At 50.4% G+C, this 55,007-nt stretch carries 67 protein-coding genes and 3 pseudogenes (2 of these 70 cut by a window edge); 24 read left to right on the top strand and 46 right to left on the bottom strand.

Annotated features, from left to right (window positions below; genetic code table 11):
* From INT84_RS10980 to INT84_RS10925, 12 genes and pseudogenes are all read right to left on the bottom strand, one after another.
* Positions 1–141 carry the 5' end (the start) of a glycosyltransferase family 2 protein gene (locus INT84_RS10980; RefSeq protein WP_194206801.1) on the bottom strand. The gene continues 1,317 nt to the left of window position 1, outside the view, so the window shows 141 of its 1,458 coding nt (coding positions 1–141); the start codon lies at positions 139–141; its stop codon lies beyond the left edge, outside the window.
* Positions 142–180: 39 nt separating this feature from the next.
* Complete coding sequence (locus INT84_RS10975) at positions 181–1,161, bottom strand: phage coat protein (protein ID WP_194206800.1); 981 nt, start codon at positions 1,159–1,161, stop codon at positions 181–183.
* Positions 1,162–1,174: 13 nt separating this feature from the next.
* Positions 1,175–1,876 (bottom strand): hypothetical protein, encoded by a 702-nt coding sequence (locus tag INT84_RS10970; protein WP_228066060.1) that lies wholly within the window; start codon positions 1,874–1,876, stop codon positions 1,175–1,177.
* A gap of 89 nt (positions 1,877–1,965) precedes the next feature.
* Positions 1,966–2,154 (bottom strand): hypothetical protein, encoded by a 189-nt coding sequence (locus tag INT84_RS10965; RefSeq protein ID WP_194206799.1) that lies wholly within the window; start codon positions 2,152–2,154, stop codon positions 1,966–1,968.
* 647 nt (positions 2,155–2,801) lie between these two features.
* Positions 2,802–3,884 (bottom strand): annotated as a pseudogene (locus tag INT84_RS10960) (hypothetical protein); the annotation flags it as partial.
* Position 3,885: 1 nt separating this feature from the next.
* On the bottom strand, positions 3,886–5,277 hold the full coding sequence (locus INT84_RS10955) for a DUF4055 domain-containing protein (protein ID WP_194206798.1): 1,392 nt from the start codon (positions 5,275–5,277) through the stop codon (positions 3,886–3,888).
* Between the two features lie 4 nt (positions 5,278–5,281).
* A complete protein-coding gene (locus INT84_RS10950) occupies positions 5,282–6,592 on the bottom strand; it encodes a terminase large subunit domain-containing protein (RefSeq protein ID WP_228066059.1) in 1,311 nt (436 codons plus the stop codon).
* Positions 6,567–7,562 (bottom strand): terminase small subunit, encoded by a 996-nt coding sequence (locus tag INT84_RS10945; RefSeq protein ID WP_194206797.1) that lies wholly within the window; start codon positions 7,560–7,562, stop codon positions 6,567–6,569. The genes INT84_RS10950 and INT84_RS10945 overlap by 26 nt, the downstream gene beginning before the upstream one ends.
* Before the next feature lie 103 nt (positions 7,563–7,665).
* A complete protein-coding gene (locus INT84_RS10940; protein ID WP_194206796.1) occupies positions 7,666–7,887 on the bottom strand; it encodes a hypothetical protein in 222 nt (73 codons plus the stop codon).
* Between the two features lie 61 nt (positions 7,888–7,948).
* Entirely contained in the window at positions 7,949–8,179 is a 231-nt protein-coding gene (locus INT84_RS10935; RefSeq protein WP_194206795.1) for a hypothetical protein, read from the bottom strand.
* A 14-nt stretch (positions 8,180–8,193) separates the two neighbouring features.
* Positions 8,194–9,102, bottom strand: a complete 909-nt coding sequence (locus INT84_RS10930; RefSeq protein WP_194206794.1) for a hypothetical protein — start codon at positions 9,100–9,102, stop codon at positions 8,194–8,196.
* A 164-nt stretch (positions 9,103–9,266) separates the two neighbouring features.
* Complete coding sequence (locus INT84_RS10925) at positions 9,267–9,479, bottom strand: hypothetical protein (RefSeq protein WP_194206793.1); 213 nt, start codon at positions 9,477–9,479, stop codon at positions 9,267–9,269.
* 135 nt (positions 9,480–9,614) lie between these two features.
* On the opposite strand from INT84_RS10925, the gene INT84_RS10920 reads away from it, so the two are divergent.
* Complete coding sequence (locus INT84_RS10920; protein WP_194206792.1) at positions 9,615–9,806, top strand: hypothetical protein; 192 nt, start codon at positions 9,615–9,617, stop codon at positions 9,804–9,806.
* A 70-nt stretch (positions 9,807–9,876) separates the two neighbouring features.
* Here INT84_RS10920 and INT84_RS10915 read toward each other — a convergent pair whose 3' ends face one another.
* The 4 genes from INT84_RS10915 to INT84_RS10900 form a co-directional block, all read right to left on the bottom strand.
* A complete protein-coding gene (locus INT84_RS10915; RefSeq protein ID WP_194206791.1) occupies positions 9,877–10,122 on the bottom strand; it encodes a hypothetical protein in 246 nt (81 codons plus the stop codon).
* A gap of 341 nt (positions 10,123–10,463) precedes the next feature.
* Positions 10,464–10,928 carry a lysis protein gene (locus tag INT84_RS24345; RefSeq protein WP_194206790.1) on the bottom strand — a complete coding sequence of 155 codons (465 nt, stop codon included), beginning with the start codon at positions 10,926–10,928 and terminating at the stop codon, positions 10,464–10,466.
* A complete protein-coding gene (locus INT84_RS10905; protein ID WP_194206789.1) occupies positions 10,918–11,415 on the bottom strand; it encodes a lysozyme in 498 nt (165 codons plus the stop codon). The genes INT84_RS24345 and INT84_RS10905 overlap by 11 nt, the downstream gene beginning before the upstream one ends.
* Positions 11,416–11,422: 7 nt before the next feature.
* Positions 11,423–11,653 carry a class II holin family protein gene (locus INT84_RS10900; RefSeq protein ID WP_194206788.1) on the bottom strand — a complete coding sequence of 77 codons (231 nt, stop codon included), beginning with the start codon at positions 11,651–11,653 and terminating at the stop codon, positions 11,423–11,425.
* A gap of 683 nt (positions 11,654–12,336) precedes the next feature.
* Here INT84_RS10900 and INT84_RS24185 point away from each other — a divergent pair.
* On the top strand, positions 12,337–12,501 hold the full coding sequence (locus INT84_RS24185; RefSeq protein ID WP_228066058.1) for a YnfU family zinc-binding protein: 165 nt from the start codon (positions 12,337–12,339) through the stop codon (positions 12,499–12,501).
* Positions 12,502–12,894: 393 nt separating this feature from the next.
* On the opposite strand, the gene INT84_RS10895 is transcribed toward INT84_RS24185, so the two are convergent.
* Positions 12,895–13,110, bottom strand: a complete 216-nt coding sequence (locus INT84_RS10895; RefSeq protein ID WP_176917946.1) for a cold shock domain-containing protein — start codon at positions 13,108–13,110, stop codon at positions 12,895–12,897.
* Positions 13,111–13,411: 301 nt separating this feature from the next.
* Here INT84_RS10895 and cspF point away from each other — a divergent pair, with 301 nt between their 5' ends.
* A complete protein-coding gene (cspF, locus tag INT84_RS10890; RefSeq protein WP_194206787.1) occupies positions 13,412–13,624 on the top strand; it encodes a cold shock-like protein CspF in 213 nt (70 codons plus the stop codon).
* Positions 13,625–13,748: 124 nt separating this feature from the next.
* Here cspF and INT84_RS10885 read toward each other — a convergent pair whose 3' ends face one another.
* The 6 genes from INT84_RS10885 to INT84_RS10860 form a co-directional block, all read right to left on the bottom strand.
* Positions 13,749–14,324 carry a DUF1133 family protein gene (locus INT84_RS10885; RefSeq protein ID WP_194206786.1) on the bottom strand — a complete coding sequence of 192 codons (576 nt, stop codon included), beginning with the start codon at positions 14,322–14,324 and terminating at the stop codon, positions 13,749–13,751.
* A gap of 33 nt (positions 14,325–14,357) precedes the next feature.
* A complete protein-coding gene (locus INT84_RS10880; RefSeq protein ID WP_194206861.1) occupies positions 14,358–14,642 on the bottom strand; it encodes a hypothetical protein in 285 nt (94 codons plus the stop codon).
* A 2-nt stretch (positions 14,643–14,644) separates the two neighbouring features.
* Positions 14,645–15,241 carry a DUF1367 family protein gene (locus INT84_RS10875; RefSeq protein ID WP_194206785.1) on the bottom strand — a complete coding sequence of 199 codons (597 nt, stop codon included), beginning with the start codon at positions 15,239–15,241 and terminating at the stop codon, positions 14,645–14,647.
* 37 nt (positions 15,242–15,278) lie between these two features.
* Positions 15,279–15,527, bottom strand: a complete 249-nt coding sequence (locus INT84_RS10870; protein WP_194206784.1) for a hypothetical protein — start codon at positions 15,525–15,527, stop codon at positions 15,279–15,281.
* Positions 15,528–15,568: 41 nt separating this feature from the next.
* Positions 15,569–15,802, bottom strand: a complete 234-nt coding sequence (locus INT84_RS10865) for a DinI-like family protein (RefSeq protein WP_194206783.1) — start codon at positions 15,800–15,802, stop codon at positions 15,569–15,571.
* A 221-nt stretch (positions 15,803–16,023) separates the two neighbouring features.
* On the bottom strand, positions 16,024–16,269 hold the full coding sequence (locus INT84_RS10860) for a hypothetical protein (RefSeq protein ID WP_194206782.1): 246 nt from the start codon (positions 16,267–16,269) through the stop codon (positions 16,024–16,026).
* Positions 16,270–16,875: 606 nt separating this feature from the next.
* Here INT84_RS10860 and INT84_RS10855 point away from each other — a divergent pair.
* Positions 16,876–17,259, top strand: a complete 384-nt coding sequence (locus tag INT84_RS10855; RefSeq protein ID WP_194206781.1) for a hypothetical protein — start codon at positions 16,876–16,878, stop codon at positions 17,257–17,259.
* 34 nt (positions 17,260–17,293) lie between these two features.
* Here the strand turns inward: INT84_RS10855 and INT84_RS24180 are convergent, their stop codons facing one another.
* The 10 genes and pseudogenes from INT84_RS24180 to INT84_RS10805 form a co-directional block, all read right to left on the bottom strand.
* On the bottom strand, positions 17,294–18,034 hold the full coding sequence (locus tag INT84_RS24180; protein WP_228066055.1) for a colicin Z C-terminal domain-related protein: 741 nt from the start codon (positions 18,032–18,034) through the stop codon (positions 17,294–17,296).
* Between the two features lie 343 nt (positions 18,035–18,377).
* Positions 18,378–20,348 carry a DNA cytosine methyltransferase gene (locus INT84_RS10845; RefSeq protein ID WP_194206780.1) on the bottom strand — a complete coding sequence of 657 codons (1,971 nt, stop codon included), beginning with the start codon at positions 20,346–20,348 and terminating at the stop codon, positions 18,378–18,380.
* Positions 20,349–20,626: 278 nt separating this feature from the next.
* Positions 20,627–21,097, bottom strand: a pseudogene (locus INT84_RS24175) (class I SAM-dependent methyltransferase); the annotation flags it as partial.
* Entirely contained in the window at positions 21,090–21,434 is a 345-nt protein-coding gene (locus tag INT84_RS10835; protein WP_194206778.1) for a hypothetical protein, read from the bottom strand. The pseudogene INT84_RS24175 and the gene INT84_RS10835, both read right to left, overlap by 8 nt.
* Positions 21,431–22,102, bottom strand: coding sequence for a hypothetical protein (locus tag INT84_RS10830; RefSeq protein ID WP_194206777.1), 672 nt, complete (start codon positions 22,100–22,102; stop codon positions 21,431–21,433). Before INT84_RS10830 ends, INT84_RS10835 begins: the two co-directional genes overlap by 4 nt.
* A gap of 14 nt (positions 22,103–22,116) precedes the next feature.
* Entirely contained in the window at positions 22,117–22,434 is a 318-nt protein-coding gene (locus INT84_RS10825) for a DNA-binding protein (protein ID WP_194206776.1), read from the bottom strand.
* Positions 22,435–22,436: 2 nt separating this feature from the next.
* Positions 22,437–23,132 carry a replication protein P gene (locus INT84_RS10820; protein WP_194206775.1) on the bottom strand — a complete coding sequence of 232 codons (696 nt, stop codon included), beginning with the start codon at positions 23,130–23,132 and terminating at the stop codon, positions 22,437–22,439.
* On the bottom strand, positions 23,129–24,103 hold the full coding sequence (locus tag INT84_RS10815; RefSeq protein WP_194206859.1) for a replication protein: 975 nt from the start codon (positions 24,101–24,103) through the stop codon (positions 23,129–23,131). The genes INT84_RS10820 and INT84_RS10815 overlap by 4 nt, the downstream gene beginning before the upstream one ends.
* Positions 24,104–24,288: 185 nt before the next feature.
* Complete coding sequence (locus INT84_RS10810; RefSeq protein ID WP_176917933.1) at positions 24,289–24,852, bottom strand: toxin YdaT family protein; 564 nt, start codon at positions 24,850–24,852, stop codon at positions 24,289–24,291.
* Between the two features lie 2 nt (positions 24,853–24,854).
* Positions 24,855–25,070, bottom strand: coding sequence for a YdaS family helix-turn-helix protein (locus INT84_RS10805; protein WP_176917932.1), 216 nt, complete (start codon positions 25,068–25,070; stop codon positions 24,855–24,857).
* A 13-nt stretch (positions 25,071–25,083) separates the two neighbouring features.
* Between INT84_RS10805 and INT84_RS10800 the strand changes: the two genes are divergently transcribed.
* The 12 genes and pseudogenes from INT84_RS10800 (at position 25,084) to INT84_RS10755 (ending at position 33,432) form a co-directional block, all read left to right on the top strand.
* Positions 25,084–25,548 carry a helix-turn-helix domain-containing protein gene (locus INT84_RS10800; protein ID WP_194206774.1) on the top strand — a complete coding sequence of 155 codons (465 nt, stop codon included), beginning with the start codon at positions 25,084–25,086 and terminating at the stop codon, positions 25,546–25,548.
* Positions 25,549–25,711: 163 nt separating this feature from the next.
* Positions 25,712–26,299 carry a hypothetical protein gene (locus tag INT84_RS10795; protein ID WP_228066053.1) on the top strand — a complete coding sequence of 196 codons (588 nt, stop codon included), beginning with the start codon at positions 25,712–25,714 and terminating at the stop codon, positions 26,297–26,299.
* Positions 26,296–27,216 (top strand): hypothetical protein, encoded by a 921-nt coding sequence (locus tag INT84_RS10790; RefSeq protein WP_194206773.1) that lies wholly within the window; start codon positions 26,296–26,298, stop codon positions 27,214–27,216. Before INT84_RS10795 ends, INT84_RS10790 begins: the two co-directional genes overlap by 4 nt.
* A gap of 325 nt (positions 27,217–27,541) precedes the next feature.
* Positions 27,542–27,742, top strand: a complete 201-nt coding sequence (locus INT84_RS24425) for a hypothetical protein (RefSeq protein WP_370529655.1) — start codon at positions 27,542–27,544, stop codon at positions 27,740–27,742.
* The gene (locus INT84_RS10785; protein WP_194206772.1) at positions 27,742–27,936 is read left to right on the top strand and encodes a DUF1482 family protein; all 195 of its coding nucleotides are present in this window, start codon (positions 27,742–27,744) and stop codon (positions 27,934–27,936) included. The genes INT84_RS24425 and INT84_RS10785 overlap by 1 nt, the downstream gene beginning before the upstream one ends.
* 9 nt (positions 27,937–27,945) lie before the next feature.
* Positions 27,946–28,104 carry a YdaE family protein gene (locus INT84_RS10780; RefSeq protein ID WP_194206771.1) on the top strand — a complete coding sequence of 53 codons (159 nt, stop codon included), beginning with the start codon at positions 27,946–27,948 and terminating at the stop codon, positions 28,102–28,104.
* A 208-nt stretch (positions 28,105–28,312) separates the two neighbouring features.
* Positions 28,313–28,471 (top strand): annotated as a pseudogene (locus INT84_RS24420) (RecE family exodeoxyribonuclease); the annotation flags it as partial.
* Between the two features lie 210 nt (positions 28,472–28,681).
* On the top strand, positions 28,682–31,585 hold the full coding sequence (locus INT84_RS10775; RefSeq protein WP_370529662.1) for a PD-(D/E)XK nuclease-like domain-containing protein: 2,904 nt from the start codon (positions 28,682–28,684) through the stop codon (positions 31,583–31,585).
* A gap of 11 nt (positions 31,586–31,596) precedes the next feature.
* Positions 31,597–32,709 (top strand): RecT family recombinase, encoded by a 1,113-nt coding sequence (locus INT84_RS10770; protein ID WP_194206770.1) that lies wholly within the window; start codon positions 31,597–31,599, stop codon positions 32,707–32,709.
* A 34-nt stretch (positions 32,710–32,743) separates the two neighbouring features.
* Positions 32,744–32,923, top strand: a complete 180-nt coding sequence (locus tag INT84_RS10765) for a hypothetical protein (protein WP_194206769.1) — start codon at positions 32,744–32,746, stop codon at positions 32,921–32,923.
* On the top strand, positions 32,920–33,177 hold the full coding sequence (locus tag INT84_RS10760) for a DUF4060 family protein (protein WP_194206768.1): 258 nt from the start codon (positions 32,920–32,922) through the stop codon (positions 33,175–33,177). The genes INT84_RS10765 and INT84_RS10760 overlap by 4 nt, the downstream gene beginning before the upstream one ends.
* Before the next feature lie 18 nt (positions 33,178–33,195).
* Positions 33,196–33,432 (top strand): hypothetical protein, encoded by a 237-nt coding sequence (locus INT84_RS10755; protein ID WP_228066051.1) that lies wholly within the window; start codon positions 33,196–33,198, stop codon positions 33,430–33,432.
* On the opposite strand, the gene INT84_RS10750 is transcribed toward INT84_RS10755, so the two are convergent.
* Together INT84_RS10750 and INT84_RS10745 are read right to left on the bottom strand one after the other, a co-directional pair.
* Positions 33,402–34,595 carry a site-specific integrase gene (locus tag INT84_RS10750; protein ID WP_194206767.1) on the bottom strand — a complete coding sequence of 398 codons (1,194 nt, stop codon included), beginning with the start codon at positions 34,593–34,595 and terminating at the stop codon, positions 33,402–33,404. The two genes, INT84_RS10755 and INT84_RS10750, sit on opposite strands and share 31 nt — an antisense overlap.
* A 471-nt stretch (positions 34,596–35,066) precedes the next feature.
* A complete protein-coding gene (locus INT84_RS10745) occupies positions 35,067–35,825 on the bottom strand; it encodes a YdiY family protein (protein WP_194206766.1) in 759 nt (252 codons plus the stop codon).
* A 314-nt stretch (positions 35,826–36,139) separates the two neighbouring features.
* On the opposite strand from INT84_RS10745, the gene pfkB reads away from it, so the two are divergent.
* The 3 genes from pfkB to INT84_RS10730 all read left to right on the top strand — a co-directional run bounded on the left by pfkB (position 36,140) and on the right by INT84_RS10730 (position 38,417).
* Positions 36,140–37,072, top strand: a complete 933-nt coding sequence (pfkB, locus tag INT84_RS10740; protein ID WP_194206765.1) for a 6-phosphofructokinase II — start codon at positions 36,140–36,142, stop codon at positions 37,070–37,072.
* Between the two features lie 89 nt (positions 37,073–37,161).
* The gene (ghoS, locus tag INT84_RS10735; RefSeq protein WP_194206764.1) at positions 37,162–37,452 is read left to right on the top strand and encodes a type V toxin-antitoxin system endoribonuclease antitoxin GhoS; all 291 of its coding nucleotides are present in this window, start codon (positions 37,162–37,164) and stop codon (positions 37,450–37,452) included.
* Between the two features lie 104 nt (positions 37,453–37,556).
* Complete coding sequence (locus INT84_RS10730) at positions 37,557–38,417, top strand: fructosamine kinase family protein (protein WP_194206857.1); 861 nt, start codon at positions 37,557–37,559, stop codon at positions 38,415–38,417.
* A 31-nt stretch (positions 38,418–38,448) separates the two neighbouring features.
* On the opposite strand, the gene tonB is transcribed toward INT84_RS10730, so the two are convergent.
* Entirely contained in the window at positions 38,449–39,165 is a 717-nt protein-coding gene (tonB, locus tag INT84_RS10725) for a TonB system transport protein TonB (RefSeq protein WP_194206856.1), read from the bottom strand.
* Between the two features lie 221 nt (positions 39,166–39,386).
* Between tonB and INT84_RS10720 the strand changes: the two genes are divergently transcribed.
* Positions 39,387–39,683, top strand: coding sequence for a YciI family protein (locus tag INT84_RS10720; protein WP_176917916.1), 297 nt, complete (start codon positions 39,387–39,389; stop codon positions 39,681–39,683).
* A gap of 33 nt (positions 39,684–39,716) precedes the next feature.
* Here INT84_RS10720 and INT84_RS10715 read toward each other — a convergent pair whose 3' ends face one another.
* Positions 39,717–39,890: a YciY family protein gene (locus INT84_RS10715; protein ID WP_133159223.1), complete on the bottom strand. Its 174-nt coding sequence runs from the start codon at positions 39,888–39,890 to the stop codon at positions 39,717–39,719.
* A 145-nt stretch (positions 39,891–40,035) separates the two neighbouring features.
* Between INT84_RS10715 and cls the strand changes: the two genes are divergently transcribed.
* Both cls and INT84_RS10705 read left to right on the top strand, forming a co-directional pair.
* The gene (gene cls / locus INT84_RS10710) at positions 40,036–41,496 is read left to right on the top strand and encodes a cardiolipin synthase (protein ID WP_176917915.1); all 1,461 of its coding nucleotides are present in this window, start codon (positions 40,036–40,038) and stop codon (positions 41,494–41,496) included.
* 34 nt (positions 41,497–41,530) lie between these two features.
* Positions 41,531–41,860 (top strand): HI1450 family dsDNA-mimic protein, encoded by a 330-nt coding sequence (locus tag INT84_RS10705; protein ID WP_176917914.1) that lies wholly within the window; start codon positions 41,531–41,533, stop codon positions 41,858–41,860.
* Between the two features lie 25 nt (positions 41,861–41,885).
* Here the strand turns inward: INT84_RS10705 and INT84_RS10700 are convergent, their stop codons facing one another.
* From INT84_RS10700 to INT84_RS10670, 7 genes are all read right to left on the bottom strand, one after another.
* A complete protein-coding gene (locus tag INT84_RS10700; RefSeq protein ID WP_194206763.1) occupies positions 41,886–42,725 on the bottom strand; it encodes an ion transporter in 840 nt (279 codons plus the stop codon).
* A 48-nt stretch (positions 42,726–42,773) separates the two neighbouring features.
* On the bottom strand, positions 42,774–43,778 hold the full coding sequence (gene oppF, locus INT84_RS10695) for a murein tripeptide/oligopeptide ABC transporter ATP-binding protein OppF (protein ID WP_194206762.1): 1,005 nt from the start codon (positions 43,776–43,778) through the stop codon (positions 42,774–42,776).
* Entirely contained in the window at positions 43,775–44,779 is a 1,005-nt protein-coding gene (locus INT84_RS10690; protein WP_194206761.1) for an ABC transporter ATP-binding protein, read from the bottom strand. Before INT84_RS10690 ends, oppF begins: the two co-directional genes overlap by 4 nt.
* A gap of 11 nt (positions 44,780–44,790) precedes the next feature.
* Complete coding sequence (gene oppC, locus INT84_RS10685; RefSeq protein ID WP_176917910.1) at positions 44,791–45,699, bottom strand: oligopeptide ABC transporter permease OppC; 909 nt, start codon at positions 45,697–45,699, stop codon at positions 44,791–44,793.
* A gap of 14 nt (positions 45,700–45,713) precedes the next feature.
* Positions 45,714–46,634: an oligopeptide ABC transporter permease OppB gene (oppB, locus tag INT84_RS10680; RefSeq protein WP_176917909.1), complete on the bottom strand. Its 921-nt coding sequence runs from the start codon at positions 46,632–46,634 to the stop codon at positions 45,714–45,716.
* A gap of 84 nt (positions 46,635–46,718) precedes the next feature.
* On the bottom strand, positions 46,719–48,353 hold the full coding sequence (oppA, locus tag INT84_RS10675) for an oligopeptide ABC transporter substrate-binding protein OppA (protein WP_194206760.1): 1,635 nt from the start codon (positions 48,351–48,353) through the stop codon (positions 46,719–46,721).
* Positions 48,354–49,115: 762 nt separating this feature from the next.
* Positions 49,116–49,763, bottom strand: coding sequence for a YchE family NAAT transporter (locus tag INT84_RS10670; protein WP_194206759.1), 648 nt, complete (start codon positions 49,761–49,763; stop codon positions 49,116–49,118).
* A gap of 474 nt (positions 49,764–50,237) precedes the next feature.
* On the opposite strand from INT84_RS10670, the gene adhE reads away from it, so the two are divergent.
* Positions 50,238–52,916: a bifunctional acetaldehyde-CoA/alcohol dehydrogenase gene (gene adhE / locus INT84_RS10665; protein ID WP_176917906.1), complete on the top strand. Its 2,679-nt coding sequence runs from the start codon at positions 50,238–50,240 to the stop codon at positions 52,914–52,916.
* Positions 52,917–53,017: 101 nt separating this feature from the next.
* Here the strand turns inward: adhE and tdk are convergent, their stop codons facing one another.
* Positions 53,018–53,641, bottom strand: coding sequence for a thymidine kinase (gene tdk / locus INT84_RS10660; RefSeq protein WP_194206758.1), 624 nt, complete (start codon positions 53,639–53,641; stop codon positions 53,018–53,020).
* Positions 53,642–54,200: 559 nt separating this feature from the next.
* On the opposite strand from tdk, the gene hns reads away from it, so the two are divergent.
* Complete coding sequence (gene hns, locus INT84_RS10655; protein ID WP_176917904.1) at positions 54,201–54,614, top strand: histone-like nucleoid-structuring protein H-NS; 414 nt, start codon at positions 54,201–54,203, stop codon at positions 54,612–54,614.
* 153 nt (positions 54,615–54,767) lie between these two features.
* On the opposite strand, the gene galU is transcribed toward hns, so the two are convergent.
* A protein-coding gene (gene galU / locus INT84_RS10650; protein WP_194206757.1) for a UTP--glucose-1-phosphate uridylyltransferase GalU crosses the window boundary here: on the bottom strand, positions 54,768–55,007 show its end. Its footprint extends 663 nt past the window's final position; only the last 240 of its 903 coding nucleotides appear in the window; the start codon falls outside the window, past its right edge — the gene reads right to left on this strand; its stop codon occupies positions 54,768–54,770.

Below are 55,007 nucleotides of genomic sequence, written 5' to 3'. Positions count from 1 at the left end.
ACCGGCGGGCAAATGCTTCAGTTGGTGGTCCAGCGCACGAATTAACACCTCGGCCCGGTTGTGCGTCGTGATCGCTATTCCAATACGAGAAGAGGATGCGCTAACAGGCACATACGGGACGTCATCGATAGTAACCTGCATAAATGTTCTCAAAAATATAGGGGCCGAAGCCCCTGAGCATTACGAACCTGCACCGCCTGACAGCACAGCAGCAAACGGTACCTGTTTACGGTCAAAGACACGCTCCCAGTTACTGGCCTTCGCCATGTCGGTGTAAGACGGCGTCAGGTTAGGATCGTCCTCCCCCTTCCAGCTAAAGCCTGCTGGCTGGAGAATGTAGGTTTTACGCTCCCACAAAACTTCGGCACCGCCGCCATTACCGCCGGATGCTTTACGTTCAAGCTCGGTCGGTGTATGTGGTTTACCCTCACCAAAACCAAATGCACCTGAACCGAAGAACAGCGACATAAAACCACCGTCAGCAGTTTTCAGGCTGTCGTCCATAAAGACAGGTTTACCGAGGTATGTTGCAAGGATGATGTTGCCGGTTGAGTCACGCAGGTATTCGATCAGGTCGTTCTTCACCATGCGATTCATGATGGTGGAGTGGACGCCAATTGCAGAAAACTGATCGGCAGCGTCACCTGCGGTGAAAGCCGCATCCTGAAAAGATTCTGCCAGGGAAGCCCGCTCGGTAATAACCATATCGCCATCATCATTTGCCAGGTTAGAAGCGATGATGCCGCGCGCCTCACCAATCAAATAACGCTGCCACTGGCGAGTCCAGTAAGTACCGAAGCGGTTACGAATTTGTGTCATCGGATCGCTGTTGGCCAGTTCAGAGGCGAGGTCAGCGACGCCATAGCCTTTGTTCAGGAAAAGCGTACGTGAACGCATGCTGCCCTGAGTGGCTTTACCGACCTTACCAATCTGATCCGGATCATCCGTTGAGGCGTTCGGGGCTTCATCAGCATCCAGATCCTGCCAGTAGCTTACGGTTGCGGTGCCCTGACCGTTCTGCGCTACAGCGTCGAGCGCCGGCAGGCGCGTAACAATACCAGAGTTATATACAGCGGTTTTCTCCGGGCTGTTAACCGGCGCGATCGTCTGATAGTAATCGCTGACAAAAATGTCCGAAAGACGGGTTGCTACAGTTGCCATGCGGCGTTACCTCTTATTGGTTCTGTGTGGCCGCCAGACGATTGAATGTCTCGCGGTCCTCCTGGAAAAGTTTGAGGCGTTCAGCCTCGGTGTAATCGCTCCATTTTTTGCCGTCGCCGCTGACGAAGGACTGGCCGCCCGTACCGCCGGTACCGGATGCCTTACTACCAATAACAACCGGGGCAAACAGCTTGTTGTTACGGAATTCTTTCTCTAAATCCTCGATCGTTGCCGCAGATGGCTTCCCTTCTGCGTCTACGACGCGGGTTTTGCCGTCTTCGACAATTAACCGGGATTTGATGTGAGGGGTGATAACTGCGGCGCTGTCGCCCGCAAGCTTCGTCGCCAGTGTCTGTGCAACGTTATCCACCAGCAGGGTATGCAGGCGCGTATCGCGCTCATCGATTTGCGCAAGCAGTTCTTTTTCGCGCGAACTCATTTTCTCCGCCCAGCTTTTTTCGAGAGTTTCCAGGTCACCTTTTTTACGGGCCTGTTCTTCGGCTGCTTTGCGGGCTTCTTCCTCGGCCAGGCGGCGCTTTTCCTGCTCGGCTTTTTTCTCCCCAAGCAGTTCGTTCACTTTCTTTTCGAGGCCGGAAACGTCCGGCACGCCTTCAATAGCCAGTTGATAGCCCTCTTCTCCGGCCCCGGCATACATGGCCTTTTGAGCATCATCAAGCGCATCGAATTCTTCTTTGGTCAGTTTGAACTTAAGCATCTATAACCTCGGGTCAGATGTTGCAGTCACGGACTGCGGGTATAAAAAAAGGCCGCCCGTGGGCAGCCTCATAGTGAGTTGATAAATTTTCAGACGTGGCCGTTCATTTCATCCATCCATGCGGCACTCACCAGGGAACCGATCATCCGTGCTTCCACGGTTGTGCCGCCAGCTTTTTGGGCAAGCTCTTCCAGCTTATCCGCGAGATTGGCGGGCCGGGGTTTAGTGTGGAATAGTGCGTGCGCCTGTTTCAGGTACGGGAATTTTTCTTCAGCCATTCGAGCAGCTCCGGATTAATGCGTTTGTGGTCATCCTCGCTGCCCAGCATGAAGAGCGCAAGGGTTTCTGCAAACAGCTCACGCTCATTTTCGGAGGCATAATAGCTAACAGGACGCCACCAGCCTGACTCGTAAGCATCTACGGTTATTTTCTCCACATCGGTCAGATGCTGGAAATAGAGATGATGCCCCATTTCATGTGTAATGGTGCCAGCAACGCTGGGTATCACGGTGTAATCGAAGGGAACGCCTTCCGCCGCGAGGGACGCTGCATCTGAAATAGTGAACATTTTTTCCAGCGACAGAGATGACACGAAATCATAACTGGCTCCGTTGTCCCGGATCCCCGCCCATTCATCTGCCTGTAACGCCCATGGGGCGATATGAACAGCCCCGCTTGCCTCGTAATACGCACCAGCAGCACTTTGCCGCGCCCCCGACACCTTGCCGAACGAACTCACCGGCGGCAGGCCGAAACGGGTAATCACGTCCAGCATGGCGCTGGCGGCGATCCGGGCTGATTCCAGCGAGGTACCTTCAGGGAAGTGTAATTCATCGGCAATGATGCCCCGCATTCCCTTCTCGATCTCCGCCACTGACTGAGCGGCGGACAAAGAAAAGCCGGGATAATTCCCGGCTTTATCAGCAGCTGACAGCGCTTTCAGTCGCGCCAGGCTTATCCATTCCCCCTTATCCGTAAACATGTCACTGAGCCGTACCTTGCCAGCGCGGTAAAGCCCTGCGCGCTCCGGCCCAAGGACTTCATCCTGGCGATGTTCAGGCTGGCGGGCCAGCCACTCAAGGTAAGTGGTATCAGCCGGAACCTGACCATCCATGCTGGCGCGGGTACCTTCATCCATTTCGTCTGCGTCGATACCAAGCTCGCGCCATGATTTTGTGATCAGGGTTTCAGTCGAGCGGCAGCAGAAATGTATTTTTCCCGGCCCCTGAAGATAAGGCACCTTATGGCCTACAGGTTTGTTGTCCAGGGTGTAACGCAGCCGATCGCGCACGATACACAGATGCGTGGTGCGATTATCGAGGGTAGAGAGCCACTGCTTGCCTTTCACGATATCGCCATTGGCTTCAGCGAAACTGGTACGCGCTGTTGCCGCGAGATGATTCACCGCTGTTTTACTGATACTTGCGGCATTCGCCCGGCTCATCTGCAATGCGCCATCCTGAAAGCCATTATTCGCCTGACCCCTGACCTGTCTGGCGATCGCTTCGGTCGTGTCTCCCAGCAAATAGCCGCGCCGCACGGTATTTGTAATGCGCGCGAGACGGTCTTCCCGAAGATTGTCTGCCCATTCGTTAAGTAGACGTCCCTGAAAGGGCTGAGCCATTGCAGCGGCATAGACCATCTCAGGGGTGATGCCCTGTAACGGGTAATGACGCTTTATTTCTGAGGGTAAAAGTGAATCGAAAAGGCTTAACTGATAACCCGCTTCATGCCGGGCAAACTGCATCAGCTCATCCGCCAGAGTGGTATGCATCGAGGCTATAGCCTGCTCGTTTATTTGCCTGACGCTCCCGAGCAGGCTTTCCAGGCGGCGAACCGTAAAGCTTTCATGCGGCAGGCTGTCCATTGCCACCAGCAAACGTGCCGTGAGTTCGGCATCGCTCTGATTGAGCACTTTAACCATGCGCTTTGCAACGCCAGTAGAATAACGGCTGACGAACAGCCCATGCGCTATCGCTTCGTCACGTAACCTGTCATTGACTGCCATTTCACTCTCCGGTCAGTAATGAAGGCTCCTGATTCAGAAGCTCATCGACGATATCATCGGGTTTCTCATCCTGGCCAATCAGCCCGATGCGCTGCTGGTAACGGACAAAGTCCACAAGACGCATCTTGCCCGACTGAACCGCCCCGAGAAGCGCAGCGATCGCCTGATAGTCAAGGCTGGCGATTTCATACTTCTTATTGAGCTCGACAGTGCCCTCGCCGCTGCCTGCAAACTGAACGGCAAAAGCGAGCGCCCGGTTAATCGCCTGTTCAACGTTCCCGGCACACAGCGACAAAATAGAATTATCAGTCTGGGCTTCATCACCTGCCTGGGTTGCCGTTCTGGCCGCAGTGTTTCGTTCGACCAGCTTTGCCCCGAGCATCGCCATTTGCTTTTCCCGGCGCTCAGCCAGGGTAACGAGAATGTTTCGCTCATCAGGTTGTGCAAACTTCAGATCGCCGCCGACAGGCAGTAAAACGCCTTTGCGCGAACCGACGGTAAATCCATCGGCAAGGTATTTATCAGCCCACTCTTCTGTCAGCCCTGCCAGAGCGACCATTGGTTGACCAACCGTATGAGCAGCTTCGGCGATATCGGCCTCGGCCTGATAATGTTTGATGTTGATATAGGCGATGTCTGCCAGGGGCGGAGAATCCGGGGTGTGATCGTTGTTACTTGCGCCTAACCATGACCATGGCAACTCATCCAGTGCGATGCCGCTGGCATCTTTCAATGGGGTAAGCTCTCCCCCTTCAATCCGTTCAGAACCTTCTTCCCATTTACGCGCATGGGCTACGCCGTTTATCAGACGCAGTTCAATCCAGTGACGCTTTAACGTCAGCTCAAATGCGTCGGGATCGTCTGCCGGCTCGAGGTAATGAATTACCACCAGCGAGGTTCTGCCTTTAGTCACGCGCCAGTTGATCACTTCTTTAGCCGTAAAGAGCCGCAGAACCGGGCGACCTTTCGTCGCCTGCGTCTGAATACCCGAACCTGTGTAATCAGTCAGAATTCCCGCGCGGCCACGTTGCAGATTTTGTCCCAGGCAATCACGGATCATCTGTTCGAGAGGCTGACCTTCTCCATCAGCATCGGTGGCGATATCCGCTATCCCGCCGCTGATTTCAATTTTAGGCGGCTTGTTAAAAGCAATCCCAATCAGGCCCGATAAAGTACGGCCTGTGGCATTGACGAAGGCGGCGCGTTTTTTATAAGCATCATAACGTTCACCGCGGGGATCATCATTCGTGCTGTCGTTACTGGGATGAGGAAGATAATCTTTGCCGCGCTTTTTTATTTTTCGTTCACCATCCACGCAGTCGCCGATCATTTCCCACTCGGGTAAAAACTCGGTATATGCAGGATGGCGATAATCGATATTTAGTTGAGCCATGGTTCTACCATTTGAAAGGAATAGGTTTTGGCACCGGTTTGATAATGGGGAACTGCTTCACGATGTAATAACCCCCCGCATCGTTGGGATGGTCGTTATCAGATTTTTTGTCCGGCTCGCCCGTCTTCTCGTCCCATATCTGTTGCTCAAGCGACTCCGTATACACCGGGCAGCGCTTGACGTTCACCCGGTATCGGCGCTCACCGTTGCCGTTACAGAACATGGCGTTCATGGCGTTGATGCGGTCTTTAACCGGAGGATTGCTGGCATTGACCACAACGTGAAAGCCAGCCTGTTTGAGCTGGGCAATATCAGTAGTGCTGGCGTGAGCCGATTTTCGTGAGTCGCCGGAGGCATCCGGGTAGATGTATATTTCACGAACCTTGCGGTAATCGCTGCCGTCGTACAGCCAGAAACGCTCTTTAATGATGCGTATCATGTCGGGCGTATCGTACGCATTGATGATTTCCGTTACCGCGCACGGCAGTCCCAGGCGAAGAACGTGAACAATGCCTGCCATCTTCCCGACGTTGAAGTCCATGCCGATATAAAGCGTCTCGCCCGGCTCCTCCACCTCATCACAGTTATTCAGCCTGCGATCGAACTGGTGGTAAATGGTGCCGCTTTTAAGGTTGGTGAATTGCCCCCGCAGGTAAGCTTTAATCAGCTCCGGCGGATAACTCGCCAGCAGCGAGGGAATATAATCCTCCGGCAGGTTCGCCTCATTATCAAACGTGGAAGCCTGTACCAGACCGTACAGGGTTGCCAGTTCCGGCTTATCACGCACTGCTTTTACGAACTGCTGGTAAACGAACTTAAAACCTTCCGGCGTGGTGGTGACGTCAATCCCGTTACGCAGGCCATCGACCTTATAGCGCATACGGGCGATGATCTTTCGCCATGCCTGCTGCGCTTTGGCAGCGGCCATCACGTCCAGCTCATCTACCAGCGCATTACCAATCTTAAAGCCGACGATAGTGGCCGGCTTCTCCATCGAGCGGCAGATAGTGGTTCCCCGGTACTGCCGCCCGGCGTAGAAATGGACCTCTTTATTGCTCTCGTTGATCCGGACCTTCAGGCCCCAGTCAAACGCCACCTCTTCCACTGTCGGATAGAAAATGTCGCGTATCTGCGGATAGGTTGGCGCGAAATAGCCCTGGTTGATTTTGGGATGCTCCCACATCCCTTTGCAGATGCCACCGCATCCCACCCACGTCTTGCCGGAGCCAAAACCAGCCACATAAGCTTTAAACTTGTGCGGCATCGCCAGGAACTGCGCCTGCGGTACGTTAAGGGTCGGCGATATCCCCGTCATCGTCTTTCCTTACGCGTGCATCCGCGACATTGATATTGATTGCCACGGGCAACGGAACGTCATCTTCCGGATCGGCGGCCAGCTCTTTGCGCAGTTTGTCCACTTCAAGCTGGCGGCGCTCAATCTCGATTTGCTGTAACCGCTGTGCGAATTCACTGTCAGCGAGACCAAGCCGCTTCATCACAGCTTCATACATGCGCTCGCGGCTGATGGAAGTGATCTCCACGCCATTCTTTCCAAGTTTTATTCCGGAGTATGCCAGCCTGGAAACAGGTGACAATTTGCGGGTGTCAGAGAAGTAGGGCTGACCAATACCATCACCGTTGCAGCGCGGGCAGTCAGAGTTTGGTTCGCGGTTGTGATCGTAGCCGTAACCACCATTGTCTTCAGGCTCCCGGCCTTTCCTCTCAGCTGCTTTTAAACGCTGCTCCTCAAACTCCACCATGTCGCGCCACTGATAGTTATGCCCGAAGCCCCAGCAATAGCGACAGCAACCCCGGCGATACTGTGAAAGCTCATTCGCGTCGAAGGTGGCGAGTTGCCACATCTGCTCAAGGACTTCATCTGCCGTGGCAAGCGTGCGCACAAGAGAAGCCTTTTGCTGCTGCGCAATTGCCTGCGCAACGTGAGGAATCGTGAGGAGGTGGCGACCATAACTGGCATCGCTGTAACCTGCTCTCGTGGCGGCAGCAGTCGCGTTCTGGTCGATAAGATATTCAGCAACGAAGCGCTTTTGCTGGGCGGTCAGTTCGCTTTCCACCAGCGTATCGGCGCTTTTATCCTTTTGCGCAGTGCGCACTTTCTTCTGCGCAGATTTTTGCGCACTTTGCGCAGTTGGTTTTTTGATATAGCGACGGGCAGTTGCGTAGTTCAGTCCCTGCGCTTCACACCAATCTTTTGGGGAAATGCCGGTGCTGGCATGATCGGACAGGAACCGCTGCTGAAGCTCGCCCCAGTCCGGTTTTGCCATGTTACGTATCCTGAGTTAAAGTCATTGCGATGCCCACCAACGGAAGGCATTGGAGTGACAATAAAAAGCCCCGCTAGTGCGAGGCTAAGATTGTTTGTAAACGTTAGCTGCCTGAGGAGGGGTGCCAGATAAAATCATCACTGCCTAGTCGATGAGATCCATAATGAACTTGATACTCCTTATCCAACTGGGAGCATTTTGTTTCCGCCATATCCTTAGTGGCATATACACCCATCAGATGCCACGGCGCACCACGTACTACCTCCCAACCTAAAACCCATCCTTTATTATCAGGATCTGCTTTTAATCCTTTTGCTACAAACATATTTTTCTCCTCTGTATTCACGAGGATCATGCTAAGCAAACTGAGGTTAAAAATAAACTGATTAGGGTATTCTCTCAATGGTGACTTTGCCGTATCGTGTGCGCCGTTTAACCTCACTGTTTTCCGATATCACCCGGCCGCTTTCGTCTGTCATAGACTCTACTATTTCGCCTTTCTCATCATCTACAGTGAAGCAATGTTTGACCTCTTCACCATTGAGAAAAACCTTATAGCGCTCAACAGCGGGATTAATTTTTTTGCCGGGATCATCGTCGAGTACGGTTATTCGCATGGGTGCTCCACAGGTCAGCGGGAATGGCGATGCAGTAGGCCGCCTGGCTTGCTCTGTTCTTGGATAACATTCAGCACCACATCGCTAATGGCTTTCTTCATATCCTGGGAAAAGATGACCCTCGTTTCAGAGGAGGCTGCGTTGAAAGCTACCTTGCCCGTGAGCTGTGCGCCGGGATAGTCTCCGAAGGTAAGCATGTCATCTTCACGACTGGCTTTGATGTCTTGCAGCGAAACAGGATCGTGAGCATCGGGCTGTTGGTCCACCTGTTTAGGCTGATCCACCCTTGCGAGGCTAACAATTGAATCCATCTTTACTCCCCACTGCTGACTCATCTTGCCTCCAGCAGCAAAGCCGCTATTCAGGGTCTGGAACGCTGACTTAACAGCCTGGGCGAGTTTAATAGCGACGTCACCAGCCCGCTCAGCATCGACCTGATGCAATGCACTGGACAGCACTACTGAAAGCGTACGCTGCTCAATGGATTCATCCGCTGAGGGAATCGGTCTTGATGGCACCCAAACAGACTGACTTGATGCCTCACTTCGCTCCTTAGCTTCCCTGGCAATGGCCTCAGCTTGCCGGGCGTGTTCCCCCTCAATAGCACTTGCAGCAATTGAAGCTGGCTGTATCTTTACCTTTTTGATGAATGCTTCATTTTCACTCTTCTGCGCTACGCCGAAACGTGTCTCGGCCAGATATTTGATGGCGAACTCCTGCCCTTTAGCCGTCAGATAAGTGAAATAGTCCTCACCGCCGAATGGTGTAGCAGTGTGCTTCGCACAAGCCAGACCAGCATCCCGCAGCTCGTTAGCGCCCAATTTAGATGGCAGATCACCACTCAGTAAAGCGCCTCGAAAGAAAAGCGCATAAAGGACGTCAGTTGCTGCATCGCAAAGCGGTGACAGTTTTGAATCGTGCATGATTATTTCCTTTTAGAGGTGCGCCTGTCGCACGGGAAAGCCGCCCGAGACAAGCGTTATCCCAGGCTCACTGCTGAAAGTGTCTCGTTGATGCGCGTGCGATGCGCAGAAAAAGGCCACCAGCAGATGCCAGTGGCTACAGACTTTTGCTCTGGAAGTAGTGATTAAATACTTTTTAAGGCGGCTTCTATCTCAGCATCCGAGATCTCAGATTGCGTGCGAGCAAAGTAGCGTTCTACACCATCTAACACATATGCCTCAATTGACATCGTCAGATTGTGCTGGTTGTACTCTACCGAGATGGATCTTGTATCCTCTGGAATAGTCATTTTCTTAACCTGACCGTCTGGATAAATCACTGCAACACTGACTTTCATTTTAAGCTCGAACGATTAAATTGAGACGTCTAATATTATCAAAGAAAACCAGTGAATGCCTACCGTAGATTAATCGAAGGCTAAAGCACTATAGACATCTTACAACCTATCTAATTAATGCAGGAGATATCCCATATGATCAGAGTTAAGCTAAATCAAACGATTTATGACATAGGCTATGGGAATGGACTGTATTTTGCTCGCGCTTCGTTTGGTGATTCACCTTTTGGGCGGACTTTAGAAGAACTAGCCGAAGGGCTTTCGCAATGCACCGGTTTAAAAAAAGAAGACATCATAGAATATCTTTCCGAACAATTTTCGGACTAATCATTTCCTAACTAATTAATTGATATTTCGGTTTTTTATAAAAGCGCCGCCTGAACTGGCGGCTATTCAGTCACTCACCATGAGGTTCTTCAGGATCATCAAAAAAGTTTAAATCTATTTCGATACGCTCTCCAACAGACCAGCCCTTTTCCTCAAGGATTTCTTTAGGAGTATCCTCGGGAACATTGAAATAATATGAGTAAGGCATCTCACCAGAATAACCGGTATCGGGATGTATAGAATCTTCATCAAGGCCCATTTCTTCCAACTGCTCATCTGTAAGACCTAAAGTATTAGCTAGTTTTGACTGTCCCATGAACGTTATCCTCAATGATATGAGAGTTCAGTACAGCACATTGTTAAGTTACTGGGGGAGAAAATCTGCTGGTTATGTGACGGCCCTTTCTTTATTTTTAAACAGGCCACACTCTCGCAGTGGCCGCGCCCATGCCTTGAGTCGCTGTCGCTTAATCGCCGCTAATAACCGCTACGCGTTTGGCGTTCGCGCTGCTTTACCGGCAGACCCATTTCTTCGATTAACCCTGACCAGCGGTATGTCGCAGTTCGGACCTGCTTCTGGCTCCCTCATGGGGACTCGGGGCTGCATTACTACTGCAGCTTGCAGGAACGGTCTCACCGCTTTAGTACTTCATGGCATCACCTCATACATTGTTGGCGGACATACTGCTGCAACCCGGTCAGTTGCTTTGTCACGGTTTCGATTCGCTCTCTGAGGGTGAAATAATCCCGTTCAGCGGCGTCAGTAAGTCGGGCGCTGGTGCCATCATCCACGCTGGTGGTGCCGGGCGCTCCGTTCGCTCCGCAGGTGGCGTTGAGCTGCAGCCGCTTACGGCCAGCAGCAACATCACGTTCAAGCTGGTCAATAGTCGCTTTGGCATCAGCCAGTTCTCCGTAGTATTTCGCATCGAGTGCTGCGACGTCTCGCTGGCGCACCTTCATATCATTGATGGTATCGTTCGCCAGTTGCAGGTCGCCTTTTGCTTTATCGCGCTGCTCTTTATAGGTGATGGCGTTATCACGGTAGTGATTGACCGCCCAGCCGAGCGCCACCAGCAGTCCAGTGATAACCAGCGCACCGATAAGTTTTGCTTTAAAGGTCATTTTTACCTTCCGCCAGGCACATAGAGCGTTCCATCTCGCGCCGGTTCTGCAGTCCCTTCCATTTCATGCCACCAGCATAAACCCAGCGGCGCATCTCTTCGCATGCACCGGCATGGTCGCCTTTATTGAGTTTCCGCAGCAGGGTGGATTTAGAAAACGCATCAGAGCCGACATTAAAAACGAAGCTGTAGAGCGCGGCGCGCTGATACTCGCCCACCGGCACCTTTACCAACTGGTCAACGGTGCGCTTTGCCGGTTGCAGATCTTTCCACAGCAGGGCATCACATTCCCGGTCGGTATAGGTTTTGTGCCGGACGATGTCGCGCCCGGTGTGACCGTCACACACACTCCAGACACCCGCCACATCTTTGTAGGGTACATATTTTCGCCCTTCCACCCCGTCATGACCACCAAGAAAAATAGTGGCTATGAGCATCGCGCCGCCGCCCGCAGCAGCGATGAGTTTATTGCGCAGACTGCTGGTCATCGGCATATCATTTATCTCCAACTTTTACCGTCGGGCCGTATTTCTCCAGCGCCCGTACCTGGGCATTGGCGACCTTTCGTTTGAAGTACCAGTTAATAAGCCCGGTGATGACAATGCCCGCGATACCAGCCAGCACACCGACGGCACTCCATTCATCAGGACTCAGTTTTGTCAAAACACCGTTCAGGATGGTGCCGCCGGAAGTGCCGAGCGCGACACCGGTTACGAGTTTGCTCATATGGGACATGTCTCTCACCTCCGCTTAGGGGAAGTGGTGCAGGGGAAAATGGATAAAAAAAAAGCCTGCATTGCAGGCTTGTGAATGATTCATTTTGGCTTGTGGTTCAGGTGCCCCTCGGTGAAAAGGGACATCACCGGGTCAAACCCGAAAGCACAGAAGTATAAGATCCGCAATCTTGGATTAGCAATCCGAACAAGACTCGTACGAAAACCATATCCTTTCCCGTGAAACTTATAGTGAAAAAAAAGACCAGCAGAAGTCCACTGGTCCAGGTTAAAAATAATGTCTCATTTCAAGCCCAAAGGCTCAACGGTATTATTATATAATCCACTATAAGTGGATAAGTGAGAATAAATCTCAACATATAATAATGTCAATATCGGCGTAAAAAGCCCCCTGAGAAAATCAGGGGGCGGGCAATGGTGCCGGGTGCCTCCCGGTGAGCCTTTGGCTGACTTACCCTGACTCGCAGCTTCAACATATCACGACACCCAGTTGATAAGGGAGTCTCAATGCCATTTTGCCCCACCGCTTAGGGGGATTCACCATGCATACAACTTTAGGAGTAAATATGTATGCAGTCAATTTTATAAATCTCTTGCGAGAAATTTATTTAATCAATTAGGGCTATTTTGTTCAAGATCGCGTATTGTTGTCATTCTTTGAAACAGGAAAAATTTATGTCTGAACGCAAAAATTCTAAAACCCGCCGAAACTACCTCGTAAAATGTCCTTGCCCAAATTGCTCTCAATTGTCAGAACATAGCTTTACCCGAGTCCAAAAAGGGGTGAAACTCATCTGTCCGCATTGCAGCACATTATTTTCTTCCTCCCTGCCACAATAGCCTGATAAATAAATGCATTGTTAAAGAATATTTGATAAATCAGCCATAGAAATTTTTTGACAATCACATAAGAAATAAAGAAAAACCCGCACTTTGGCGGGTTATTTATTAATAAAAAATGTGGTGCTTCTGGAGGCGGCCGAACCCCTTACGCACTTTGTTTTTTTACGAGCAGTTAGCTTCTGCTCTACAGACCGTTTGTGCAGCAGTCCCGCACTTCACCACAACGGACAGCACCCTCAACTTAAAATTTAGCTAAAGCTATGCTGGCCTGTTGTGAAGATCGTACAGCTGAGATTCACTATCCGCTTATGTTTTAGCGTACTCTGTATGGCTAACTTCTCAGCATGTACAAGCTTCGTAACTGTATAGCCAAAGGGCATAAAAAGTTACTTAGTCACGCAGAACAACATTAGCAGCTGCCGGGCCTTTAGCTCCACTTTCAATCGAGAACTCAACCTTTTGGCCTTCAAATAATGTTTTAAAATTATCTCCGCTGAGCGCAGAAAAATGTACGAAAACATCTTTACTGCCATCGATTGGCGAGATAAAACCAAAGCCTTTATCACCGTTAAACCATTTAACTAACCCAATCATTTTTGCAGACATTTTGCTTACCTTTTTTAAGCCTCTCGGCAATATGGTCTTTTTTACAGAAAACGCTTGGCATTGAACGATTACACTCAAAAAAAGGGTATCAGCGATAGCGCCTGGTGATGAGGATTGCTTTAGTAAAATGTTTTGCAAGCGGTCTGTATTTCAAACCGACAACATCATTAATGCATACATACCCGAATTAAGCAAACTTTCATTTTTTTAATTGTATAAAGTTAAACTATACAAAAATAAACTGGCTATCTAATAATTACTGCGTATGATGATGCTGTTTTCACAATAATAAGGTTATTATTTGTCTTTAAAAATGACAGGCATTGTCAAATATTTTGACCATAAAAATGGGAAAGGCCTCATTACTCCTTCTGATGGTCGTAAAGATGTTCAGGTTCATATCTCTGCTCTGACACTCCGCGAGTCAGAAGTTTTTATCCCTGGCTTAAGAGTTGAATTCTGTAGAATCAACGGCCTTCGTGGTCCCAACGCTGCTAACGTCTACATTTCATAAAAAAAACACTACAGATGTTTCTCTCAAGAGCATTTTTTAATACCCAAGAAAAAACCCGCATAATAGCGGGCTTCAACAATTTTGCATTGCTCAGTTCGCTTTAACGTCCCGAGCCTATCACAATTCAATCACTTTCTGGTTCATCTCGCAACGAAAATCTTTCACTGTTTACGTTAAATGCATCACACATTGGAGCATAGAGCATGGCCTCGATGAGGCTTAACCACGTATCAATACGGCGGCGGCATGTCATGAAACACCATTCAGGGTGCTTTTCCTGGAGCTCCTCAGCCATGCGCCTCTTACTCTTTCCTGAGCCCGTATAGCGCTGGCGCAGTACATAAAGTAAGCCTGCATCCTGTTTCAGTATTCTGGCTATTACCCCATCAATAACTGACGCTTCTGAATCTGAGCAAAACGCCAGATGACTTTTATTTTTACTCCGGAGAATTTCTTCTAAAAATGCAGCGAGTTCTTGCCTGGTAATGCCCTGCCTCTTCATTCGGCGTAGAGCTTCATTGATTGCGGATTTGGTAATTTTCTTCGAGGCGAGCAATTGGTTAAACATATTTCCGCTGCTACCGCCTCCTATGTAAGACCAGCGCCCCCACATGCGCAGCTTGCCCTGTATCCAGACACTTTCGAGAGTGCGCAGCCGCACCATCTCTCCGGTCTTGCCTACTTCTGACGGATTAATCATGCCCTGATCCTTTAATTGAGTTGTTGTTCACTTTCACGCTGGCACCACCAGCCCACGCCGGGCAATCTGAATGAGGGTCAGTACGATGGCGCGATCCATCAGCTGACGACGTTCATCTCGCGTTAATCTGTTGCCGTTGTCGATCTCATGATGGCAATGCACACAGAGTGCGGCGCAGGCGCAGTCGTCGACTTTCATACCGGTGCCTTTGCCCTCGTTTCTGTGAGCAATCTGCGTATCCCATGCGCCGCAAAGTACGCATTGCTCAATCTGGCCGACGGCGGCCAGCCACTTTCTGTTTCGGTAGACTGTTCTCATCATCACCCCGCGAAACTCATCAGCTGCGCGGCGGCTTTCTGCGCTTCGTCCTGGCTGCGGAAAGCTCTGGACAATATCCAGCGCCACAGCACATCAAGCGCGGCGCGGTATAGCTGCTGGAACTCTGTTTCTTCCATATTGGCGAAGGAGATACTGCGAGGATGTTTTCGGAGTGTGCCGTCTGGCAGTTGTATCGCGTCGTAATGCCCGGCTTCAACAATTACCCAGGAGCGATAGGCGTCAAAAGATTTGCAGGCGCTGATGCTTCCGGCGCGGCGATCGGCGATGCGATCCAAATACTGCTCTGCAGCATTCATTAGCGCTGGTTCATTGCCACTGAATGAGGCCAGAAATTTGGCGTACCCGGTTACCAGTTTGCGCTCGTTTGATGAGATAGCGCCGCCGGTGGGTTCCCAATATTCAAAGCCAAGATTAAGCAAAGCGAAGAATCGACGGTGAAATGCCGGGTTACGGAGCTGTCTGAAGTCGGCTTCGAGCACCGCACCGAGCCTGATTTTAGATTGCAGGATATCGCTGGTCTCCGGCGTGGCGGGGATCAGGATGCCTGATGACTGCTTTATTAGTTGTAGTTGCGCCATGGTGTTCACTCCTTGGCGCAGCAGGTTTACCGGCTGTTCAGACCGATGAAATCATATTATCAGATGGCTTTTCAATTCGATAGCCGATACTCGCGAGAAATTGCACCACAGCAGTTGGAGTGAAAACTATCTCTTCATCCAGCAATGGGCGCATAGAAATGAGACCACCGCTACGATAAATCAGGAAGCGGTCGCCTGCCGGGAAGCTACAAACTACTGATCCATCGTTTCTCCTGACAACATCGTACCAGTCAGATTCTGATGGATTTATATCACTGTCACTCACGTTATCCCCCTGTTCAGCCTTGAGTCGTGGCCCGCCGACACTCAATAAAACCAGTCTTCAGCGCTTTCCCAGGTTTCCTGAAGGATCTGCTCAACATCTTTTTTATCGTTCTTCTCAGCTCCGGAAACAGACAGCCCATCACTGCCAGCGCGGCGTATGATCAAGCTACATTCAGAAAACCGACTTTCCAGGCGTTTTGAGAACTCTTTTTCGAGCGCAGGTAACGCACCATCAGGAAGTTTCTTAGTGCGATCAATGGTTAACTCAACTCTCATGATTCCCTCCTTATGGATTACTGTACATATATACAGTAACATTATTAATGTATAACTCCATGAATGCAATGATTTTAAGAGCACTTTTTGTTAAAGGATGGAGGGTTCAGGGTAATCTATGTAGGTTCTGCGAGGAGGATTGCAAAATGTCATACTGGCCCTTGCTAAATAAAAATTAGGCTAGGTTTCAACTGAAAATGGCAGTGCAGCTCAATAGAATCTCAAGGATGCTTAACAGGCTTCATCCAGATCCAAACCCTGATGATGATGGCAATAAGAGCAACTGGAATGATATGAAAAAGTATCCAACATATAGTTGCTGAATAAAAATAAAGCGTCGGAGGAGAATCGGGATCTTCAGATACAGCAATGTAAGCCATACACATCCAGGCGACAAAACCTGCAAGTATCCACGTGAGGTAAATTTTTCGCCTGTGTTTTTTCAGCAGTTCTGTAACTTTTGCCATTTATGCTATCCCGTAAAGATTTACCTGGACTCAATAAACTCAGGAGGTTCCCCCTTCCTGGTCCGAAGAGAACTTAGCTGTTCTTTGGGGCCAGAGGTGCATTCAATCCTTTCGTACTCAGCTGGCTTCATCCATGCAGACTGAGATGTCATCCCTTCCCCATTGATACGATGAAAATCCCAAGAGCCGTTAGCATTTTGTCTTAACCTGTCCAGCTTGATACTGGCTGTATGAGGCTCTTCATTTTTAAGGTTGGGTACAGGAACGAAGGTCGAGTAACCCATACACTGTACAGGGACTTCACTTTTAACGCAGCCAGCTAAGGCTAATGCCCCTAATATAACCATTGATATTTTCATGCCTTCTAATCCTTTTTCAATCCAATATGGTGTCGAATCTAATAATCCATAAAACCATGGCACCACTTAAACTATATCATGCGCTCTTAAGCTTCACCGAGCACATTTCTTTGCAAGTTGGCCCTCTCGCATCTAGTCAGGAACGACAGCAGGACTGCACAGAATTTCTTTTACTTGCAAAAATAATTAATTAAGTAAGAATAGAATTATTTTCACATCAAAGATGCGTTTATCCATGAGAGGGAATATGAATAAAAAAACTGTTAGCATTACATTAATCACACTTGTAACAGCCTTAATGACTGGCTGTGAAAAGTCAAGCACGGATAGTGGACTTGAATATAAAGCGGGAAACAGTTTTTTTCACCTCAAAAAAGACTGTGTATTACAGGTATCTTCAAGAGATGTTACTCCACCAGTTGTACTCATTACAGTCAAGCAGAGCGATAAATGTTCAGAGGAATTCAACGATTTCTTTCTAAATAACCTTAATAATAACCTTACTGTTTCGTTCAATGGTGAAAAAATCATGGAAGCTAAAATTCTTTCTCCGATCAAGACTGAAAGAGGCATTAACCAGTCTATACCGGACCAAAGCAAGGCGCTTAAAATAGCTAATTATTATAAATAAATGAAGGTGCCTGAGAGCACCTTCATTTCAAATATCAATATTGTATACTTATGTTCTGACCGACACTATGACTTTTAAATCTGATGCGGTCAGTACCAGCACCGTTATTATCTGTCACTTTATAGGAGCCAGGTCCCATAGTATTAACAGTTACCATACTGCTTTCACCTGCATACTCGATCTGAACATCAAACGTTGAAGGAGCCTGCGAAGCTGTATCAAAGCTAATCGTATAAACATCCTGTCCGGTATGAGCAGCAAGATCAACCCAGGGACCCCAGGAGAGTGGGCCTGCATATGCCTGAGTAGAGGCACCATGATTCTGTCCGCTGCCATCACCTTTTTCTTTGGATCTATTGGCAAATGCATAAAGCTGAGGCCAGCTGTCAAAATTGATGTAGGTGCCATCCGTAAGAATCATTCTTGGAAGGACAGAGCGATGTCGATCTGATAACACTGTAATTGTTTCTTCAGTCTTTTCTATAGGTATGTAATCTGAAATAAGATGGTAACCTTGCTGAGTTCCATTCTCGATTACAACTTTTGTTCCTACAGGAAGAGAGTCTGTATCAGGCTTAATTTCACTCATTTCCCTTTGTTCAACATCTGCAATTTTCCCATCCGGCATCATAACAGTACGGAAAGGAGCGCCGCCAACCAATTGAGCTGAAACGGGGACATTCGGGGCATTTGAGCCGAACCCACCAGGAAGAACTAAATTGCCGCCAAATGTAGGATTACCGGGAGTTCCTATAACTACCATTGAATCTGACATAATAAACCCTTTCAATTAGTGTTAGTATCGGTTTTTGAGTATAACCTTGGTAAGAAAAACATAATTAGCTGAAAGCAAGAGTGAAACTTATTGTACCTTTAATAAATATTAAATCTCATTATTTATCTTTCTTTACAATAAAAAACCACATTAATTAATTCGAGTTATTATCAAATTCCACATAATTACGTCATTAAAACAAAACCGATTTATTAATTATCACTTCACTCCTATTATTTTTATAATCTGATAGTACGTAACTTTATAAGCGTAAGAAATGGGTTGTGATTTCCATTCAATTATGGCCGCCGTTACTTGTCAGTTCAGGCGGCTTGATAACATCTTAAGCAGCCTTATCTTTTGCCAAACACATTTCAGGAAGATTAGCCCTCACCAGGGCTTCGGCGAACGGAGGCGGGACCGCATTTCCGCACCGGGCTACCTGTTTATCCTTCGCGTACTTCACCCCACGATAATCCTGGTCGATAATGTACCAATCAGGGAAGCCCTGTGCACGATACAGTTCGTGCGGCTGGAGCATGCGCATCCCGATATCGACTATGCGGTAAACTACGCCGCTGATCGTCACCAGGCCGTCGCAGTCCGCGCCGCAATACTCCCGCAGGAACGCCAGCGTCTGATCTGCGCGCTGCTGGTCGTAAGCCTCAACCGCCAGGGTGGTTTTAACCTCCCCTACGTGCAGGCCGCCTGCTGTAATAGTCGGCATCGGGTCGTCTGTGCGCTGCCCGTCCCGGCAGGTGCCACGCAGCTTCACCAGATGAGACGCAACGACCGCATGATGATTGCCAGTTGTTATTGTGTGCGATGGAGAATCAACAGCGCCGCCAGGATGCCCTGTATTGTTCAACATCAGATGAGCCGTAAGCAGAGCATGATGATCCACCGTCGTAACCGAATGCGCTGGTTCGTCCAGGCCCACACCAGAACCCTGGTAATTGCCCCCGTAATGTTTAACCAGATTTGCGGCCACCAATCCGAATTTACCGCCGCCGGCGGTCACCGTTCCTAGAGGCTTTTCAAGCTGCAGCACGCGCGGCTGCTGCCCCGGGCGCTCACCATAGCCCATTTGAATCAGGGTCGATGTGACGAGTTGCGATTTACCGCCGCCACCCGCCGTTATAGTGGCGTTCGGCTCGTCCGCCCGGTGGCCGATACTGGCACCGAACTGGCGGGCAATGAACGGAGCCAGTGCCGCTTCTACGATACCCAGAGCATGACCGTTACCGCCCGGACGTACTGACGTACCAGCGGTTACCGTTGGCACCGGCTCAGTAACAGTCTGTCCGATAGCTCCGGTACGGAACTTAGTCAGGTGGGGTACCGCGATCGCATAGCCGTGCGTTTTGGTAATTGTCTGCAGCGGCTCCGCCAGCGCCTGGCCCCGGAAGCAGTCGTAACTCGTTTTGGTGCTGGTGTGGTTGCACTTCACGATAAACGGCGACGCGCTATCCAGCACGAACCGTTGAATGCCGCGCGCTATGCGTTTGAGGGTGTTTTCTGCAAGGGCCTTTTTGCGGTCAAATATGGACGGTGCCGGGATAGACCAGTCAATGCACTCCGCTGCCGTGCGCCAGCATTTCAGTTTGCCGTTTAGCACCGCCGGGGATTTGGGATCACCGTGCGTCGGCTCCGGCCAGGTCACTGGCACGCCATCGCAGCGCATCACCATGAAGAAACGCTTCCTGATGGTCGGTGCGCCATAATCGCACGCGCGCAATTCGCGGTGATCAACGGCATAACCCAGCCCTGCCACCAGCTGCTGCGCCTGTTCACCGTCGGCAGCAATACCCAGAAACTCGCAGCATTCCGCCAGGGCCGGATGCCCGACAGGAATACCGCCGGACAGCATCCCACAAAATGCTTCAAACGTTTCCCCGGCTCGCGCCGGATCAGGCCGCATCTCGGCAGCCAGCAGCGGTCCCCAGGTGCGGAACTCCTCAACGTTCTCCAGCATCATCACGCGCGGCCGCACCGCCAGTGCCCAGCGAATGACAATCCAGGCCAGCCCTCTGATGGACTTCTCGACCGGCTTTGCGCCTTTTGCCTTCGAGAAGTGGCGGCAATCCGGAGAGAACCACGCCAGCCCTACTGGACGGCCGGCAGTCGCCGTTCGCGGGTCGATATCATAGACGCTCTCACAGTAATGCAGGGTGTCAGGATGGTTGGTGCTGTGCATCGCGACAGCGTTCGGATCATGATTAATGGCAATATCCACGCTACGCCCAATCGCCAGCTCTATCCCTGTGCTCGCCCCGCCGCCGCCAGCAAAATTATCAACAATGATTTCTCTCACGCGTATTTCTCCATGGCAACGGCCAGCGAACGGGCGGCAGTAACGATTGCCGGTACCGGCATTTTTTCCAGCCACATGCGGTTAATATGATGTTTCAGGCGGCGCTGGTGGTGCTCCGGAAGATCCCCGGCGGTTTCAACCTGGCTGTAGACCATCCCCACTTCGGCAGGCCAGACAGTTTCCGGCACATCCACCAGCAGCAGACGCTCCAGCTCAATAATGCGATGGGAGGCATACTGGAGAAGAGAATCAGTATCTTTTTGCCCGCTATCGTCCCCGCCCTTAACAAAGCTGACCCAGTGGGTTTTGTCATTTTTTCCGGTGCGCTGCCAGACAGCCGGTTTTTCAGGTGTCAGCGCCAGAATTTCTTTAATGGGGATCTGAACCTCGCTCCACTTGAAGATCAAAACGCCGTGAGGCCTCAGAACTCTGAACGCTTCAGCGAAGCCAGCACGCAGATCATCGCGCCAGGTATCACGGTTGAGTTTTCCGTACTTTTTACCCTGCCAGCCATTTGGCCCAACGCGTTCAAGATGCGGCGGATCGAAAACAGCCACTGAGAAAGTGTCATCGGCAAACGGCAACGCGCGAAAGTCGGCGATCACATCCGGGCTGATTACCAGACGGCGGCCATCGCACAACGTGTGCTGCTCGGCGCGGATATCGCTGAAAACAGCCCTCTCATCTTCTTTGTCGAACCAGAACATACGGCTGCCACAGCACATGTCGAGAATGGTTTGTTCAGTCATTCCATGCCTCCAGCTCGTTCTGTATCTCTTCATCGATTTCATCGCGGGTGGCCTCAGCATCCAGAAAGTCCAGTGCCTCTTTGCGATAACGCTCGCGCCGTTCGTCATACCAGGCAGAGAACTCAGGTGACCAGCCAAACTCACTTCCCTGAAAATCTACCCTGGCGTTATCCTCTGCCATACTCTCAACCATGCAATCGGCAGTGGTGAGAGCACATTCGCGGATATAACCTCTCAAATCACGTTTGCGCCACCAGGGGCTTATTTTCGAATCGCAGACCGATTTAAATTCAACTTTCCAGCGACGGATGCAGCGACCTTTCAGTGACTTGCTCATGACTTCACCTCGTCGCGCAGTTTTTTGGCGAAAGACACGGCACGAAAAACAATATTTTTAAGTGCTTTTGCCTGTGCGCTGCCCGGCTTCAATTCCGGCTCTAATTGCTGGTATTCCAAGCCAACGTCGGAGGAAAAATTCTCCACCCCGATAGCCTGCTGCTCTGCGATGAAGGCGTCGGTGGTTGGGGTTTCTGGCGAAGCCATTACAGCCAGTACAGCGCGAATAACATCGGTGTCATTCTCAACCCATGACCATGAACCGGTATCATCCCAGTCGTGATCCATGATGGCGGTTTCCGTGAACGCCTCGACTGCATCTTCCGGAATTTCTTTGGGATTGAATGCCGATTTCAGCGCCGCGTTCTCAGCCACCAAGGCCGCACCACCCGTCTTCAGCTTCTCAATCGCGCTGACAACATCGGCAATTCCATCTGCGCCAACGGCCTGCATCATCGATTTTTCCCAATCAATCTCAGCGGCGACTGCTGCTTTAAGCTCGATAGATTGCGACTCAAGCTGTGCGTTAGCCTGGCGCAACGCCGCAGTCGTAACGTCCAGTTGAGAAGCCAGACGCGTCACCATTTTCGCGATATCGATGATCGGCGTGTCGCTGCTCATATGCCGCGCGAACTCGTGGCCTGCGGCAACTAATTCCTTGTTGTTCATTGTCTCGTTCACCTTCAGATTCTCCGTTCGAAATAGATAAACTGCTTTACCGCACCACGAGGCATTTCGAGTTTTTCCGCAATGTCATGTCGGAAAATACCTGCCGCGTGCATCTGGCGCGCCAGTTCTATATCTTCCTGGCGATAGCGCGCCGACTGATGGCGATCGCCGTGGAGACGAAGAGAAACGCCCAACTCCGCAGCTTTACAGCGAACAGCGGTGTCAGTCCGTCCAATCAGCACGGCGATTTGCAGAGCCGTCATGGTGCCGGCGCACTGGCGGATGATCATGATTTCAGCGCGCACCCATGCGTAACGTCTGGTTTTTGGCATGCTTAAATCCTCCCCTGCGCTTTGCGGCGGTCATACTCAGCTTTCATGATTTCTGCCGGGGTTGGCCCTTTCGCCTGCGCTGGAGCGGCCAGCGCGCGGCGAACGGGCGGGATCGGCTTGCCACTGGCAACACGTCGCTCCCAGCTTCCGAGCAGTTCGCCAGCTTCCGCAAAAAGTTCTTTCTCGGTCATCTGCCGATCAACGCCACGACGGCGCAGCTCGAGGCAAATGTGATACATCACCGGCTGAGACCACGGATATTGCTCGCTGGTGGGATAGCGGAAGACCAGCTTGCGCCACTTCCAGAACTCGTCCATGACGTCCTGCGAGCTGATGCCCAGCGGCCCTCTTCCCTCCCGGCACCACGCCACGAACTGACCCGGCGACGGCATGAACGGTTTTTCCTGGCGGCGCGCGATACGCATGCCAGCGTTCACCTGCTCAATGCTGGTGATCCCGTTTTCCCCGAATGCCAGAAGCCATTGCCGCCGGAATTCGTTGAGGTCTTCCTGGGTACGGATGGCAGCCATGACTGCCGGAAAAGTGACCTTGAGCTGGGTAAACAACGCATTAAAAATTGCGGCTGTTTTCTCGATTTCAGCCTCAGGCGGCTCGTCCTGAATTTCTGGCATCCCATGCGCCATACGCCGCATGTTTTCGCGGTCAAAGTTCTGAAGCTGTTCGCCGAACGTTTTCATTTGGTCACCTCGTGGATCCAGTCAGTGTTATTCCAGTCGAGCGTCTGCGGTGCAGGATTCTCGGTTGAGGAACTCCGGCTATGCATGCGTTTGGTGCTAAGCACGTCCCATTGCTTGCGCAGGCTGGCCGGACTCAGGATGTTTTGTTTCCAGAATTTATCCTTGCTGGCCCACTGCAGTAATTCGCAAATTTCGTAATGTGTGCGGTGGTCCTGCATGCGTGTCAGGCGAATGGTATTGGCCCACTCAACCCACTTCGGTGTGGTCAGACTGGCGTTGACCTGCAGCAGCTGCGCGTAAATCCACTGAGCAGCTTTGAGATCGTCAGCAGTTCCCCATGATTTACCGGATGGTGTGTAGATACCGTCAGCGGCTTCGGGATGGCGTGAAAGAAATTTTTCAGTAACCTCGTTTCGGGATTCGTCAGAATTCCGGGACGTAGATCTTTTAATATTATTGTTATTACCTTGTTGTTCATGATGCGCGGGGTAATGCGCGCCTTTATGCTCGGGGTTATGAGCGGCATCACCGTCTGAGGCCGCGCCGTTACTGGCTTTGCTATGCGCGGCCTTATGCTCGCTGATATGCGCGGGGTAATGCGCGGGTAAATCGTCTATTTTTTGAGCATAAAGAGCATAATTTGTGATGGTTATCACAGTCCCTTTTCGGCGCTCGCCTGCTGTCGAAATCATCCCTTCTTTTTCGAATACAGCGAGCATTCGCTCTACCGCATGGCGGCTGGCTGGCTCTCCGTTTCGGTCGCATAGTGCCAGCCCCAGATCGGCTGTTGTGGTTACCAGTTGTCCGGTCTGCAGAGGCCACTGGCGGCCTTTAAAGTTAGCCGTATAAGGCTGCCTCGCAGCGGTAAGAAGCAGGTTATCCCACAGCGTGCGCAGATAAACATCTTTCGCCCACAGCTGCTTCAGTACACTCCGGTACAACGGGATGAAACCGGTCTTCTGGTTCTCCATCCTGTTGCTCCTGACGGCAGTACGTGCCGCAAAATCGGCGTAAGCGACATTTGACATGGCTATGCCCCTTTCGCCTGGTATTTTAAAAAAGCGTTTGTCATAATGACCTCGCGATCACCTAGCAGTTATTGCACTCGAAAGTCGGTTCTGTTCGCGCAGACCGACTTTCACCCTTTTCAATCCTTTCATATTGCCCCCAGCATCGTTGTCACCATTGCCATAAGCGGTCCGGCCAGATCAGGCTCAAGCCGAAACATCGACACAATCCCTTCACTGACCTCTTTAAGCTTCTGGTGCCTGGGTGCGTCCAGCATCACTGCACGCTTTGCCTCGGCGCACTCTTTAATCGCATCGGCAATAAGCTCAGCTTTTGTCTTGCCACTGATTAGCCCAAACCTTCTGGCAACCTCTTCGTTATCGAGCGCCATCACGTCGATGATGACCGGGATCAGCTGAACCAGGCTTTTGTCGTTCTTCGGACCTGGATCGTTAATCATCCGGAAGAAATTCTGCCTGGTGTTGTGCTCAGATCCAGCCAGCAGCAACCCCCGCCCGCCGCGCGCTATCCACTCTTTCGCTACAATCTGCGAGATATGAAGCTGGGCAGCACCGGGCGTAGCCCGGTTCCAGGCCTTAACCGCTTCACGAATGCGATTAAGCTTACAGTTGTTGCGCGGAACCCCTTGATAATTCGATATCACCGGAGACGATCGCTCCTTGGTATCATCATGAAAAGTAAGTGTTTGCATTGTTAATCCTGTTGAGGAAGCCCATCAGTAGGGTTCGGGTAAAGATCGGGGCGCAATTCATGTGGGGTTACGCCAGTAACTTTGAAAACTTGGATTACGCGTTCCGCAGGAACGCCATTGCGCCGCCATAGCGAAACAGCCATTTTTGTGACGCCAACGGCCAAGCCCAGCGCGCTTGCTGAACCAGATTGGCGGATTGCATTTTCAATACCAGTCATAGGACCTCCTTAAGTGACGCAAGTAAAGCACCAATTTACCATTCAGTCAATAAATGCTTGCCTACCAACTGGTAAAGCTATTGTTTACAATGAGCGTATGAAAAAAGACCTAAATCAAAGCCTCATTGACAGGCTGACAGAACTGACTAGGAAGGGCTTCTCTAAAACCGAGATGGCCAAGATCGCCAATGTCAGTAAGCAAGCAGTTAGTGGCTGGTTCAGGACCGGAAAGATTAGTAAGGAGTCTGCCCTTGCCATTGCTGATGCCGCAGGTGTTTCTGTACCGTGGTTGCTAGGGGAAGATGTAGGTGAGAAGGATGGTTTGAAACCTGACGAGCAGCGTTTACTCGAGCTCTATCGCCAGCTACCTAGCGAAGAACAGCAAAACATGCTCAGAATTTTTGCCATCCGCCTGAAAGAATTAGATAAGCTGTATGAAAAGTACATTAAAGGTCGAGTTAAGTTTCAAGATGATTAAGGTGTTCTAGTCGCACATAGTTGGTGAGCATTGACCACAATTCCGTTATGACCACACTATTTGAATTTTTTTAATTCATAGAGATAGGATGGGAATTAACTAATGATCCAACTACATAAAATGACACTTTTCTTACATTGACTAAGAAATTTAAGGCTAAAGCATGGTTATTCACGAAATTCCTAACTGGAATGAAATCGGTGTCCTACCTCCAATGGATATGGAGCATCCAACTAGTGCCCATCGCTCCCCTTACAAGACAGATATAATCAAACTAGTTGAGCACTACGCGACAAGTGTTCATAGAAGAGAAATTTTACTTGGGTTCATAAACTTTCGTAGTGAACTTTATAAAGTTGGATTGAACGATGGCTTCCAGTGGATTGATGGCAGCTTCATTGAAAATATTGAACTGATTGAAAAAAGACCACCAAATGATATCGACATTGTTACTTTTTTCATTGTGGCCAAAAATGAAACGCAAAATGATGTCGTGACACGAAATCCTGACTTGTTTCTGCCACATATGGGTAAATGGAGAAAGCAAGCCTTTAAGGTTGATTCATACTTCCAATCGCTGGAAGTCTCAATGGAACAACTTGTAGAAAAAACTGTATATTGGTACAGTATGTGGTCGCATAGGAGGGATCTTGCATGGAAAGGATTCTTGCAGATCCCCTTGGATGCTACACTGGATCAACAGGCGTTAAACATTTTGAAAACCATGGCATCAGAAGGAGGTGAGCAATGAATCGCGATGATTATTTGTTCGCTCTAAGTGAGCGGGATTCTATCCTATCTCTGTTAGACAGCACTTCTGATGATGATATCATTGGCCGAATGAGCCTAGAAAGTAGGCTTTATGAGATAGATGAGAAACTTTCTCAGGTCGTTATCGACGAGCATCCCCCTGTCAAAGCAACCTTAACATTTAAGGGATCTCCTGTACTTGGTACATATGGGATAGCGGCAAATTTTGGAGCAAAAATAGTTAACGCCTTTAATGATGCAATTTCTCATGTTGCATCATCTTTCTATGGAACATTACCGTCTAAGGGTAAGATTCCGAATATAGAAAATAACTTATTGATGATTACAGGAACAGCTAAAGGTTCCTTTGGTTTTACGCTTGAAGAATTCAGTCCTGATGCACCACTTACCCTTGATGAGGAATCTTCTGTCCAAAGGGCATTGAATCAAACTCATTCCATACTTCAGATGAGCATCAGAGGAGATGATGATGGTCTTGCTGAAGCGATAAGCGATTTAGATGATCGCGCCCTGGATAAGATACGTGGGTTTATACAAATATTATTTGATAACAGAACAACATTTACTTTAAAACATAATAACCGCGCGCTAATTGCTAATAATATCAATGATATAGAAAGAGCCACATTTAAACTAAGCAAAGATAGTGTCAAAGAAGAGTTGCAATTATTAGAAGTAAGCTTTATGGGTGCACTTCCGCATAAACGCCAATGCGAATTCATTATGGAACACGATGAGTCTAAATCAATCTTTGTAGCAAAAATCAGTAATTACATAGAGAACCCAGATATTATTAACGATCATCGCGGTGAAAAAATTATTGCAAAATTTCTCTGTACTCAAGTGGGTAATGGTAAGCCCAAATACTCACTACGCGAGCTGCCTAACTGGAGATAAATTTTAACACAGCCACCACAGCAGTTTTTACTTCCCGCCTCCGCTCCCATCCCAGCCAATGTGCTGGGATTTTTTTGTCCTAAAAAAATTATCACAAATTTTTTTACCCTCAAGTAAAGCGTTAGTGTACTTTTTTATTCTTCATTACTTGACCTATCAGTAAAGCAGTGTTTTACTAAGCACATCAAAACGCAGTTCCACACCACCAAGGCAGGACGCCCACGAAGTAGCTACCGGCGGCATACGAAGCACCGGATGAGGTGGAGCATTTAACACGCAGCAGGTTTGAAACGTTCCGTTAGCCGCGTTAAGGCCAGGAGATTTGATGACAACGAATCGAGGAATACCCAAAAGCGGAAAAGCGGTACCCATGCGAAATTCCCGTACCGGCGCAGCATGGTTAGTTTCTTTCGATTATCGAGACGGCACTTACTGGCACGAACCGCAGGGCAACCTGCGTCATATCCGCCGCCCTTATGCTTCTCGTGGCATAGAGCCGAACCTTGTACCAGCGGGGACACACTGATGAATACCCTTTTTGCATTAGTGCTGACGATTGGCATGACCAACGGTGATTTTCAGGATGTGGTGCTGGGTGTGTATGACAACCAGCAGCAGTGTGAAGCGGCAGCGGTTGAGCAGCAGGTTAACGGTGAATGCTATCCAGTTGACGGCATTGTCCACGCTGATGAACAACCAGCTCAAACGTCCGCGTTCTGAGGAGTCTTTATGGAAAAGAAATGTGCTTACTGCCGTAAACCCTTCGAGCCGGGCCAGGAAATTAACAGCACCCTGCTCCTGATCCGCGGCGCGCAGCTGGCACGTGAGGATCGCAAATATTGTTCAGAGCGTTGCGCATCAGAGGACCAGATGGCGCACGAATCATAACGCAAAAACCCGCATAAAGCGGGCCATGCGTCCGGTGACACCGACCAAAGCACACCGGAATTTTTTACCAATAAACCGCAGGCGGCTTATACAGCGCCGGGGATTCTATCACCCAAAATAGAGGATCCGATATGGAATTCTTTGAGTTAATAAAGGCCAGCAAAAATCGGGGAAACCGTCCGGTGTTTTCTGGTTCTCCGCGAAAACCGAAGCGCGTGGCAAATTGCAGGCGCAGGTTATTCTGGAAGATGCAGGCATTGAAACCGGCCGCGGTAAGGATTATCAGAAACCGGTCCGCACTGACTTCCCGATTTATAACGACCTGCCGGAAGAAGGCACCGTCGATTTTACCTGGTGCGATCGCTACGAACTGCAGGAAGACGGGCGTACCTGGCTTTCAAAAGCTGCTGTTGAGTCTACTGACACAACTGAAGCCCTTGCCAATGCCACCCCAAAAACTGCCGCTGAATTCGCAACGGATGCCGAGAATATTCCGGTTGAAAACCGTTCTCTGGCAGCCCGTTTCGCCGTTCACCTGCTTGGCGACAAATACCAGACCCATATCAGCAATGAGCAAATGATTGCTGCCATGACCATGTCCATGGACGAAGAAAATAGCTATATGCAGCACATACTGCAGGCCAAAAATGACGTTCCAGAAGTTGTTGAACTCAGCCTATATACGGAATGGAAACTGATTCAGGCACTGAAGGCGGTATTTTCGCCTGATTTTGAGCATGACCCGAAAATAATTACCCGTTTTATGGCTGACTGGATAAAGACCGACCCTGGCGAACGCACCCTGTTCGTGGAAAACTGGCTGAATGAAAACCCAACAACTCAGAATGCTGACGTTACTGATGAAAGTACTGACAAGGCTAACGAAAATATTGCCTCTTCTGTACAGGATCGTGCCTTCACTCATCAGCAATACTCCTTCGAACAGCGTGCGCTCGGCACCTGGCTCTATGGTCTGTTCGACGAGCTGAGCGACGATCAGAAACTGGAAATCTCACGTCTCAACATGGATATGGATGCCACCTATCCGCAAAATGTGCTGTTAGCCTGTCGCAATAACGATATCCGTCAGTTGCAGCACGTTTTTCCTGAGACGCTGGCAGACCTGTTCAACGACACTAAGTCCATCTGGCCTGCTGATGGCAAATCACCTCAACTGGGGCAACTCGTCTCATTCTTTTCTGACTGGATTAACGGTCATAACACAGATACTGCCAGCATTGATGGCAGAAAGTCTGGTCGCGACGCCGTGACCGCAAAGTGGCTGAAAAAGTCAGGTAAGCAAATTACTCAGTACACCGATATCGGCACAAATGCAGGCGGGGACGTTAAAACTGACCGTCCTGAAGGAGCTCCACATAACCTTGATACACTGGATATCGAACTTGCCTGTGCTCTGTATCCCTCAGATTTTGATGTCTTCGAAGTACCAGGCCCTATTTTCCGCCGGGCTAAAGAGATGGTCCGCCAGAAAGAAGAACCGTGGAAATCCTGGAGCGCGGTATTACGTAAATCTGCTGGCATCCTTGACGTTAACCGTACTGCAATTTTCAATCTGGTCCGTCTGGCTCCGGAGGATATTCATCTGGATCCGGTTAAGCACCTCGAGTTCGTGAATCACACGTTAACCACTGAATTTGCAAAAGCGACAGAGCTACTGCCGCTTAACACTGGGAATTCAGCGAGCACCCCAGAGGATATAAGCAAAAGCCTCGCGGCAGAACGTGGCGAGTTTGTGCCGGGCTTCAGCAATCCTGCTGATCCTAAATGGGTGCACGAAGACCTCAGCCAGCCGAAAGTTGAAAATCTGGGCAGCGGTATCTTTTCCTTCGAAGGGCTGACGGGTAGTGCCCCCTCAAATGAAGTCGCAAAACAGGAAGTGGAGAACGTCGATCATGTGCAGATGGAAGAGACTGGCAACAGCCAGGGCGAGACTGAAACTCCGGTACCAGCAGTCGAAAGCGTTGATGCAACTGATCCGCAGGCAGCTACCTTAACAAGCACTGAGATTCTGGCAGCCAATGCGCCGCATCTCGCTGACCAGGTGGAGACGGATAAGAACCAGAATACTGATATTCCGCACCAGACTGAACCAGAAGCAGAGCAAAAACAGCCAGAAGCAGAGCAAATCGAGCCACTCGTGCAGGAACCTGAGCCACCGGTACCGCAATTCCCGGCCTATTTCGAACCGGGCCGCTATGAAGGTTTGCCGAACGAGGTTTACCACGCAGCCAACGGGATCAGCAGCACTCAGGTAAAAGACGCGCGAATCAGCCTGATGTATTTCAACGGTCGCCACGTTGCCCGGACTATCCCGCGCGAGGAAACCAGAGCGCTGCAGTTTGGTACTGTCCTGCACGCACTCACGCTGGAGCCTGAAAAGTTCGGCGAGGAATTTATGGTTTTCCCTGGCCTGCCGGAAGACGCGATCTCAACAACTGCCGAAATGAAAAAAATCATCGAGGAGTTTAACGCCGCGCTGCCGCCGCTGGTGGATGTAGACAGCCTCAAAAAAAGGATTGAGGCACATAACAGCTCGCTGCCCGCTCCCCTGTCACTCAACGGGAACGCTGAGGAAACCGCCCTGCAGTATCAGGGTCTGGCTGAAGAATTCCGCCGGATCCCGGAAACTGAAAAACACACCGCAGCGGCGATGAAGGCCTGCATTAAAGAGTTCAACGCCACGCTGCCACAAGCCCTTAAGGTAAGCGGTGGTCGCGATGCGCTGCTTGAGCAACTGGCAGCCATTGAGCCTGAATTCATTGAAGCTGAACGCGCCAAAAAGCAGCCGTACAACGTCAGCGGTAACAAGGACGTGCTCGCATCAATTGTCCGCGAAATCAACCCGGAGGCCATCTTTGCAGATGAGTTTACCGCACAGTGGCAGGCTGGTGCCGCAGGAAAAAGCATCGTCTCTGACGTCGACTTCGCGCATCTTGAAGCGCTGAACCGGGCAGTATACGCGCATTCCAGCGCCGGGAAACTGCTGCGTCACCCGTCCCGCGAGGTTGAGGTCAGTTACTTCGGTATCGACGAGCAGACCGGGCTGGAGGTTCGCGTACGTCCCGATATCGAACTGGAAATTGACGGCATGCGTATCGCCGCCGATCTGAAAACGCTTGGCATAGCCAACGTGAAGCAGGAGCGCCTGCGCGATCGCCTGCACCGCGAAATCACTGAGCGTGATTATCACCTCAGCGCAGCGATGTATTCAGAGGTTGCTGACTTCGATCAGTTCTTCTGGATCTTCATCAACAAAGAGCCTGGCTATAACTGGGTCGCCGTTATCGAGGCTTCGCCGGAACTGCTCGAGCTGGGTTCGCTGGAATACCACAATACCATGCAGGCAATCGCCACGGCATTTGATACAGGCGTATGGCCCGCGCCGATCACCAGCGATTACACCGACGAATTAAACGATTTTGACCTGCGCCGCCTTGAAGCGCTGCGTACTCAGGCATAAGGGGAATGACGATGGAAAACATGAATATCGTAAATGCGGAGCAGCAGGCTCCAAACACTATCTCTGCAACTAACTCAATTTTTAACGTTCAGGCGCTGGGACAGTTAACAGCGTTTGCCAATCTTATGGCAGACGCCACTATTGCCGTGCCAGATCATTTAGTGGGCAAGCCAGCCGACTGTATGGCGATTGTTATGCAGGCCATGCAGTGGGGTATGAACCCGTACGCTGTGGCACAAAAAACCTTCTTTGTAGGCGGAAAACTGGGGTATGAAGCTCAACTCATAAGCGCAATTCTTTCCAGCTCGGGGGCTATTCGCGGGCGCTTTCATTATGAGTACGGTGGTAACTGGGAAAATTGCATTCGCAGCAAAGATGTCACCGTAAAAAAGATGGGCAGCAAGGGTGCGTATGAAAAAACTGAAAGAGTTCGTGACTGGTCAGATGAAGATGAGGATGGTTTATATATTCGCGCGGGCGCGATTATCCGGGGTGAGTCGGAGATAACCTGGGGGGAACCATTGTATCTGGCAAGCGTGGCCATCAGAAATTCTCCGCTATGGGTTACAAAGCCAAAACAGCAGATTTTATATCTAGCCACAAAGGACTGGGCAAAGGCCTATTGTCCCGCGGCAGTTATGGGATTTCAGGACGCAGATGATCTCTCCTATCGCGATGAGAAAGTGATCAACCCGGCACCTGCCCAGCGCGTCAGTCTGGCTGACATCAATGGTGACGCCGTAACTACCACTCATAGCGCGCAGGAATCGGCCGCCAATATCAATGGTCTGGCTGATGATTTTCGGGATCGCATTGAGAATGCTGAAGACGTGGATGCTGCAAAAGCCTTGCGCGCCGATATTGAGACGGCAAAACAGATGCTGGGATCTGCGCTGTTCACTGAGCTTAAAAACAAAGCCGTGAAGCGCTACTACCTGGTTGATGCCCGTAACAAGGTGGAGGCGGCGATCAACTCCCTGCCCCAGCCCGGCGAGCCGGAGGCGGCAGAGCTTTTCGCAAAAGCTGAACAGACGCTGGCGGCCGCTAAACGTCATTTGGGCGATGATCTGTACGAGCGATTCAGTATCAACCTGCTCGATATGAAACCAGAATACGTTAGCTGAGGGAGGCGGGAGGGTTCGCCCTCCCGAAATAACGATGGCAGATAAAAATACTACCCGCTGGAGCATGCACGAGCTGGCGCTGCTGCTGAAGCACAGCAACGAAGAAGTGGCGCGGCTTACAGGGCGCGCGATGGAGGAAGTCGAACAATACCGCCTGCGTAACAACATCGAGCGCAACTGCTGGGACCGTTTCGATCCGGAGCGTGCCATATGAAGCTGATTAATCGAGGCAGTAAACAATCACCGATTGCCCGGCAGGCATGTGATGCGGCGCTGGCGGAACACGTCGCACGCTTCGGCGAGTTTGGCCGGCGCGCTACCGTCAGCACCTACACGGTGCAGGTCGAGGGGGCAAAGGTGGTGGTTGAGGTGACGAACCGGCGTACCAGTTATGTGGCAACGGCAATGACCGGCGCGCGACGTCTGCGCGCTTTACCTGCCAGTCGTTCTGATAAATCTTTAGCATGAATACCTGAAGAGAAAACTATGATGAATATTCACTTAAAACCAGTATTGATTAATCGTGAAAATGTACAGGCGATGCTCGGCGGCATTTCACGCACAACGTTCTGGCGTAAACGGCAGGCATGGGAGAAAAACGGTACGCCATTTCCCAAACCAGCGCCGGGAACTAATCCTGGCAAGGGTGGCGAGCAGTACCGTTATTGCGATGTGATGCGTTTTTTTGAGGATCAGGGGCTGACAGAACCTACGCAGGATTGAATATGGTTAGCAAGCCGCTCTGCGGCCTCCTGCTGTTCCTTGATGTAAGCATGCTGGTCATAAACCGCGAGCACTCCAGCGAGTTTATGGCCCAGCACTTTCTCGGAGATGTGGGGCAGGATGCCTAATTCGCTCATCTTTGTTTTTGCAGTACGACGAAGATCATGGATAGACCAATGAGGAATATCCAGATCATCACGAAGCTGTGCGGCCAGGTTAAGCAACACCCCCGCCGCCATTGGCCGGTCTTCTTTTTTTGCTGCTGGGGGAAAAACCTGCTGGAAATCAGGATAAAGAGCAAATGCCTTTTTTAGTAACTGAACGGCTTCGTTAGACAGTCCCCGCTCAAATGGCTCTCGGGTTTTAGAGCTTGATTCAGGCACATACCAGATTTTTTCATCAAGATCGAACTCCTTCTTTCTGGCAAGCCGCATCTCTACACCACGACAGGCGGTGAGGAGTAGTAACTTTAGCAGCAGTTTGTTTTGCTCCGTTATTGTCGAAGACTCAACAGCCGACCAGAAAGCTCCAATTTCTTTATCGTTAAATACTCGCTTTCCTGTTCTGACGCGCTTACCTACATCCACCACGCGCAGTTCAGAAACAGGGTTGAAGCGGATCATCCCGGTACGGATGCAGTATGAAAATATGGTTTTCATACGAGACAAGATTTCGCCTGCAAAAGTTTCTGCTCCATTTTCTCGCATTCGGGCAAAAACAGGCTCCCAGTGTTTAACCTCCATATCTTCAACAATCATTGAACCAACCTGGCTAACGACATGCCGGTTTAACGCCCGCTCCCAATGATCATGTTTCACCAGACGCCTGGCGGGCGCACTTTCAAGCCACGACTTTATGCAGGCTTCAACCGTCGGGGAGGAACGTTGCTTATCGAGCTGCATTTCTCTGGCAATTATTGGGTCTTTGCCTGTACCAAGAATTTTCTTCGCACTGACAACCGCCTCACGCGCCTCTTTGAGAGATACCTCATCATACTGGCCCAATGTCATGCGACGGGGCTTACCATTGAACTGGTAGCGAAACTGGAAGACGATCATGCCTGCAGGTGTAATTCGTACGGAAAGTCCGTTCGCATCGGAGAGTTCGTAACGCTTTTCAACCGGTTTACCTTTGAGCTTTCTCAGCCTGGCATCAGTGAGCATTTTTATTCCTTCAGATGTACATTGCTGTGTACAAAAAACTCGTGGCACAAACTTGCACGACAAGGAACAAATTGAAACATCACAGAGGCGTTAAGTCAAAGAGTACGGGGCTTAGAGAGGAGATTGTGAAACGAGGTGATACCAGATGAAACTGTGGGCGCGGCTTACACGAAAGATCACATACAAAGAGAATAATCGTTTATGAACAGTAAATTGCGACGCCATCTAACCAACAATTGCTAAATTGGGACGCAATTTGAAAACCCGGTGCTCGTTATTTTTCGCACCGTCGGGGAATAATAACATTAAAAAAAGAGTGTGTGCACCACTGTGTTTCATATTGGTTCAATTGGCTTTTTTGATCGCAGAGCGTGCGTGTGCAGAGATAAAAGAAAAATGAAAAAGCGGTGTCAGGACGTCCGGGAGGAACAACATCAGATGATCGGGCCGACGTTATTCGGCCCGATGATATTACATTTTGTAGCCCAGCGAGAGCCTCGTGCGGCGATCGGTGTGCTCGGGCGCAGAGTCAGGCGGGTTGGAGTTCCAGGTCAGGTTGTAGGCAACCTTAAGACCGAAATGCTCGTTAATGGCGACATTGAGCGCGCTTTCAGAGTTGACGGTGGTATCTTCCGCACCAAACACGGAAACACCCTGGGTAAATTTGGCGTTATCCGTCAGCTGCCATGCATAGGTGCCGGACGCGTAGCCCAACGGTTGCGTTTCATTGCCACCGTCAGTGTATTCATCGTAACGAACGCCTGGACCAAATTCAAAACGCAGGCTGTGTACCGGACCGTTTAAGAACTGGCGACCATAACCTGCCGTCACAATATCGCGCTCCTGATAACCATTGTAACGGTCGGTTAACCAGCTGCCCTGCCCGAAGAGATAGTTTACGTCTGACAGGTTATAACGGGTACGTCCACCGACAGCATACTTCTCAGAAGAGCGCTCATCGTTGGATGAAGTGTTACTGGCGTTTCCCCATAAAGACCAGGCGGTTGTATTACCATACCAGGTCAGGGTTGAGTCGGCAGTAAGCGAGGAACTTTTGGTATTCCCTGACTGAGACAGATAACCCGCGTTGACATTACCTTCAAACGGTTTTTTCGCAGTGGAGGGATCGTCCATGACAGTAAAAACGGTATCGTCGGCCGTTGCGTACATTGACGCAAACACGCCTCCCGCCAGCAGCACAGCGGCGGGAACTGTCTTTAAGAGCTTCATTTATAATAAGTCCGTACAACAAAAAAAGAGACCATCACGGTCCTGGAAACTTTCGTGGGGATCAATGTTAACAATCCAGAGAAAGGTAACAAATTATAAAAAGGCTCATTTAACATAGCAATGAAATCTTGCAGGATTTTTTGAATAAGAACGATCCCAAAACGGCAGCAATTCATTGGTTAATTACCTCCACAAAAACGCGTATTTATTTGTAAAATCATGCTGTTGCCCTACCGTTCCTGGCGTTTCGGTGCCAGGCTTAGTGAAATCCGTTCCTGGACTTCACTCCAGAAGACTGAAAAGGAGGCACAATTATGGTTAAAATCTATACCCTCACTTTCGCTCCATCACTGGACAGCGCAACCCTGACGCCGCAGCTTTATCCTGAAGGGAAATTACGTTGTAGCGCGCCGGTCTTCGAGCCAGGGGGCGGCGGGATTAACGTCGCCAGAGCGATCACCTTTCTCGGCGGCATTGCCACCGCCATTTTTCCGGCGGGCGGCGCGACGGGCGAGCATCTGGTCAATTTGCTGGCTGATGAGCACGTGCCGGTACAAACCGTCGAGTCAAAAGACTGGACCCGACAAAATCTGCACGTTCACGTTGAGTCCAGCGGTGAGCAGTATCGCTTTGTGATGCCGGGCGCATCGCTGACGGACGATGAATTCCGCCAGCTTGAAGAGCGAGTGCTGGAGATTGAAGCCGGTTCACTGCTGGTCATCAGCGGCAGCCTGCCGCCGGGCGTGCAAATTGATCGGCTGATACAACTGGTAAAATCCGCACAACACCATCGCATTCGTTGCATTATCGACAGTTCCGGAGAGGCCCTTGCCGCCGCGCTGGAGGTAGGCAACATTGAACTGGTGAAACCTAACCAGAAAGAATTAAGCACACTGGTTCAGCGTGAACTCACTCAGCCTGACGATGTCCGCAGAGCTGCCCAGGAAATAGTCCACAGCGGAAAAGCATTACGCGTCGTCGTTTCTCTGGGGCCACAGGGCGCGCTGGCGGTGGATCGTGACAACTGCGTACAAATTGTTCCGCCACCGGTCAAAAGCCAGAGCACCGTTGGCGCAGGCGACAGTATGGTCGGCGCAATGACCTTAAAAATGGCCGAAAACGCGTCACTGGAAGAAATGGTCAGCTACGGCGTTGCCGCCGGTAGTGCCGCAACCATTAACCAGGGCACGCGGCTGTGCTCGCGCGAAAATACGCAGAAAATTTATGATTACCTGCGCCGGGTGTGATCCTGACGCCCCTGTTAATTATGTACAGGTCGCCAAACGGCAACCATCGGCTATGCTAAAAAAATTTCCGCTAACTAACGAGGTGGATCATGAGCGAAGGTGATATAAAACGCTATGTCGTGACGGTGAAGTTTCATGAAGAAACGCTAACCCAAATTAATGAACTAAATAACGCACTTACCCGCGCAGGCTTCACGCTCACGCTGAGTGATGACGAAGGAAAAGTGCATGAACTGGGAACCAACACGTTTGGTCTCATCACGCCGCAAAGTGAGCAAGAGGTCCGTGCGCTGACGGCCGGCCTCGCTGAAAGCGCGCTGGGCGTCACACCTGAAGTCGAGGTTACGACGTTTGAAAGGTGGTTGACGGATAAGCAATAAGTGCCATTGCCGCCGGTAGTCTTTTCAATTGTGCGTGAGTTCGGTTTTTTCAAAGCATTTGTGCGCTAACGTTATGATATGGCAATAAACATGGGAGAATGAACATGTGGCAGGCTATCAGTCGACTGTTAAGTGAGCAACTTGGCGAGGGTGAGATCGAACAGCGTAATGAACTGCCTGGGGGTGAAATTCATGCCGCATGGCATATCCGTTATGCCGGGCGCGATTTTTTCGTCAAATGCGATGAACGCGAGTTGTTGCCCTGCTTTACCGCAGAAGCCGATCAGCTGGAACTCTTGTCGCGCAGTAAAACCGTCACCGTTCCTCATGTATGGGCCGTCGGTCACGAGCGGGACTATGCCTTTCTGATAATGGATTATCTGCCCGCCCGTCCGCTGGACGCGCATAGCGCTTTTCAGTTAGGGCAGCAACTGGCGCACCTGCATCAGTGGAGCGATCAGCCGCAGTTTGGGCTTGATTTCGACAACGACCTTTCCACTACTCCGCAACCCAATGCCTGGCAACGTCGCTGGTCAACCTTTTTCGCCGAGCAGCGAATAGGCTGGCAACTGGAGCTGGCCGCTGAAAAAGGACTTGAGTTTGGCAACATTGACGCCATTGTTGCGCAGATCCAGCAGCGACTGAGCGGTCATCAGCTCCAGCCCTCGTTATTGCACGGTGATTTATGGTCGGCGAACTGCGCGTTAGGGCCGGAGGGTCCATATATTTACGATCCCGCCTGTTACTGGGGAGACCGGGAGTGCGATCTGGCCATGCTGCCGCTGCATCCCGATCAACCGCCACAGATTTATGACGGGTATCAGTCCATCTCTCCTCTGCCGTCAGGCTTCCTTGAGCGCCAACCCATTTATCAGCTCTATACGTTACTTAATCGTGCGATTCTATTTGGTGGGCAACATCTTGTGACGGCGCAAAAAGCGCTGGAGCGGGTGCTGGGATCCTGAGCCTCCCGGTTGGGAGGCCTGGTTGGGTTTGTTAATTGATCTGAACGCCGCCGTTGATGCGGAATTCAATATTCATGATAAGCCCACTGCCAGGCTTACCTGATTCATAACGCCATTTACGCATCGCCGTTTTCACTTCCCGCTCAAACATGTTCGCAGGTTGCGCGGAGAGGATCTGTACGTTATCCACCCGACCATCGGCGGTGACGTCGAATTTTACCCGTACCTTACCTTCAACCCGTAGCGCCAGCGCACGGGCCGGATAAGAGGGCTGATTACGCGCTAAAGCACGCGGCCCGGTTGGCGTCGTGACGGCGGGTTTTGCCGCGGGCGGCGTATTATTGTTCACCGGACGCGAAGGCGCGGTGTTCTCAAACGGTGACGCCGGACGCGGTTCAGCGGGTTTCACGTCGCGTTTAGGTTGCTCCACCTTTTTCACCGGTTTTGGTTTTGGTTTCGGCTTAGGTTTAGGCTTTGGCTTCTCGATCACCACCGGCGCTTCTTTCGGCGGCTCAGGAACAGGTTCTGGCTCCGGCTCGGGTTCGACCACTGGCTCCGGTGCCGGAGGCTGAACGACAGGTTCAGGCTCTGGCGGCGCGACCAGCGTGATGGAAATCGGCTGAGAGGGCGCGGGTAATTCAATAACCTGATTTACCGAGGAGTAAAGCAAGCCTGCTATTACAGCGCCGTGGATAGCCAAAGCAAGCAATGTAGGCCACGGAAAGCGGCGTGGTAAATCAAGTGCCATTGAAGTCATAATCGTTTCTGTTGAAAAATGATGGGGTAATTTTAAATGCAAATAGCAATCATATTCAATAAGGCATTCTCTCTTCGATCGCTTTTTGCCAAAATTGGCACCATTCGCCCCTGTTTTTACCGGGTTTTTCATCTTCACAAAGGAGGATGATTGCAGTCTGCCCCACTTTCACTTACCGTATTTCAGCAAACTGTAGATAAGGAGTTCTTACCGTGCTGTACGTTATTTATGCTGAAGATGTCGTTGGTTCTCTGGAAAAACGCCTGTCAGTGCGCCCTGCGCATCTGGCCCGCTTGCAGTTATTACATGATGAAGGACGGCTTTTGACGGCAGGCCCGATGCCCGCTGTCGACAGCAACGATCCTGGCGCGGCAGGTTTTACCGGCTCTACCGTGATTGCGGAATTTGAATCAAGTGAAGCGGCAAGGGAATGGGCTGATGCCGATCCGTATGTCGCGGCAGGTGTTTATCAGAATGTGACGATAAAACCGTACAAGAAAATATTCTAGGATAATGGGCACCTCTATCGGTGCCCTTTTTACTTAAAGGTCGTAGATCGCAAACAGCAGAATATTGCGGTGCTGATTAAGCAGACACTTCCTGATGGAGTGAATACGCATATTGCGACGAGACTGTCCTTCAAGCCAACGTGATTTGCGGCGGCTTGCCTGTCTCAGCATGCGCCAGCGCCCCACTTCCGTTCTACTACGCTTCATTTTTACCGCTCTTATAAAGGAAGAACGTGCATTATAAACCCTTGCAGCGCCCAGAACAGCGCTTTTCATCTCCGCTTTTTATTTGCCAGACGTTTCTGTCCGCGTACACTCATAACAATACGCAATCAAAAGGATTTTTTTACTTATGACAACCTTCTACACGGTCGTGAGCTGGCTGCTAATCCTTGGATACTGGTTGCTCATCGCGAGTATAACCTTACGCATCCTGATGAAGCGCCGTGCAGTTCCTTCCGCGATGGCATGGCTGTTAATTATCTATATCCTGCCGCTGGTCGGTATTATCGCTTACCTTTCCGTAGGCGAACTGCATCTTGGCAAGCGCCGCGCTGAACGCGCCCGGGCAATGTGGCCTTCCACCGCTAAATGGCTTAACGATCTCAAAGCCTGCAAGCATATTTTCGCCCAGGAAAATAGCGCCGTTGCCTCATCGCTGTTCAAACTATGTGAACGCCGCCAGGGCATTGCCGGGGTGAAAGGCAATCAGCTACAGCTGTTGACGACCTCCGATGACGTTATGCAGGCGCTTATTCGCGACATTCAACTGGCGCGGCATAATATAGAAATGGTGTTTTATATCTGGCAACCAGGCGGGATGGCCGATCAGGTTGCTGAATCGCTGATGGCCGCCGCACGGCGCGGGGTACACTGCCGCCTGATGCTGGATTCTGCGGGCAGCGTCGCCTTCTTTCGCAGCCCGTGGGCGAATATGATGCGCAATGCCGGTGTCGAAGTGGTCGAGGCGCTAAAAGTTAATTTAATGCGCGTATTTCTGCGCCGTATGGACCTGCGCCAGCACCGCAAAATGATCATGATCGACAACTATATTGCCTATACCGGCAGTATGAATATGGTCGATCCCCGCTTTTTTAAGCAGGATGCCGGTGTGGGTCAGTGGGTCGATCTGATGGCGCGTATGGAAGGCCCGGTCGCCACGGCAATGGGGATTGTTTATTCGTGTGACTGGGAAATTGAGACGGGTAAGCGCATTTTACCGCCTACGCCTGATAACAATATCATGCCGTTTGAAGAAGCGAGCGGACACACGATCCATACCATTGCCTCGGGGCCAGGCTTCCCGGAAGATCTTATTCATCAGGCGCTACTCACGGCAGCCTATGCTGCCCGCGAATATTTAATTATGAGTACGCCCTATTTTGTTCCCAGCGACGACCTGCTGCATGCTATCTGTACCGCTGCCCAGCGCGGTGTTGATGTCAGCATCATTTTACCGCGAAAAAATGACTCACTGCTGGTCGGCTGGGCCAGCCGGGCCTTCTTTACCGAGCTACTGGCAGCGGGCGTTAAAATTTATCAGTTTGAAGGCGGCCTGCTGCACACCAAAAGCGTGCTCGTCGATGGTGAACTCAGCCTGGTGGGTACGGTAAACCTGGATATGCGTAGCCTGTGGCTAAACTTTGAGATTACGCTGGTCATTGATGACGCAGGTTTTGGCGGTGATTTAGCCGCCGTTCAGGATGATTATATTTCTCGCTCGCGGTTACTGGACATTCGACTGTGGGTAAAACGTCCTCTGTGGCAGAGGATCACTGAGCGACTGTTTTACTTCTTCAGTCCGTTGCTGTAAAACGAGCGCAATAGATAGCTAACAGGTACTTATTATGGATATGGATCTCAATAACCGTCTGACCGAAGACGAAACGCTTGAGCAGGCATACGATATTTTTCTTGAGCTGGCGGCGGATAACCTCGATCCAGCCGATATCATCCTGTTCAATCTACAGTTTGAAGAGCGCGGCGGTGCGGAGCTGTTCGATCCTTCTGAAGACTGGCAGGAGCATGTGGACTTTGATCTAAACCCAGATTTCTTTGCCGAAGTAGTGATTGGCCTTGCTGACACCGACGGCGGCGAGCTTAACGATGTTTTTGCGCGCGTGCTGTTGTGCCGGGAAAAAGACCACAAGCTGTGCCATATTCTGTGGCGTGAATAATTTCAGGGCAGCATGGCTGCCCTTTTCACTTCTCTTCTGCCAGCGAATGCCCACACGCCTTACAATATTTTGCTGACATCTCATGACCATGCTGCTGGCAATGCGGACATATCCTTGCAAGACGACGTTTTTGTATTTCACTGGTCATCTGTGAGGTAATAATGCCAGTTGGGATCGCAATCACGGAATAGCCAATCAGGATAAGTATCGACGCCACGATCCTGCCCGCTGGTGTATGCGGCGTAATATCGCCATAGCCGACTGTGGTGACGGTAACGATAGCCCAATAAACAGACGTGCTGAGCGTGGTAAAACCGTTCACCGGCCCTTCTATGCCGTACATTAACGCTCCGGCGATGATCATCACGATAGCGATAAAAGAGTAGAATAAGATGAGCTGTTGGCGGGAGTTCACTACCGCGGCCCATAGTCCATTCAGCGCAGGCATCAGTCGCAATAATTTCAGGATCCGCAGTACGCGAATAACGCGCAACGCTCGCCAGGCAAATACATACTCAATACCAATCTCCGGCCACAGTAGAATAACGAAGAGCGGCAATATAGTGACCAGATCGATGATGCCCCAGAAGCCAAAAACATATTTCGCCGGCGTCGGCCAGCTAACGACTCTCAGGCAGTATTCCAGGGTAAAAATAATGGTAAATCCGGCTTCCAGCCAGAGGAAAAAATGCCACTCATTCAGGGATAAACGAAAGGTGGTGCCGATCCCGGATTCAAAGAAAATGGTGATGACGCTAAGCAGCGCCAGAAAACCGCACAGCGCTTCGAAGCGACGTCCTGAACGACTATGCTGATCGAATAACGAATGATAAATTCGCTGGCGAATTGTGCGAATAGTAGCCACGCAGCAACCTCATTAAAAGAAGGGCCGACCAGCGTCGGCCCTTTTTTATTATAACGGGTCGACCTTCAGACAAGACACCGCGTGGCGGAAGCTTCCTTCCAGCACGGGGCGCGTTTTGGCACACTCCGGCCCGGCAATAGGACAGCGGGTGCGGAAAACGCAGCCAGAGGGCGGATTAATCGGTGAAGGTAACTCGCCCTCAAGCAGCTGGATAGTTTTGTTCTTTTCCAGATCCGGGTCGGGCACCGGCACTGCCGACATCAGCGCTTTGGTGTAAGGATGCAGCGGGTTGTGATACACCTCGTCGTACGTACCCAGCTCTACAGCATGGCCGAGATACATCACCAGCACGCGATCGGAAATGTGTTTGACCACCGCCAGATCGTGCGCAATGAAAATCAGCGACAGCCCCATCTCACGCTGTAACTGCTGAAGCAGGTTGACAACCTGCGCCTGAATCGACACATCCAGTGCCGAAACGGGCTCGTCACAGATGATCAGTTTCGGCTCAAGAATTAACGCACGCGCAATACCGATACGCTGGCATTGTCCGCCGGAAAATTCATGCGGATAACGGTTGATGAGGTTAGGCAATAACCCCACTTTCATCATCATGGTTTTCACCCGATCGCGGACTTCCTGGCGCGGCATTTTCGGATGATAGGTGCGTAGCGGTTCGGCAATAATTTCGCCGATGGTCATACGCGGATTCAGTGAGGCCAGCGGATCCTGGAAAATCATCTGGATGTCGCTACGTACCGCCCGCCACTCGTCCGGCTTCATGCCCAGTAAATCTTTCCCCAGCCAGGCTACTTTACCATCGGTGGCTTTAACCAGACCGATGATAGCGCGCGCAAAGGTGGACTTACCGCAGCCCGATTCGCCCACCACGCCCAGCGTTTCACCTTCGTAAAGGCGCAGCGTCACGCCGTCGACCGCCTTCAGGGTTTTGGCTGGCTGCCAGAACCACTGCTTGCCATCTTTAATGTCGAAATGCACCTTCAAATCGGCAATTTCGAGCAGCACATTTCTGTTTTCTGTTACGGCATTCATACCAGTTCCTCCACCGGCTTAAAGCAGGCACGCAGGCGACCGGGCGCAAATTCCACCAGCGGTGGCGTGCTATTGCAGATCTCCATCGCGTGCGGACAGCGCGGCTGGAACGGGCAACCTTTCGGCAGACGCAGCAGGTTTGGCGGATTGCCAGGTATGGTCAGCAAGGACTCGCCTTCGGCATCAAGACGCGGAACGGCATTCAGAAGGCCAATGGAGTACGGATGGGCGGGCTGATAGAAGACGTCACGGGCGTGACCATATTCCATCGTGCGCCCGGCGTACATCACCAGCACCTTATCGCAAATACCGGCAACAACCCCAAGATCGTGGGTGATCATAATAATCGCGGTATTGAACTCGCGCTTCAGTTCATTCAGCAGGGTCATGATCTGTGCCTGAACGGTGACGTCCAGTGCCGTGGTCGGCTCATCCGCAATAAGCAGCTTTGGTCTACACAGCAGCGCCATCGCAATCATCACGCGCTGGCGCATGCCGCCGGAAAATTCGTGCGGATACATGCGCATACGCTTGCGCGCTTCCGGCATTTTTACCGCGTCCAGCATTTTCACCGACTCTTCAAACGCCTCGGCTTTGCCCATGCCTTTGTGCAGCATCAGCACTTCCATCAGCTGCTCGTCCACCCGCATATAGGGGTTAAGAGAGGTCATCGGGTCCTGGAAAATCATTGAGATCTGCTTTGCGCGCAGGGTGTTGAGTTGTCCTTCAGGAAGATTCAGGATCTGCTTACCGTTAAACAGCGCGGAGCCATCAATGCGGCCATTCGAAGCCAGAAGCCCCATTAACGCGAACGCCGTTTGGGATTTGCCCGAGCCGGACTCACCCACGATCCCCAGCGTTTCGCCGGCCCGCAGGCTAAAATTAAGATCGTTGACCGCAGTTACATCGCCATCTGGCGTTTTAAAGGTGACGCGCAGGTCTTTTACATCCAGCAGCAGGCCAGATTTCTGTTCCACCGGAGAAGTGGCAATAATACTCATGGCAGCGCTCCTTAACGATCTTTCGGGTCGAGGGCATCACGCAGGCCATCGCCGATAAAGTTAAAACAAAACAGGGTCACAACCAGAAAACCTGCCGGAAAGAGTAACAGCCACGGAGAAACTTCCATCGAGTTTGCCCCGTCGCTCAACAGCGCACCCCAACTACTTAACGGCTCTTGCGTTCCAAGACCCAGGAAGCTCAGGAAGGATTCAAACAGGATCATGCTTGGCACCAGCAGCGAAGCGTAAACCACCACCACGCCCAGCACGTTGGGCACAATATGCCGCACCACGATATTCGCCGTGGAAACGCCACCGACCTGCGCCGCTTCGATAAACTCTTTCCTTTTCAGGCTGAGCGTCTGGCCGCGCACAATACGCGCCATATCCAGCCAGGAAACCATACCGATGGCGACAAAAATCAGCAGAATGTTTTGCCCAAAGAAGGTCACCAGCAGAATGACAAAGAACATGAACGGAAAGGAGTTAAGGATCTCCAGCATACGCATCATTACCGAGTCAATTTTGCCGCCGAGATAGCCGGAGAGCGAACCGTAAAGCGTACCGACTATGACCGCCACCAACGCGGCCGCGATGCCGACCATCAGCGAAATGCGCCCGCCAATTGCGACACGCACCAGCAGATCGCGTCCCGAGGAGTCGGTGCCAAAATAGTGCCCTGACGCCATATCCGGTGCCGCTGACATCATCTCCCAGTCAGTATCAAAATAGGTAAACTGCGACAACATGGGGGCTAAAATGACAAACAACGCGATAATAATCAGCATAATCAGGCTGGCAACAGCCGCACGGTTATGAACAAAGCGTCGCCGGGCATCCTGCCACAAACTGCGCCCTTCAATGTCGAGTTTTTCACTGAAGTTTTCCAGCGCCTCGCTGTTTTTCTTAGTTAACATCATGGCGAACTCCAGCGTCAGTAACGAATTTTCGGGTCGATAACGGCATACAGCACGTCGACCACCGCGTTAAACAAAATAGTCAGCGCCCCCACCAGGATCGTCAGACTCAAGACCAGCGAATAATCGCGGTTCAACGCGCCGTTAACGAACAACTGGCCGATGCCCGGCAGACCATAAATGGTTTCAATGACCATTGAGCCAGTAATGATGCCGACAAACGCCGGACCCATATATGACAATACCGGTAACAGCGCGGGTTTTAATGCATGACGGATAATAATACGCCGCATCGGTAATCCTTTGGCTTTCGCGGTGCGGATAAAGTTGGAATGCAGCACTTCAATCATGGAGCCACGGGTGATACGCGCAATGCTGGCAATATAGGCCAGCGATAACGCAACCATCGGCAGGATCATATAAATGAGCGCCCCACCGTTCCAGCCGCCACCGGGTAACCATTTAAGGGTAATGGCAAATATCATCACCAGTAACGGCGCGACGACAAAGCTCGGGATAACTACCCCGGTCATCGCTACCCCCATGACTGAATAATCCCATCTCGTATTTTGCTTCAGTGCGGCAATAACGCCGGCGGAAACACCGAGGATCACTGCAAGGAAAAACGCCGCCGCACCCAGCTTCGCGGAAACCGGAAAGCTGGCGGCAACCAGATCGTTAACCGAATAATCTTTGTACTTAAACGACGGTCCGAAATCACCGTGCGCGAGCTGCTTCAGATAATTGAAGTATTGCGTGGAGATAGGATCGTTCAGGTGATATTTCGCTTCAATATTCGCCATCACTTCTGGCGGCAGCGTACGTTCCCCGGTGAAAGGACTTCCCGGCGCGAGGCGCATCATAAAGAACGAAATAGTAATAAGAATAAATAGCGTCGGAATCGCTTCCAGACAGCGACGGAGAATAAATTTCAACATTGCCCATACCTTCTGGCGTGTGCCTTTGTAGTGCGATGAAATAAGACACTGCGGGGCAGACACACGCTGCCCCGCTTATTGCCATTAGTGCTTAATAATGTACATATCTTTAGTGTAGAGATCGTCCATCGGATCTTTACCGGAATAGCCGCCGACCCAGGGTTTAACCAGGCGAGCATTCACGTAGTAATAGACCGGAACAATGGCGCTATCTTTACCCAGTTGCTGCTCGGCTTTGTCGTACAGCTCAGTACGTTTTGCTTCGTCAGTCGCTTTAACGGCCTCGGCCATAATGCTGTCAAACGCCGGGCTCTTATAATGGGCGGTGTTCATAGAACTACCGGAGAGCATGGTATTCAGGAAGGATGTAGGTTCGTTATAGTCCGCACACCACCCCGCACGCGCAACGTCATAGGTTCCCTGATGGCGGGTATCGAGGAATGTTTTCCACTCCTGGTTAACCAGTTTGACGTTCACACCCAGATTTTTCTTCCAGATAGAGGCGGCAGCAATGGCCAGTTTTTTGTGCAGATCGGAGGTGTTGTACAGCAGGTTAAAGGTCAGCGGCTTATCCGCCGTGTAGCCCGCTTCTGCCAACAGTTTTTTGGCTTCTTCGTTACGTTTAGCCTGAGTCCAGCTAAACCACTCCGGCTTGGTCAGTTTGGCTCCATCGGTATACGGCGGAGTATAACCGTAGGCTGGCAAATCGCCCTGTGCTTTCACTTTATTAGTGATGATATCGCGATCCAGGCCCAGCTTCAGCGCAGTACGTACCCGTGCATCGGTAAACGGTGCTTTCTGGTTATTGATTTCGTAATAATAGGTACACAGATACGGGTCAACGTGCACTTCATTCGGGATCTCTTTCTTCAGCTTCTGAAAGAGCTCGATCGGCAGGTTATTATAGGTCATATCGATTTCGCCGCTGCGATAGCGGTTAACATCGGTGACTTCTGAAGAGATAGGCAGATAGGTGACCTGGTCGATGGCGGTTTTCGCGTTATTCCAGTAGTTAGTATTACGCTCCATCACAATACGTTCGTTAACGACCCAATCTTTAAGTTTGTATGCGCCGTTAGAAACAATGTTTGCAGGCTGGGTCCACTTCTCACCAAATTTATCAATGGCGGTTTTATTAACCGGCGACATGGCCGGGTTAACCAGCAGCTTGTAAAAATACGGCACCGGCTCGCTGAGGGTCACTTCCAGCGTATTGGCATCAATTGCTTTCACACCCAGCTCAGACGGCTTTTTCTTACCTTCAACGATTTCATCAACGTTGAGGATATGGCCGTACTGCGGATAACTGGCGTACGGAGATGCGGTATTAGGATCGACCAGACGCTGCCAGCTGTAGACAAAATCCTGAGCGGTAACGGGCTCGCCGTTAGACCATTTGGCGTCTTTACGTAAGTGGAAGGTCCAGACTTTAAAATCTTTATTATCCCAACTTTCGGCCACGCCCGGGATAGGGTGACCGTCAACAGAGGAGGTTACCAGCAGACCTTCAAACAGATCGCGGCTCACGTTTGCTTCAGGAACCCCTTCAATCTTATTCGGATCCAGCGACTGCGGCTCAGCGCCGTTATTACGGATCATCGTTTGCTTTTCAGCAAGCGTAACGCCTGCCGGGACATCTGCCGCAAAAGCAACATTTCCTGCGATAAGCGCTGCTAAAACGCCTGCCGCAACCAGACTTTTCTTCGTGATGATGGACATTGTGTTATGACTCCAATAATTATAATTACTGGCCCAGGGCCAGCTTCTTCAGTTCCCGTTAGGGTTCCCGGTCAATGCAGGAGCTTTTGGCGACTGCCGGGCTGCTTTTCTTGCTGCTATCACCGACTTATTTATTACGGTTGGCTCTGACGGCAACCTTATGTCGATTCCTTTATATGTCTCCCCTGTCGAGACATATTCATTTACGGCGTAAGACAAGCTATTTGAAAATAATTCTCATCTACGCAAGTTCTGCTACCAATTAGCTGGCCGGAAAGTATCAAATGCCTTCGTGTGCCGCCAATATAATTTGCAAATTTGTTAACTAATTCTCTTTTATGCTATCCCATCTCGCTCAAAAAGCGGCTAAAAAATGGACGAAATAGCTGAAAAAGCATTCTTTTTCAATAAAATAGCGCCGTTGCAATCACAGAAACGTAACGTCATGGTGTCATGAGGCAGCATTTTGCAAAAAATTAACATTTGCTTACTATTTAGCACATTTGTCTGCGAGAACGTTGAATTAACTAATATCATTTCAATTATCCGGGAGCAAGCCCCAGAGTGTGATGTGAGAAAAATAACAGCCTGCCCGCTGATAAATCAGGCAACATGCAGCGTGCTGTATTTTTAAGATATTGATATGTAATGAAGTTGTCTGATAATGGATTTTATTATGAATACGTACAAATCCGGCTTTATATATACGCTTTGCTAATAATGGCGCAAACGACGGTAACGTCGTTTGCGCAAAAGAGGACGTTAGTGAACAAGACCGGGGAAGATGCTTTTTATACCGGTGACAATAAACTCAATGCCCAGCGCCATTAGCAGCAGCCCCATAATACGCGTGATGACGTTGATGCCCGTCTGCCCCAGCAGCCTGACCAGCCACGGAGCCATACGGAAAACGCTCCAGCAGCAGAACGCAAAGAGTGCAATTGCCACTGAGAAACCAAGCAGATGCATCAGATTATGGTAGCGAGTACCCCAGACAATAGTCGAACTGATCGCCCCCGGCCCCGCCATTAATGGCAATGCCAGAGGAACCACGCCGACACTTTCGCGGATAGCGGTTTCTGATTTTTCCTGTTTGTTCTGTTTATCTTCGCCCAGTTTCCCGCTGATCATCGACATGGCGATGGTCACCACCAGGATCCCGCCGGCGATGCGGAAAGAATCTATAGAGATACCAAATAGCTGAAGGATGCTGTCGCCAAGAAAAAGTGACGTCCAGAGAATAATGGCGACGGAGAGGTTGGCGGTCAGGTTGGTTTTATTACGCGCCACCGCCGTCTGGTAACTGGTCATGCTTATAAAGACGGGCATGATCCCTATCGGGTTAACCAGGGCGAAAAGACCAATAAAAAACTTAAAATAAGTCGGGAAATCGAACAGCGATTGGCTCACGGCTGGCTCCGCACCTTCATCAAAAGTGGTAGTTGACGACACGTTATTATAATTCCGCGCCGAAGATACGCTTTTTGTCAGAACAGTTCACCACAAATCTGTCGAAAAACCCTGATATTCCACCGTGTTATATATTTGTGTTGATTATGATAATGTTGATGAGCTTCTTGCTGTAAATATTTAACACTTGATACATAGCCTCTAAAACAGCCTGCTGAAAGGTGTCAGCTTTGCGTAAACTTGATGTAGATCACGTATTTCATACTCAGAAGTGAGTAACCTTACTGACACCGCCAGGGAGCAAAACAACATGCCAGGTGGTGCGTCAAGTGAAGCTGTTTTAGTAAATCAGTAAATCAAGTGTAAGAAAGCCTTTGTTTTGTAAGCGCTTACGCAAGCCGTGCCGGGTCTGTCTATACTGACCAATTAGGCCAGTGATTTACTAAAAAAGTTTAACATTATCAGGAGACCATTATGGCTGTTACTAATGTCGCTGAACTTAACGCACTCGTAGAGCGTGTAAAAAAAGCCCAGCGTGAATATGCCAGTTTCACTCAAGAACAAGTCGATAAGATCTTCCGCGCCGCCGCTCTGGCCGCCGCTGATGCTCGTATCCCTCTCGCTAAAATGGCCGTTGCCGAATCTGGCATGGGTATCGTTGAAGATAAAGTGATTAAAAACCACTTTGCTTCTGAGTATATCTACAACGCCTATAAAGATGAAAAAACCTGTGGTGTCCTGTCTGAAGATGACACTTTTGGTACTATCACCATCGCTGAACCTATTGGCATTATCTGCGGTATCGTTCCGACGACCAACCCAACCTCTACCGCTATCTTTAAATCGCTGATCAGCCTGAAGACCCGTAACGCTATCATCTTCTCTCCACACCCGCGTGCTAAAGATGCTACCAACAAGGCTGCTGACATCGTTCTGCAAGCTGCTATTGCTGCTGGTGCGCCGAAAGATCTGATTGGCTGGATTGACCAACCGTCTGTTGAACTCTCTAACGCCTTGATGCATCACCCTGACATCAACCTGATCCTCGCGACCGGTGGTCCGGGCATGGTTAAAGCGGCGTATAGCTCCGGTAAACCGGCTATCGGCGTAGGTGCGGGTAACACACCGGTTGTGATTGACGAAACTGCTGATATCAAACGTGCCGTTGCTTCAATCCTGATGTCCAAAACCTTTGATAACGGCGTTATCTGTGCGTCTGAACAGTCTGTTATCGTTGTTGACTCTGTTTATGATGCGGTACGCGAACGTTTCGCCAGCCACGGTGCTTACATGCTTCAGGGCAGCGAACTGAAAGCCGTACAGAACGTGATCCTGAAAAACGGTGCGCTGAATGCTGGCATCGTTGGTCAGGCAGCATACAAAATTGCTGAACTGGCAGGCTTTAGCGTTCCGGTTAACACCAAAATTCTGGTTGGTGAAGTTACCGTTGTTGACGAAAGCGAGCCGTTTGCTCACGAAAAACTGTCTCCGACGCTGGCAATGTATCGTGCAAAAGATTTCGACGATGCTGTTGTTAAAGCAGAAAAACTGGTTGCCATGGGCGGTATCGGCCACACGTCTTGCCTCTACACCGATCAGGATAACCAACCTGAACGCGTTCAGAAGTTTGGCGCTGAAATGAAAACCGCACGTATTCTGATTAACACCCCTGCTTCTCAGGGTGGTATCGGTGACCTGTATAACTTTAAACTCGCGCCTTCCCTGACTCTGGGTTGTGGTTCATGGGGTGGTAACTCCATCTCTGAAAACGTTGGTCCGAAACACCTGATCAACAAGAAAACCGTTGCTAAGCGAGCTGAAAACATGTTGTGGCATAAACTTCCGAAATCCATCTACTTCCGCCGTGGCTCTCTGCCAATCGCGCTGGACGAATTGATTACTGATGGTCACAAACGCGCACTGATCGTGACTGACCGCTTCCTGTTCAACAACGGTTATGCCGATCAGATCACTTCCGTACTGAAAGCGGCAGGTGTTGAAACTGAAGTCTTCTTCGAAGTTGAAGCTGACCCGACCCTGACTATCGTACGCAAAGGCGCAGAACTGGCGAACTCCTACAAACCAGATGTGATCATCGCGCTGGGTGGTGGTTCCCCGATGGACGCCGCGAAAATCATGTGGGTTATGTACGAGCATCCGGAAACTCACTTCGAAGAACTGGCGCTGCGCTTTATGGACATCCGTAAACGTATCTACAAGTTCCCGAAAATGGGCGTGAAAGCTAAAATGGTTGCTATCACCACCACTTCCGGTACCGGTTCTGAAGTGACTCCGTTTGCCGTTGTGACCGACGATGCGACCGGCCAGAAATACCCGCTGGCAGACTATGCGCTGACTCCGGATATGGCGGTTGTTGATGCTAACCTCGTTATGGAAATGCCGAAATCACTGTGTGCATTCGGTGGTCTGGATGCGGTGACTCACGCCCTGGAAGCTTACGTTTCTGTACTGGCGTCTGAGTTCTCTGACGGTCAGTCTCTGCAAGCGCTGAAACTGCTGAAAGAAAACCTGCCGGCGTCTTATCACGAAGGTTCTAAAAACCCGATTGCCCGTGAACGTGTTCACAGTGCTGCCACTATCGCCGGTATCGCGTTTGCCAACGCCTTCCTCGGTGTGTGTCACTCAATGGCGCACAAACTGGGTTCGCAGTTCCATATTCCGCACGGTCTGGCCAACGCCCTGCTGATCAGCAACGTTATTCGCTATAACGCGAATGATAACCCGACTAAGCAGACTGCATTCAGCCAGTACGACCGTCCGCAGGCACGCCGTCGTTATGCCGAAATCGCTGACCATCTGGGTCTGAGCGCACCGGGCGACCGTACTGCTGCCAAGATTGCCAAACTGCTGGCATGGCTGGAAGAGATCAAAGCTGACCTGGGTATTCCTAAATCTATCCGCGAAGCTGGTGTTCAGGAAGCAGACTTCCTGGCTCACGTTGATAAGCTGTCTGAAGATGCATTCGATGACCAGTGTACCGGTGCTAACCCGCGCTACCCGCTGATCGCTGAGCTGAAACAGATCCTGCTTGATACTTACTACGGACGTGAATACACCGAAGGGACGCCTGCTGAGAACGCGGTTGTCGCTCCAGCAGTGAAAGCTGATAAAAAAGCGAAAAAAACCGCTTAAGTCATTAGCAAAAACGTGTAACAAAAAGCCTCATCACTGATGGGGCTTTTTTTATGGCTAAAAAAGAGCACCTGTAACGGGTTGCTACAGGCGCAAAGGGGTTAGCGTGCAGAATGACGATGGCGTTCCTGTATCGCGCTCAGAGAGCCTGTATGGAGCGCTTCTTTATAATGTTTACGACACACCGAGATATAACGCTCATTGCCGCCAATCACCACCTGTTCGCCCTCGTTATAAGGCCGCCCGGCCTGATCGAGGCGTAACACCATGCTGGCTTTACGCCCGCAGAAGCAAATAGTTTTTAGCTCAACCAGTTTATCTGCCCACGCCAGAAGATACTGGCTCCCGACAAACAGCTCACCACGAAAATCCGTTCTGAGTCCATAACACAGTACCGGAATATCGAGGCCGTCCACAACCTCAGAAAGCTCAAGAACCTGCTGACGCGTAAGGAACTGACATTCATCAACCAGAACGCAGTGGATGCTTTCCTGCGCATGTTCCGCGCTGATTTCAGCCAGTAGTGAGGTATTCTGGTTAAACAGCTTAGCGGGCGACGACAGGCCAATTCTCGAACTCACCTTACCTGAACCAAAGCGGTTATCAATTTCTGCGGTATATACTACCGCCCGCATACCACGTTCCTGGTAATTGTATGATGACTGCAACAACGCAGTCGATTTCCCCGCATTCATTGCTGAATAGTAGAAATATAGTTGTGCCATTGGCCGCATAACCCCAATCAAAGTGTAATAATAGCGGCCGCGAGTGTAGCATATTTTTTGCCTGTACTATGTGACGGTGTTAAACAGAAAACGCCGGCACCAGATGGTGCAATGTCGTGGATATAGTGACGGCAAGCACCATCATGATGCAATTGCCCATTAATGCCTGACTGGCTTCTTCGTCATTACATTCTTCTAACAACCCTGCCCTTTCATTGATTTTGCCCGCGAAAACGCTACAGGCTATTTCACTTTTCTGCTCGCAAATGTATCGATTTGCTAATACTCAGGTATCGTATTTATCCGTTGAGACTATAATTTGTTGTGAAACAGTCCAAAAAAATCATATGTCATCAGGGGTTAACGATGTTCTTTATCGGTCGCTATATGAATAGCGAAAGCGTGATAACGCACAAAATTTAAGTTAACAGGAATTACAATCGTGAAAAATAATAGACAATTTTGAGTTCCTTACATTTCTCCCTATTGCACAACTCCGGTTATCGCTCTATTATTAGCTTAACAAACCACCCCACAATATAAGTTTGAGATTACTACAATGAGCGAAGCACTTAAAATTCTGAACAACATCCGTACTCTTCGTGCTCAGGCCAGAGAATGCACCCTTGAGACACTGGAAGAGATGCTGGAAAAATTAGAAGTAGTTGTTAACGAACGCCGTGAAGAAGATACTGCTGCTGCTGCGGAAGTTGAAGAACGTACGCGTAAACTGCAACAATATCGTGAAATGCTGATTGCTGATGGTATCGATCCTAATGAATTGCTGAACAGCATCACCGCTGCAAAAACCGGTACTAAAGCAAAACGCGCTGCGCGTCCGGCTAAATATAGCTACACCGATGAAAACGGTGAAACCAAAACCTGGACCGGCCAGGGCCGTACTCCTGCGGTAATCAAAAAAGCAATGGACGAGCAAGGTAAACAGCTGGACGATTTCTTGATCAAAAATTAATCTCGCTGCTTCCAGAATCCCGCTACGGCGGGATTTTTTTTGCCTGAATAAAGGAATGATGACTCCCTGCCGTGTTCATTTTACCGGGCGCTCTATTTTGCGGGCATAAAAAAACCGGGCTCATGCGTCCCGGTTTTTTCTGCTATTAAAAGACTACTTTGATACGGTCTCTTCAAGCCAGGCTTTAAATTCTTCGCCCAGTGAGTTGTGGCGGATACCATACTCAACGAAAGCTTGCATATAACCCAGTTTATTACCGCAGTCGTGGCTTTTACCTTTCATATGATAGGCTTCAACGGTTTCTTTCTCGATCAACATATCAATCGCGTCGGTCAGCTGAATTTCATCACCCGCACCTGGAGGCGTTTTTGCCAGCAAAGCCCAAATCTCAGC

Source organism: Superficieibacter sp. 1612_C1, assembly GCF_015234305.1.
GTDB lineage: Bacteria > Pseudomonadota > Gammaproteobacteria > Enterobacterales > Enterobacteriaceae > Superficieibacter.
This window is presented reverse-complemented; position numbering and strand designations above follow the sequence as displayed.

Bases quoted from the DNA above. Each gene is read 5' to 3' on its own strand.
- INT84_RS10830 (WP_194206777.1), bottom strand. From the start codon at position 22,102: ATGAACAACAAGGAATTAGTTGCCGCAGGCCACGAGTTCGCGCGGCAT.
- oppC (WP_176917910.1), bottom strand. From the start codon at position 45,699: ATGATGTTAACTAAGAAAAACAGCGAGGCGCTGGAAAACTTCAGTGAA.
- INT84_RS10815 (WP_194206859.1), bottom strand. From the start codon at position 24,103: ATGGAGAACCAGAAGACCGGTTTCATCCCGTTGTACCGGAGTGTACTG.
- INT84_RS10705 (WP_176917914.1), top strand. From the start codon at position 41,531: ATGGATATGGATCTCAATAACCGTCTGACCGAAGACGAAACGCTTGAG.
- INT84_RS10915 (WP_194206791.1), bottom strand. From the start codon at position 10,122: ATGGGACAGTCAAAACTAGCTAATACTTTAGGTCTTACAGATGAGCAG.
- oppA (WP_194206760.1), bottom strand. From the start codon at position 48,353: ATGTCCATCATCACGAAGAAAAGTCTGGTTGCGGCAGGCGTTTTAGCA.
- INT84_RS24185 (WP_228066058.1), top strand. From the start codon at position 12,337: ATGTCTGAACGCAAAAATTCTAAAACCCGCCGAAACTACCTCGTAAAA.
- INT84_RS10940 (WP_194206796.1), bottom strand. From the start codon at position 7,887: ATGTTTGTAGCAAAAGGATTAAAAGCAGATCCTGATAATAAAGGATGG.
- INT84_RS10895 (WP_176917946.1), bottom strand. From the start codon at position 13,110: ATGTCTGCAAAAATGATTGGGTTAGTTAAATGGTTTAACGGTGATAAA.
- INT84_RS10810 (WP_176917933.1), bottom strand. From the start codon at position 24,852: ATGCAAACACTTACTTTTCATGATGATACCAAGGAGCGATCGTCTCCG.
- ghoS (WP_194206764.1), top strand. From the start codon at position 37,162: ATGAGCGAAGGTGATATAAAACGCTATGTCGTGACGGTGAAGTTTCAT.
- INT84_RS10825 (WP_194206776.1), bottom strand. From the start codon at position 22,434: ATGCCAAAAACCAGACGTTACGCATGGGTGCGCGCTGAAATCATGATC.
- INT84_RS10785 (WP_194206772.1), top strand. From the start codon at position 27,742: ATGAATACCCTTTTTGCATTAGTGCTGACGATTGGCATGACCAACGGT.
- oppF (WP_194206762.1), bottom strand. From the start codon at position 43,778: ATGAATGCCGTAACAGAAAACAGAAATGTGCTGCTCGAAATTGCCGAT.
- INT84_RS10970 (WP_228066060.1), bottom strand. From the start codon at position 1,876: ATGCTTAAGTTCAAACTGACCAAAGAAGAATTCGATGCGCTTGATGAT.
- INT84_RS10770 (WP_194206770.1), top strand. From the start codon at position 31,597: ATGGAAAACATGAATATCGTAAATGCGGAGCAGCAGGCTCCAAACACT.
- INT84_RS10805 (WP_176917932.1), bottom strand. From the start codon at position 25,070: ATGACTGGTATTGAAAATGCAATCCGCCAATCTGGTTCAGCAAGCGCG.
- INT84_RS10925 (WP_194206793.1), bottom strand. From the start codon at position 9,479: ATGAAAGTCAGTGTTGCAGTGATTTATCCAGACGGTCAGGTTAAGAAA.
- INT84_RS10865 (WP_194206783.1), bottom strand. From the start codon at position 15,802: ATGAGAGTTGAGTTAACCATTGATCGCACTAAGAAACTTCCTGATGGT.
- INT84_RS10945 (WP_194206797.1), bottom strand. From the start codon at position 7,562: ATGGCAAAACCGGACTGGGGCGAGCTTCAGCAGCGGTTCCTGTCCGAT.
- INT84_RS10860 (WP_194206782.1), bottom strand. From the start codon at position 16,269: ATGGCAAAAGTTACAGAACTGCTGAAAAAACACAGGCGAAAAATTTAC.
- INT84_RS10780 (WP_194206771.1), top strand. From the start codon at position 27,946: ATGGAAAAGAAATGTGCTTACTGCCGTAAACCCTTCGAGCCGGGCCAG.
- INT84_RS10935 (WP_194206795.1), bottom strand. From the start codon at position 8,179: ATGCGAATAACCGTACTCGACGATGATCCCGGCAAAAAAATTAATCCC.
- INT84_RS10920 (WP_194206792.1), top strand. From the start codon at position 9,615: ATGATCAGAGTTAAGCTAAATCAAACGATTTATGACATAGGCTATGGG.
- INT84_RS10880 (WP_194206861.1), bottom strand. From the start codon at position 14,642: ATGAGAACAGTCTACCGAAACAGAAAGTGGCTGGCCGCCGTCGGCCAG.
- INT84_RS10965 (WP_194206799.1), bottom strand. From the start codon at position 2,154: ATGGCTGAAGAAAAATTCCCGTACCTGAAACAGGCGCACGCACTATTC.
- INT84_RS24345 (WP_194206790.1), bottom strand. From the start codon at position 10,928: ATGACCTTTAAAGCAAAACTTATCGGTGCGCTGGTTATCACTGGACTG.
- INT84_RS10835 (WP_194206778.1), bottom strand. From the start codon at position 21,434: ATGAGCAAGTCACTGAAAGGTCGCTGCATCCGTCGCTGGAAAGTTGAA.
- INT84_RS10715 (WP_133159223.1), bottom strand. From the start codon at position 39,890: ATGAAGCGTAGTAGAACGGAAGTGGGGCGCTGGCGCATGCTGAGACAG.
- INT84_RS10690 (WP_194206761.1), bottom strand. From the start codon at position 44,779: ATGAGTATTATTGCCACTTCTCCGGTGGAACAGAAATCTGGCCTGCTG.
- INT84_RS24425 (WP_370529655.1), top strand. From the start codon at position 27,542: ATGACAACGAATCGAGGAATACCCAAAAGCGGAAAAGCGGTACCCATG.
- INT84_RS10875 (WP_194206785.1), bottom strand. From the start codon at position 15,241: ATGGCGCAACTACAACTAATAAAGCAGTCATCAGGCATCCTGATCCCC.
- INT84_RS10905 (WP_194206789.1), bottom strand. From the start codon at position 11,415: ATGACCAGCAGTCTGCGCAATAAACTCATCGCTGCTGCGGGCGGCGGC.
- tdk (WP_194206758.1), bottom strand. From the start codon at position 53,641: ATGGCACAACTATATTTCTACTATTCAGCAATGAATGCGGGGAAATCG.
- pfkB (WP_194206765.1), top strand. From the start codon at position 36,140: ATGGTTAAAATCTATACCCTCACTTTCGCTCCATCACTGGACAGCGCA.
- INT84_RS10750 (WP_194206767.1), bottom strand. From the start codon at position 34,595: ATGCTCACTGATGCCAGGCTGAGAAAGCTCAAAGGTAAACCGGTTGAA.
- INT84_RS10820 (WP_194206775.1), bottom strand. From the start codon at position 23,132: ATGAAAACGTTCGGCGAACAGCTTCAGAACTTTGACCGCGAAAACATG.
- INT84_RS10930 (WP_194206794.1), bottom strand. From the start codon at position 9,102: ATGCACGATTCAAAACTGTCACCGCTTTGCGATGCAGCAACTGACGTC.
- INT84_RS10950 (WP_228066059.1), bottom strand. From the start codon at position 6,592: ATGACGGGGATATCGCCGACCCTTAACGTACCGCAGGCGCAGTTCCTG.
- INT84_RS10730 (WP_194206857.1), top strand. From the start codon at position 37,557: ATGTGGCAGGCTATCAGTCGACTGTTAAGTGAGCAACTTGGCGAGGGT.
- INT84_RS10790 (WP_194206773.1), top strand. From the start codon at position 26,296: ATGAATCGCGATGATTATTTGTTCGCTCTAAGTGAGCGGGATTCTATC.
- INT84_RS24180 (WP_228066055.1), bottom strand. From the start codon at position 18,034: ATGTCAGATTCAATGGTAGTTATAGGAACTCCCGGTAATCCTACATTT.
- INT84_RS10900 (WP_194206788.1), bottom strand. From the start codon at position 11,653: ATGAGCAAACTCGTAACCGGTGTCGCGCTCGGCACTTCCGGCGGCACC.
- INT84_RS10755 (WP_228066051.1), top strand. From the start codon at position 33,196: ATGATGAATATTCACTTAAAACCAGTATTGATTAATCGTGAAAATGTA.
- INT84_RS10975 (WP_194206800.1), bottom strand. From the start codon at position 1,161: ATGGCAACTGTAGCAACCCGTCTTTCGGACATTTTTGTCAGCGATTAC.
- INT84_RS10765 (WP_194206769.1), top strand. From the start codon at position 32,744: ATGGCAGATAAAAATACTACCCGCTGGAGCATGCACGAGCTGGCGCTG.
- INT84_RS10885 (WP_194206786.1), bottom strand. From the start codon at position 14,324: ATGATTAATCCGTCAGAAGTAGGCAAGACCGGAGAGATGGTGCGGCTG.
- oppB (WP_176917909.1), bottom strand. From the start codon at position 46,634: ATGTTGAAATTTATTCTCCGTCGCTGTCTGGAAGCGATTCCGACGCTA.
- INT84_RS10795 (WP_228066053.1), top strand. From the start codon at position 25,712: ATGGTTATTCACGAAATTCCTAACTGGAATGAAATCGGTGTCCTACCT.
- INT84_RS10855 (WP_194206781.1), top strand. From the start codon at position 16,876: ATGAATAAAAAAACTGTTAGCATTACATTAATCACACTTGTAACAGCC.
- INT84_RS10745 (WP_194206766.1), bottom strand. From the start codon at position 35,825: ATGAAGCTCTTAAAGACAGTTCCCGCCGCTGTGCTGCTGGCGGGAGGC.
- hns (WP_176917904.1), top strand. From the start codon at position 54,201: ATGAGCGAAGCACTTAAAATTCTGAACAACATCCGTACTCTTCGTGCT.
- INT84_RS10955 (WP_194206798.1), bottom strand. From the start codon at position 5,277: ATGGCTCAACTAAATATCGATTATCGCCATCCTGCATATACCGAGTTT.
- cls (WP_176917915.1), top strand. From the start codon at position 40,036: ATGACAACCTTCTACACGGTCGTGAGCTGGCTGCTAATCCTTGGATAC.
- tonB (WP_194206856.1), bottom strand. From the start codon at position 39,165: ATGGCACTTGATTTACCACGCCGCTTTCCGTGGCCTACATTGCTTGCT.
- INT84_RS10760 (WP_194206768.1), top strand. From the start codon at position 32,920: ATGAAGCTGATTAATCGAGGCAGTAAACAATCACCGATTGCCCGGCAG.
- adhE (WP_176917906.1), top strand. From the start codon at position 50,238: ATGGCTGTTACTAATGTCGCTGAACTTAACGCACTCGTAGAGCGTGTA.
- INT84_RS10775 (WP_370529662.1), top strand. From the start codon at position 28,682: ATGATTGCTGCCATGACCATGTCCATGGACGAAGAAAATAGCTATATG.